The organism is Accumulibacter sp. (assembly GCF_023806635.1).
Lineage (GTDB): Bacteria > Pseudomonadota > Gammaproteobacteria > Burkholderiales > Rhodocyclaceae > Accumulibacter.
The window spans coordinates 56,062-113,585 of record NZ_JAMTDQ010000041.1; the positions used below are offsets into that span (position 1 = coordinate 56,062).

At 66.6% G+C, this 57,524-nt stretch carries 49 protein-coding genes (2 of these 49 only partly in view); 19 read left to right on the plus strand and 30 right to left on the minus strand.

Annotated features, from left to right (window positions below; genetic code table 11):
• Positions 1-634 carry the 3' portion of a Mut7-C RNAse domain-containing protein gene (locus tag NFW30_RS07100; RefSeq protein ID WP_295353759.1) on the plus strand. It extends 245 nt beyond the left edge of the window, so the window shows 634 of its 879 coding nt (coding positions 246-879); the start codon falls outside the window, past its left edge; it ends in the stop codon at positions 632-634.
• On the opposite strand, the gene epmB is transcribed toward NFW30_RS07100, so the two are convergent.
• On the minus strand, positions 550-1,584 hold the full coding sequence (epmB, locus tag NFW30_RS07105; protein WP_295353624.1) for an EF-P beta-lysylation protein EpmB: 1,035 nt from the start codon (positions 1,582-1,584) through the stop codon (positions 550-552). The two genes, NFW30_RS07100 and epmB, sit on opposite strands and share 85 nt — an antisense overlap.
• Before the next feature lie 41 nt (positions 1,585-1,625).
• On the opposite strand from epmB, the gene efp reads away from it, so the two are divergent.
• Both efp and epmA read left to right on the plus strand, forming a co-directional pair.
• On the plus strand, positions 1,626-2,195 hold the full coding sequence (gene efp / locus NFW30_RS07110; RefSeq protein WP_295353622.1) for an elongation factor P: 570 nt from the start codon (positions 1,626-1,628) through the stop codon (positions 2,193-2,195).
• 106 nt (positions 2,196-2,301) lie between these two features.
• Positions 2,302-3,252: an EF-P lysine aminoacylase EpmA gene (gene epmA, locus NFW30_RS07115; RefSeq protein WP_295353619.1), complete on the plus strand. Its 951-nt coding sequence runs from the start codon at positions 2,302-2,304 to the stop codon at positions 3,250-3,252.
• Positions 3,253-3,291: 39 nt separating this feature from the next.
• On the opposite strand, the gene NFW30_RS07120 is transcribed toward epmA, so the two are convergent.
• The 6 genes from NFW30_RS07120 to NFW30_RS07145 form a co-directional block, all read right to left on the minus strand.
• Positions 3,292-4,143, minus strand: a complete 852-nt coding sequence (locus NFW30_RS07120; RefSeq protein ID WP_295353616.1) for a DUF4239 domain-containing protein — start codon at positions 4,141-4,143, stop codon at positions 3,292-3,294.
• Positions 4,144-4,234: 91 nt separating this feature from the next.
• Complete coding sequence (locus tag NFW30_RS07125; RefSeq protein ID WP_295353613.1) at positions 4,235-5,755, minus strand: metallophosphoesterase; 1,521 nt, start codon at positions 5,753-5,755, stop codon at positions 4,235-4,237.
• A complete protein-coding gene (locus tag NFW30_RS07130) occupies positions 5,752-6,363 on the minus strand; it encodes a serine/threonine protein phosphatase (protein WP_295353610.1) in 612 nt (203 codons plus the stop codon). Before NFW30_RS07130 ends, NFW30_RS07125 begins: the two co-directional genes overlap by 4 nt.
• A 70-nt stretch (positions 6,364-6,433) precedes the next feature.
• The gene (locus NFW30_RS07135; RefSeq protein ID WP_295353607.1) at positions 6,434-7,696 is read right to left on the minus strand and encodes an inorganic phosphate transporter; all 1,263 of its coding nucleotides are present in this window, start codon (positions 7,694-7,696) and stop codon (positions 6,434-6,436) included.
• 114 nt (positions 7,697-7,810) lie between these two features.
• Positions 7,811-8,491 carry a TIGR00153 family protein gene (locus tag NFW30_RS07140; protein WP_295353605.1) on the minus strand — a complete coding sequence of 227 codons (681 nt, stop codon included), beginning with the start codon at positions 8,489-8,491 and terminating at the stop codon, positions 7,811-7,813.
• Between the two features lie 431 nt (positions 8,492-8,922).
• Positions 8,923-10,275: a citrate transporter gene (locus tag NFW30_RS07145; RefSeq protein WP_295353602.1), complete on the minus strand. Its 1,353-nt coding sequence runs from the start codon at positions 10,273-10,275 to the stop codon at positions 8,923-8,925.
• Between the two features lie 105 nt (positions 10,276-10,380).
• Here NFW30_RS07145 and NFW30_RS07150 point away from each other — a divergent pair, with 105 nt between their 5' ends.
• Positions 10,381-10,806 (plus strand): universal stress protein, encoded by a 426-nt coding sequence (locus tag NFW30_RS07150; protein WP_295353599.1) that lies wholly within the window; start codon positions 10,381-10,383, stop codon positions 10,804-10,806.
• 172 nt (positions 10,807-10,978) lie between these two features.
• Here NFW30_RS07150 and NFW30_RS07155 read toward each other — a convergent pair whose 3' ends face one another.
• The 8 genes from NFW30_RS07155 to ylqF all read right to left on the minus strand — a co-directional run bounded on the left by NFW30_RS07155 (position 10,979) and on the right by ylqF (position 20,040).
• Positions 10,979-11,614: a DUF47 family protein gene (locus tag NFW30_RS07155; protein WP_295353597.1), complete on the minus strand. Its 636-nt coding sequence runs from the start codon at positions 11,612-11,614 to the stop codon at positions 10,979-10,981.
• Positions 11,615-11,725: 111 nt separating this feature from the next.
• The gene (locus tag NFW30_RS07160; protein ID WP_295353594.1) at positions 11,726-12,739 is read right to left on the minus strand and encodes an inorganic phosphate transporter; all 1,014 of its coding nucleotides are present in this window, start codon (positions 12,737-12,739) and stop codon (positions 11,726-11,728) included.
• Between the two features lie 13 nt (positions 12,740-12,752).
• A complete protein-coding gene (locus tag NFW30_RS07165) occupies positions 12,753-13,391 on the minus strand; it encodes a DUF47 family protein (protein ID WP_295353591.1) in 639 nt (212 codons plus the stop codon).
• A gap of 133 nt (positions 13,392-13,524) precedes the next feature.
• Complete coding sequence (locus tag NFW30_RS07170; RefSeq protein ID WP_295353588.1) at positions 13,525-14,496, minus strand: hypothetical protein; 972 nt, start codon at positions 14,494-14,496, stop codon at positions 13,525-13,527.
• Positions 14,496-15,161: an AAA family ATPase gene (locus tag NFW30_RS07175; protein WP_295353585.1), complete on the minus strand. Its 666-nt coding sequence runs from the start codon at positions 15,159-15,161 to the stop codon at positions 14,496-14,498. The genes NFW30_RS07170 and NFW30_RS07175 overlap by 1 nt, the downstream gene beginning before the upstream one ends.
• Positions 15,162-15,427: 266 nt before the next feature.
• Positions 15,428-18,112, minus strand: coding sequence for a LuxR C-terminal-related transcriptional regulator (locus NFW30_RS07180; protein ID WP_295353583.1), 2,685 nt, complete (start codon positions 18,110-18,112; stop codon positions 15,428-15,430).
• Between the two features lie 129 nt (positions 18,113-18,241).
• The gene (locus NFW30_RS07185; protein WP_295353580.1) at positions 18,242-19,135 is read right to left on the minus strand and encodes an acyltransferase; all 894 of its coding nucleotides are present in this window, start codon (positions 19,133-19,135) and stop codon (positions 18,242-18,244) included.
• A 14-nt stretch (positions 19,136-19,149) separates the two neighbouring features.
• Complete coding sequence (gene ylqF / locus NFW30_RS07190) at positions 19,150-20,040, minus strand: ribosome biogenesis GTPase YlqF (protein ID WP_295353756.1); 891 nt, start codon at positions 20,038-20,040, stop codon at positions 19,150-19,152.
• A gap of 138 nt (positions 20,041-20,178) precedes the next feature.
• Between ylqF and NFW30_RS07195 the strand changes: the two genes are divergently transcribed.
• The 4 genes from NFW30_RS07195 (at position 20,179) to nadB (ending at position 24,257) form a co-directional block, all read left to right on the plus strand.
• Complete coding sequence (locus NFW30_RS07195; RefSeq protein WP_295353577.1) at positions 20,179-21,069, plus strand: SAM-dependent methyltransferase; 891 nt, start codon at positions 20,179-20,181, stop codon at positions 21,067-21,069.
• Positions 21,070-21,387, plus strand: coding sequence for a hypothetical protein (locus NFW30_RS07200; protein WP_295353576.1), 318 nt, complete (start codon positions 21,070-21,072; stop codon positions 21,385-21,387).
• 188 nt (positions 21,388-21,575) lie between these two features.
• Positions 21,576-22,475 carry a UTP--glucose-1-phosphate uridylyltransferase GalU gene (galU, locus tag NFW30_RS07205; protein ID WP_295353573.1) on the plus strand — a complete coding sequence of 300 codons (900 nt, stop codon included), beginning with the start codon at positions 21,576-21,578 and terminating at the stop codon, positions 22,473-22,475.
• A 192-nt stretch (positions 22,476-22,667) separates the two neighbouring features.
• On the plus strand, positions 22,668-24,257 hold the full coding sequence (nadB, locus tag NFW30_RS07210) for an L-aspartate oxidase (RefSeq protein WP_295353571.1): 1,590 nt from the start codon (positions 22,668-22,670) through the stop codon (positions 24,255-24,257).
• A 9-nt stretch (positions 24,258-24,266) separates the two neighbouring features.
• Here nadB and NFW30_RS07215 read toward each other — a convergent pair whose 3' ends face one another.
• From NFW30_RS07215 to NFW30_RS07255, 9 genes are all read right to left on the minus strand, one after another.
• Positions 24,267-24,836: a protein YgfX gene (locus tag NFW30_RS07215; protein WP_295371941.1), complete on the minus strand. Its 570-nt coding sequence runs from the start codon at positions 24,834-24,836 to the stop codon at positions 24,267-24,269.
• Positions 24,769-26,007, minus strand: a complete 1,239-nt coding sequence (fabF, locus tag NFW30_RS07220; protein ID WP_295353565.1) for a beta-ketoacyl-ACP synthase II — start codon at positions 26,005-26,007, stop codon at positions 24,769-24,771. Before fabF ends, NFW30_RS07215 begins: the two co-directional genes overlap by 68 nt.
• Before the next feature lie 111 nt (positions 26,008-26,118).
• On the minus strand, positions 26,119-26,355 hold the full coding sequence (gene acpP / locus NFW30_RS07225) for an acyl carrier protein (protein ID WP_034899680.1): 237 nt from the start codon (positions 26,353-26,355) through the stop codon (positions 26,119-26,121).
• A gap of 113 nt (positions 26,356-26,468) precedes the next feature.
• Positions 26,469-27,209, minus strand: a complete 741-nt coding sequence (gene fabG / locus NFW30_RS07230; protein WP_295353562.1) for a 3-oxoacyl-ACP reductase FabG — start codon at positions 27,207-27,209, stop codon at positions 26,469-26,471.
• 5 nt (positions 27,210-27,214) lie between these two features.
• Entirely contained in the window at positions 27,215-28,156 is a 942-nt protein-coding gene (fabD, locus tag NFW30_RS07235; protein WP_295353559.1) for an ACP S-malonyltransferase, read from the minus strand.
• A gap of 22 nt (positions 28,157-28,178) precedes the next feature.
• The gene (locus tag NFW30_RS07240) at positions 28,179-29,138 is read right to left on the minus strand and encodes a beta-ketoacyl-ACP synthase III (protein WP_295353556.1); all 960 of its coding nucleotides are present in this window, start codon (positions 29,136-29,138) and stop codon (positions 28,179-28,181) included.
• A 1-nt stretch (position 29,139) separates the two neighbouring features.
• Positions 29,140-30,153, minus strand: coding sequence for a phosphate acyltransferase PlsX (gene plsX / locus NFW30_RS07245; protein ID WP_295353554.1), 1,014 nt, complete (start codon positions 30,151-30,153; stop codon positions 29,140-29,142).
• Between the two features lie 63 nt (positions 30,154-30,216).
• Complete coding sequence (gene rpmF / locus NFW30_RS07250) at positions 30,217-30,396, minus strand: 50S ribosomal protein L32 (protein WP_034934403.1); 180 nt, start codon at positions 30,394-30,396, stop codon at positions 30,217-30,219.
• 21 nt (positions 30,397-30,417) lie between these two features.
• The gene (locus NFW30_RS07255) at positions 30,418-30,912 is read right to left on the minus strand and encodes a YceD family protein (protein ID WP_295371929.1); all 495 of its coding nucleotides are present in this window, start codon (positions 30,910-30,912) and stop codon (positions 30,418-30,420) included.
• A 117-nt stretch (positions 30,913-31,029) separates the two neighbouring features.
• On the opposite strand from NFW30_RS07255, the gene NFW30_RS07260 reads away from it, so the two are divergent.
• Both NFW30_RS07260 and NFW30_RS07265 read left to right on the plus strand, forming a co-directional pair.
• Positions 31,030-31,620, plus strand: a complete 591-nt coding sequence (locus NFW30_RS07260) for a Maf family nucleotide pyrophosphatase (RefSeq protein WP_295353546.1) — start codon at positions 31,030-31,032, stop codon at positions 31,618-31,620.
• Positions 31,621-31,642: 22 nt separating this feature from the next.
• A complete protein-coding gene (locus NFW30_RS07265; RefSeq protein WP_295353543.1) occupies positions 31,643-32,353 on the plus strand; it encodes an SAM-dependent methyltransferase in 711 nt (236 codons plus the stop codon).
• Between the two features lie 95 nt (positions 32,354-32,448).
• Here NFW30_RS07265 and NFW30_RS07270 read toward each other — a convergent pair whose 3' ends face one another.
• Genes NFW30_RS07270 through NFW30_RS07285 form a run of 4 tightly spaced genes read right to left on the minus strand, consistent with a single transcriptional unit; the run spans position 32,449 to position 35,363 of the window.
• Positions 32,449-33,399, minus strand: a complete 951-nt coding sequence (locus tag NFW30_RS07270; protein WP_295353541.1) for a S49 family peptidase — start codon at positions 33,397-33,399, stop codon at positions 32,449-32,451.
• Positions 33,396-33,755, minus strand: coding sequence for a Rieske 2Fe-2S domain-containing protein (locus tag NFW30_RS07275; RefSeq protein ID WP_295353539.1), 360 nt, complete (start codon positions 33,753-33,755; stop codon positions 33,396-33,398). The genes NFW30_RS07270 and NFW30_RS07275 overlap by 4 nt, the downstream gene beginning before the upstream one ends.
• A complete protein-coding gene (locus tag NFW30_RS07280) occupies positions 33,734-34,390 on the minus strand; it encodes an HAD-IA family hydrolase (protein WP_295353536.1) in 657 nt (218 codons plus the stop codon). The genes NFW30_RS07275 and NFW30_RS07280 overlap by 22 nt, the downstream gene beginning before the upstream one ends.
• Positions 34,374-35,363 carry an RluA family pseudouridine synthase gene (locus NFW30_RS07285; RefSeq protein ID WP_295353533.1) on the minus strand — a complete coding sequence of 330 codons (990 nt, stop codon included), beginning with the start codon at positions 35,361-35,363 and terminating at the stop codon, positions 34,374-34,376. Before NFW30_RS07285 ends, NFW30_RS07280 begins: the two co-directional genes overlap by 17 nt.
• Positions 35,364-35,769: 406 nt before the next feature.
• On the opposite strand from NFW30_RS07285, the gene NFW30_RS07290 reads away from it, so the two are divergent.
• The 4 genes from NFW30_RS07290 to NFW30_RS07305 all read left to right on the plus strand — a co-directional run bounded on the left by NFW30_RS07290 (position 35,770) and on the right by NFW30_RS07305 (position 48,398).
• Positions 35,770-38,586 (plus strand): Rne/Rng family ribonuclease, encoded by a 2,817-nt coding sequence (locus tag NFW30_RS07290; RefSeq protein WP_295353530.1) that lies wholly within the window; start codon positions 35,770-35,772, stop codon positions 38,584-38,586.
• 110 nt (positions 38,587-38,696) lie between these two features.
• Positions 38,697-39,299, plus strand: coding sequence for a DUF3299 domain-containing protein (locus NFW30_RS07295; RefSeq protein WP_295353527.1), 603 nt, complete (start codon positions 38,697-38,699; stop codon positions 39,297-39,299).
• Positions 39,300-39,385: 86 nt separating this feature from the next.
• Positions 39,386-47,059: a type I polyketide synthase gene (locus NFW30_RS07300; protein ID WP_295353524.1), complete on the plus strand. Its 7,674-nt coding sequence runs from the start codon at positions 39,386-39,388 to the stop codon at positions 47,057-47,059.
• Positions 47,049-48,398: an aminotransferase class I/II-fold pyridoxal phosphate-dependent enzyme gene (locus NFW30_RS07305; RefSeq protein WP_295353521.1), complete on the plus strand. Its 1,350-nt coding sequence runs from the start codon at positions 47,049-47,051 to the stop codon at positions 48,396-48,398. Before NFW30_RS07300 ends, NFW30_RS07305 begins: the two co-directional genes overlap by 11 nt.
• Positions 48,399-48,434: 36 nt before the next feature.
• On the opposite strand, the gene NFW30_RS07310 is transcribed toward NFW30_RS07305, so the two are convergent.
• Both NFW30_RS07310 and NFW30_RS07315 read right to left on the minus strand, forming a co-directional pair.
• The gene (locus NFW30_RS07310; protein WP_295371932.1) at positions 48,435-49,970 is read right to left on the minus strand and encodes an LTA synthase family protein; all 1,536 of its coding nucleotides are present in this window, start codon (positions 49,968-49,970) and stop codon (positions 48,435-48,437) included.
• A complete protein-coding gene (locus NFW30_RS07315; protein WP_295353516.1) occupies positions 49,963-50,745 on the minus strand; it encodes an SDR family NAD(P)-dependent oxidoreductase in 783 nt (260 codons plus the stop codon). Before NFW30_RS07315 ends, NFW30_RS07310 begins: the two co-directional genes overlap by 8 nt.
• A 136-nt stretch (positions 50,746-50,881) precedes the next feature.
• Here NFW30_RS07315 and NFW30_RS07320 point away from each other — a divergent pair, with 136 nt between their 5' ends.
• From NFW30_RS07320 to NFW30_RS07340, 5 genes are all read left to right on the plus strand, one after another.
• A complete protein-coding gene (locus NFW30_RS07320) occupies positions 50,882-52,120 on the plus strand; it encodes a capsular biosynthesis protein (RefSeq protein WP_295353514.1) in 1,239 nt (412 codons plus the stop codon).
• 936 nt (positions 52,121-53,056) lie between these two features.
• On the plus strand, positions 53,057-53,854 hold the full coding sequence (locus NFW30_RS07325; protein ID WP_295353511.1) for an ABC transporter permease: 798 nt from the start codon (positions 53,057-53,059) through the stop codon (positions 53,852-53,854).
• Positions 53,851-54,531, plus strand: coding sequence for an ABC transporter ATP-binding protein (locus NFW30_RS07330; protein ID WP_295353508.1), 681 nt, complete (start codon positions 53,851-53,853; stop codon positions 54,529-54,531). Before NFW30_RS07325 ends, NFW30_RS07330 begins: the two co-directional genes overlap by 4 nt.
• A complete protein-coding gene (locus NFW30_RS07335) occupies positions 54,528-55,685 on the plus strand; it encodes a chain-length determining protein (RefSeq protein ID WP_295353506.1) in 1,158 nt (385 codons plus the stop codon). Before NFW30_RS07330 ends, NFW30_RS07335 begins: the two co-directional genes overlap by 4 nt.
• A gap of 5 nt (positions 55,686-55,690) precedes the next feature.
• A protein-coding gene (locus NFW30_RS07340) for a polysaccharide biosynthesis/export family protein (protein WP_295353503.1) crosses the window boundary here: on the plus strand, positions 55,691-57,524 show its 5' portion. The gene runs 5 nt beyond the window's last position; the window shows 1,834 of its 1,839 coding nt (coding positions 1-1,834); its start codon is at positions 55,691-55,693; its stop codon lies off the right edge, out of view.

The following is a 57,524-nucleotide window of genomic DNA, read 5'->3' on the forward strand; positions in this document are numbered from 1 at the left end:
CCGGGTCGCCGTGTATCCGGCCTTCCTTGCTCTCGGTCTGCGCCCGCCGCTGCCCGCCGCCCGTTTCGTTGCCGACGCGCATCTCGGCGCACTCGCGCGGCTGATGCGCCTGGCGGGCTTCGACACGGTCTACGGCAACCGGCTGGCCGACGCCGAGATCGAGCGCCTCGCCGAGGCCGAGGGCCGGGTGGTGCTGACGCGCGACCGCGACCTGCTGAAGCGGCGCGCGATCGCCCATGGCTGCCATGTCCATGCGCAGCAGCCCGACCTGCAGTTGCGCGAGACCGTCGCCCGTCTCGACCTTGCCCGCAGCGCGCAGCCCTTTTCCCGTTGCCTGGTCTGCAATGCTGGGCTGCTGCCGGTCGCCAGCGAACTGGTTCGTCACACGCTGCCCGAGCGCGTCCGTGACCGAATGGATGTCTTTCACCGCTGCCCCGGCTGCCAGCGAGTCTACTGGCAGGGCAGCCACTGGCGCCGCATGCGCGAGCGGCTGCAGCGCGCACTGGCTGGAGTTGGCGCGGCTACCGCGGCGGCGGCGCCGGCAGCGGCTCAGCCGGCGACTGCGAGTGCGAGCTGCAGCGGCACCTTCGACGACGCCTGTGGCACTTCGCGAACGACTCGCGGCACGAGGTAGCCGGGCAGGCGCGCGAGCAGGCCGGCGTACAGCTCGTGGCAACGTTCAGCGGGCACGGCAAAATGCCCGGCGCCGGCCACACGGTCGAGCAGGTGCAGGTAATAGGGCAGCACGCCGATGGCGAACAGGCGCTCGGAGAGCGCGCACAGCGCGTCGAGCCGGTCATTGACCCCGGCCAGCAGCACCGACTGGTTGAGCAGCGTTACGCCTGCGCGGCGCAGCGGCGCGAGCGCGGCGGCGACCTGTTCGTCGAGTTCCTGCGCGTGGTTGGCATGGATGACAAGGCTCGCCGGCAGTGGGCAGTCGCCGAGCAGCCGCACCAGTCGCGACGTCACGCGCGCCGGGATCAGCACCGGCAGCCGGCTGTGCAGGCGCAGCCGGCGAAGCTGCGGGATGGCGGCGAGGCGCCCGATCAGCCACTGCAGTTGCCGGTCGGGTAGCGACAGCGGATCGCCGCCGGAGAGGATCACCTCGCTGATCGAGTGATCGCCGGCGATGCACGCGAAGACCTGCTCCCACTCGGCGCGCGCCGGCCGCACCGCGGCGTAGGGAAAGTGGCGGCGAAAGCAGTAGCGACAGTGGATCGGGCAATGGCCGCTGACGATCAGCAGCACGCGCCCGTGGAACTTGTGCAGCAGCGCCGGTTGGCGAACCGCCTGCGCCTCGGCCAGTGGATCGCAGGAGAAACCCGGCAGCGGCAGGCGCTCGGCGCGCAATGGCAGCACCTGGCGCAGCAGCGGATCGTCGGCGCGGCCCGGCTGCATGCGGGCGACGAAGGCGCGCGGGACGCGCAGGGCGAAAGCCTGCGCGTCGTCGATGTCGACATCGCGCCGCGCCAGGCCGAGAACGGCGAGCAGTTCGTCGACATCACCGATGACGGTCCGCATCGCCCGTTGCCAGGGTTCTCCGACGTCCGTCCCCTGCCCATCGGCCGGGCTTCGCGCTATCATGGCGCCCTTCATCGATGTTGACCGTCTCATCAGGAAATCCAATGGCGACCTATTCTACCAACGAATTCAAATCCGGCCTGAAGGTGATGCTCGAGGGCGATCCCTGCACCATCCTCGAAAACGAGTTCGTCAAGCCGGGCAAGGGGCAGGCCTTCAACCGCGTCAAGCTGCGCAACCTGAAGACCAACCGCGTCTGGGAAAAGACCTTCAAGTCCGGCGACTCGATCGAGGGTGCCGACGTCATCGACCGCGACATGCAGTACCTCTACAACGACGGCGAGTTCTTCCATTTCATGGAACCGGAGAACTTCGAACAGCACCAGGCGAGCAGCGCCACCGTCGGCGATGCGGCGCTCTGGCTGAGGGAGCAGGACACCTGCACGGTGACCCTGTACAACGGCGCGCCGCTCGCCGTCAGCCCGCCGAACTTCGTCGAGCTCGAGATCGTCCAGACCGAACCCGGAATCCGCGGCGACACCGCCACCGGCGGCACCAAGCCGGCCCGCCTGTCGACCGGCGCCACGGTCAAGGTACCGCTGTTCGTCAACGAGGGCGAGATCATCCGGTGCGACACGCGCTCGGGCGAGTACGTCTCGCGCGTCAAGTCCTGATCGCCGCCGGCCGCAAGGCGACTGCGGGCGGCCGCGCGCAGCGGCAACGGCGCCGCGGCCGCCGGCTCGCCGCCGCTGCCTGCGGGCAGCCCGCGGCGGCCGCCTGATGCCAGCCCGGACCGCCTGGCAGGCGAGCGCGCCGCTCGCCAACCTGCGGCGGCGGGGGGAGATTGTCGCCCGCATCCGTGCGTACTTCGCGGCGCAGGGGCTGCTCGAGGTCGACACGCCGCAGCTCTGCCCGGCGACGGTCACCGATCCGCATCTCGAAAGCATCGAGGTCGCCGGCTACGGGTATCTGCAGACCTCGCCCGAATACGCGATGAAGCGCCTGCTGGCCAGTGGCAGCGGCTCGATCTGGCAGATCGCGCACGTCTTTCGCGGCAACGAGATCGGCCGCCGGCACAACCCCGAGTTCAGCATGCTCGAATGGTATCGCGTCGGCTTCACGCCGGAGCAGTTGATGGCCGAGGTCGCCAGCGTCGCCCGCCTGGCGCTCGGCGAGGTGCGCTGCGCCAGCCACCGCTACCGCGACCTCTTCCACCGCCACCTCGGTCTCGACCCGCTCCGCTGCAGCACCGCGGCGCTGCGCCAGGCGGCCCGCGAGCACGGCGAGCTTGCCTTCGACGATGCCGACCGCGACACCTGGCTCGAGCTGTTGATGAGCCAGGCGATCGAACCGCATCTCGGGCGCGACGAACTCTGCTTCGTCATCGATTATCCGCCGTCGCAGGCGGCGCTCGCCCGCCTGCGCAACGATATCGACGGCCAGCCGGTGGCATCGCGTTTCGAGCTGTATTTTCGCGGCATCGAACTCGCCAACGGCTACCACGAGCTGCTCGACGCCGGCGAACAGCGCGCCCGCTTCGCCGCCGACCTGCAGCGGCGCAGCGAACTGGGGCTGCCGGCGGTGCCGATCGACGAGGACTTCCTCGCCGCCATCGGCAGTGGCCTGCCCGAGTGCAGCGGCGTCGCCCTTGGCCTCGACCGCCTGCTCATGCTCGCGCTCGGCGCCGACTCGCTGCAGGAAGTGATGGCTTTCCCTTTCGGCCGCAACTGAACATCGTCGGACGCCGCCAGCCGCCGCCGCCAGCGATGCTCACTTCGCCGGCTCCGCAGCCCCCGCAGCAGCGGCTTCGGCGCTCTCCTCGGCCTCGATCTCGGCGACCAGCAGCATCTTCTCCAGCACCTGGCGATAGGGCGCCGGCGAAACGTTGATCCCGCCCTGGAACGGGTGGTCGCTGACGGCGATGAAGTAGAGCACGAGGGCGATCGGCGCCGCCACCAGCAGGGTCACCGTCGCATGCATGACGAAGCTGTCGACGCGCAGCAGGAAACACGACGAGATGGCGATCGCCCCGAGCAGGATGACGACGATCCACAGTTCCGCCGGCAGCGCCGTGTCGCGCACCGCCTGCAGTCGCTGCCAGTGCGCCTGCAGGAGCTGATTGTACGAGCGCAGCACCTGTACCTGGACGATCTTCTGCCCCTCCGTCTCCGGCTCGAAGGAGACGATCGCCTGCTGCGCCTTCTCGATGATGCGCAAGGTATCGCGCGGCAGCTCGCCTTTCTGGTGCATCGGCCACTCGACGTTGATGACGTAGCGGGTATAGGCGATCAGCGCCCGCCGCCCCTGTTGCCGGACCGCCGGCGGATGACCGCCGAGATCGTGGTAGAGGACGGCGATCGCTGCCGCCTCGCGGCTGACGTCGCTGCCGGCATCGACCAGGTTGCCCCAGACCGCCACGGCCGTCAGGCCGGCCGCCACCGCGTAGACGCCGATCAGCGCCGACAGCAGGCCGGCGATGGTGCCGTTGTCGAAGTGCTCGTGCAGCCGCGAGGAGCGCACGCGCGGCGCCACCAGCGCGACGCCGGTGATCGACAGCAGCGTGACGACGCCGACGACGAAGGCGGCCAGCTCGAGCGATCCGAGTTCATGAAACCAGTTCATCGGCGCAATACCTCAAGAAACGTATCCTGTGCTGCTTTCCGGTGGCTGTGGCAGCCACCACGGGCACGCAGGCAGGCGGGACCGAGGCGCGTCACTCGCTCACTCGCACCCTGGCATCGCGGCCTGCTCGCGACGATCTGCGCACGACCTGGCTGGCATCTTCGTCTTCCAGCCCGTTGATGATCGAACTCACCGCGTCGACCGGGTAGACCAGCGGCAAGAGCACGCCCTCCACCCGGGTGAACACCGCGACATGCTCGGGATGGGCGCTGAACAGAACGTGATGGTTGGTGATGCCGTCGACGTTGAGCCAGAGGGTGCCCTCGCGATCCATTGGCGTGTGGCCGACGATGAACGGCGTGTGCTTGTCGAGCTGCAGCGAGCGACGCAGGCGCTTGACGTCGCTGCGGCCATAGCCCTGCGGCCGGTTCGGACGCCGCAGGCGGTTGTTGATCAACTCGAGAATCAGCGCCGGGTGACGGTGCACGTTGACCAGCATCGGCAGGCTGACCGCAGCCTTGGGCGCTGCCGCGTGACAGGCGACGAAGTCGTCGGAAGAAACGACGTAGGGCAGCTGGCGATAGAACTCCTCCATGGCGCGCAGGTAGACGGTCCCGCGCTGGTCACCGAGTTCCTTGGCCCACAGCAGCCCCTGCGGGATGCCGTCCTTGGCGATGTCCTCGGAGAACGAGTCGTGGTTGCCGCGCAGGTAGAAGACCTGTCGCGGAAAGTGCAGCTTGAGGCGGAAGATCAGGTCCATCAGCAGCATCGAGCTCTGCATCTCGCGCAACTGTCCGTCCACTTCGCTATGCACCGCGTCGCCCAGGATGATCAGCGCGGCACTGCCTTCCTCGATCGCGTCGAGGAAGGCATTCTGGCTCAGCACGGTGAGGAGGTTGTCGACCTGCCCGTGCATGTCGGCGACGAGGATCGGCGTCACCGATCGGGGCAGCAGCACGAGGCCGCCTGGCGTTCCGAGATCGTTCCTCGGACGGTAGGGGTCCTGCCGCATCAGCCCGTTCACCTCCTGGATCAGCGCCAGGGCATCGGCCGCCGGCATCAGGCCGATCGGCCCGCCAAGGATCTGGCGCAGGCGCCGGAAACGGCTGCCGCGCGCGGCGGTCACATCGGCCACCGCCGGACCGATCGCTGTGCCGGCGTCGCTCAGGTTGCGGAAGACGAGGGCATCGCGGCTGTGGATGACGACCAGATGCTCGTCGTCGACAGCCTCCGGATAGTCGAAGACGGCGTGTTGCAGCGCATCGGCCGAGCCCAGCGATACCCAGGACTTGGGTGTCAGCCGGAGAAAGCCGCCGATCCTGCCGGGATGCGCGCTCGGATCGACGATGACGAAGTTGCCGTTTCGCACCGCCCTGCCGCGCTCGTCGAGGCGGACCTCCGGGTAGAGATGCAGGCGCTTGTCGTTCATTCCGAGGTTGATCTCGATCGGCCCACTGTCGAGCGGCAGGCGTACCTTGCTGCTGCCAAGCCGATAGGTATCGCCGATCCTGAGATTATGACCCCAGCCGAAACCCAGCCAGGCAGCGATCGCCTTCAAGCGCAGCCAGAGACCGTGCAGCGTCAGCGGTCGACGTGTGGCAATCGTGTTCACGGCGCAGTCGCCGGATCGACCAGGCGCAGGGGCGGGTTCTCGATCCCCTCGCGGATGTAGACCTGGAACCCCTGGGCATGCATGAACGCCGCGAGCCGCCAGAATATCTCGCGTTGCGCCTCACAGATGGCGAGACTGAGCTGCGCGTCCACCGGATGCGTGCTGTGCCGCGCGCGGATCTGGCGCCTCTCGAAGACCAGACCGGCGGGCGGCAGGAGGAACTCGAAGACGTAACGCCGATACCAGTCGACCGTGAAGAGGAAACGCTTGCGCGGCGGCAGCATGATGCGGCCGGAGTCCACCACCGGCAAGGGGTCACGATCGAGCAATTGCGGGTCGAAAACCGAAACCGCCTCGCCGATGCCGACGAATGGCAGGCCGATGTGGATCTCGCGCGGGCGCACCGCCAGGATGTCCGAACGCCACCAGTGTTTCCGACCGAGGTCAACATAGCCCTCCTCGGACCAGCCGCCAAGGCGCGTGATCAGCGTGCTCTTGCCGGCTCCCGGCGGTCCGGTGACGAGGATCTGACTAAAGCGGATCGCCGCGGGAAAACTGATCCCCTTGAAGATCTGCAGCGACTCGATCGGCTCGGTACGCCCGGGCACGATCGCCGGGCCCCGATCACTGGCCGGCCCGGCGTCCGCCGCAGACTCTTTCGCGTGCCGTTCGCCGACCTCAGCCAAAGATGGTCCTCAGGATGTGAAAGGCGATCGCAGCCAGGATGGCAGCTACGGGAACGGTGATGAACCAGGACAGGACGATGCCGCCGATCACCCGCAGGTCGATTGCGCCAATGCCACGGGCGATGCCGACGCCCATCACGGCGCCCACCGCGATGTGTGTCGTCGATACAGGCAGCCCCATTCCGGACGCCGCGACCGTCACGAACGAAGCGGCAATCGTCGCCGAGTAACCGCGCGTCGGCGTCAGCTCGGTGATCCCGCGACCGATCGTCGCCATGATCTTGTAGCCATGGGTCGCCAGGCCGAAGACGATGCCGACCCCGCCGATGAAGAGCATGAACGGCGTCACCGCCGACTTCGACGATACTGCCTGGGTTTCGATGATCTGCACGACCGCTGCCAGGGGACCGATGCCGTTGGCGACATCGTTCGAGCCGTGGGCGAAGGCCATCGCCGCGCCGGTGAACACCATCAGCGGGACGAACAGTCTCTCGACGCTGGCGAAGTGGAACTCGCGATCCTCCCTCTCTTCCAGCCTGATCCGGTTCATCATCAGCCGCGCCACGATCGCCAGAACGATGCCGATCAGGGCCGAAAGAAGCTGGCCTTCGAAGTCGCTCAAAAAGATGTTCACATGCTTGAGTCCCGTGCTGATCGTCACCAGTGACACGATCCAGCCGACGAGGAAAGCATACATCGGCGCCCACCTGCGCGCCTGCGCGATGGGATTCTCGTTGTTGAAGATCAGTTTGCGAATGCTCAAGGTCAAGGACCAGGCAACGACCGCGCCCAGCAGCGGTGAAATGAACCAGCTGGCGACGATCTCGGTCATCTTGTCCCACTTGACGGCACCGAAGCCCAGTGCGGCCACGCCGACGCCGCACACCGCGCCGATGATCGAGTGCGTCGCCGACACCGGCCAGCCCAGCATCGTCGCGATCATCAGCCAGATTCCGGCGGCGAGCAGCGCGCCGATCATCCCGAATACCAAGAGCTGCGGTGCCGGTTCGAAGAGAGTGTCAGCGAGGATTCCCTTGGCGATCGTCGCCGTCACCGCGCCACCGGCGAGGTAGGCACCGGCCAGCTCCATGACCGCGGCCAGGATCAGCGCCTGCCTGACGCTGATTGCTCCCGAACCGACCGCAGTTCCCATGGTGTTGGCGACATCGTTGGCGCCAATGCTCCAACACAGGAACAGGCCAAAGGAAAATGCCAGGACATAGAAGATCGTTGAATGCTGCCCGATGATGTCCATCGTATGAGACCTTTACCGATAGATCCGCAGGACGGCAACACGCGGCAATGCCTGCGGCCGGACGACGGGACCCGACCCTCTCTGCATCGTCGTATCGGCGAACGGCTGCACCGGTCAGCGGGCAATCAGCAGCCGCAGGCGGTCGCCGACCTTCTCCGCGCCGTCGGCCAGGTTCCCCAGCCACTGGATCAATTGATACCAGAACATCACCGAAACCGGCTTGATGTCGTCCTCCCGAGCGAACAGAGCCTGCGACAGCGAGATCGCCATCAAGTCGGTGTCGGTTTCCATGTGGCCGAGTTCGACGATCATCGCCTCGACCTTTTCGACCTCACGGCCTCGGAAACCCGTCTCGAGCAACTCGTCAAGCTGCTCGACGATGCTGTGCGCCTGCTCACAGGTGGCGACGCAGCGCGCGACGAAGCGCGTCAGGGGTTCGGCCATTCCCTCTGGCACCTCCATCCGCCGCTCGACGAGCAGGCCGGCGATGTCCTGCGCGACATCGGCGATCGAGTCCTGTATCGCCAGCAGTTCGAGCAGGTCGCGCCGGTCCACCGCCAGCAGCAGGCTCCTGGGCAGATGCACGCGCAGCTCGTTCTTGATCGCATCCGCCTCGTTCTCCTTGGTGAAGATCCGCACCTTCTGTGCATTGACCTCCCTCTGGTCGTGTCCGATCAGCGCTTCGAAAAGCGGCGGCACTTCGCGCACACAGCCGATGACACAGCGCATGTGCTGTTGCAGCGGCTTGAACGGCGACTTGCCGAACAGTGCGGCCATTGGGTTGGTGGACAACATGTGCTTTCCTCTCTCCTCGGCAAGGAGCCGAACAACGGACCACCGGGCGCGCGGCGAGAGCGCCTTCCGCGGGCCCTCGGCGGCGTGCAGCCCGTGGCGATCCGACTGCCGACGCCAAGCGACGACTGGCAATTGTAATCCGACTGCGCAGCAAATGGTGCCGGCAGCGGCTGCCATGACCCGTCGCCCCGCTCGGGAATGGCTTTCCGCTCAAAGACTTGGTCTGCTGGGACCGGGAGTTCCTGGCAAGCATGCGGGAGACGCGCTTGACGGCCTGCCGCGCGCCACTCCGGCTGCGCGTCGCACGCGGGTTGAACAGCGACGGCATCGATCGCGGCAGCGAACGGCCCGGGCAAAGCGAGTCCAGCGTCAGCTCTGTTCCTCCGGACCGATGCCGAGGGTCTCGCCAACGACTTCGACAGGCGCGACCCTCATCGTGCAGGCTCACCGGCAGCGGCTGGCTCGCCCCCGGGCGACGCCGCGGGCCCCGACTCCGGCGCCCATCCGGTGAGCCAGAGCATGGCGCAGAAGCCACCGACATAGCCCAGCGGGACGTGCCAGCCATGCAGCAGCCAACGGCCGGCAGACCTGGCTTCGGGAAAGAGGTTGGCAAGCGCGACGCCGGCTGACGAGCCGAACCAGAGCATCGAGCCGCCAAAGCCGACCGCGAAGGCGAGAAAGGCCCAGTCGTAGCCACCCTGCTTCAGCGCCAGCGCGGTCAATGGAATGTTGTCGAAGACCGACGAGACGAAACCGAGGCCGAGGGTGGTCTGCCAGGACGCAGGCGGCAACTTCTCGACCGGCATCATCGACGCGCAGACGACCAGCGCCAGCAGGAACAGCGATCCCCTGAGCGCTTCCGGCACCAGGCTCCACTCCGGTCGCCGCAGCGGCACCGCCAGCAGCAGCGCCACCCAGACCGCAACGCCGAGAAAGGGGAAATGGGCTGCCGCGTCGGGGAAGAAGACGTTGACGGTGACGTTGGTCGCGATGGCCGCCAGCAACATGAAAGCGATGATCGCCACACGAACCCAGTCGATGTGCCGCGCCGCGTGCAGGTCCGCGACGACCGACTGGTACCGATGCTGCTGCAGCGAGGCCGGGACGCCAAAAACGAGCAGCGCGCACGCCGCCGCGAGATAGGCCGGCGCGATATCGAGCGGGCTGATCCCGGCGATCCACATCATCGTCGTCGTGGTGTCGCCGATGACGCTGCCGGCACCGCCCGCATTCGATGCCGCGACGATCGCCGCCAGATAGCCGACGTGAATCCGTCGCTTGAAGACGCTCGCGGCAACCGTTCCGCCGATCAGCGCCGCCGCGATGTTGTCGAGAAAGCCCGACAGCAGCCAGATGATCAGCAGCAGGACGAAAGGGCCCAACCAGTTCGCCGGCAGCAAGCGCGGCAACACCTCGGGCACGCCGCTGTCCTCGAAGTGCCGCGCCAGGAGCGCGAAACCGACCAGCAGGCACAGGAGATTGGCCAGCAGCACCCATTCGTGCGCCATGTGCTCAGCCAGCCCCGGCAGCCCGTCGCCGGTCCTGAAACCGGTGACCAACAGCTTGTAACCAGTGATCACGGCGAGTCCGCCCAGCGCCACCTTGAGCACGTGATGATGAAAGACCGCCACGCCGAGGAGCGTCGCGCCGAAGAGAAGGAAATCGAGCGGAACTCCGAGGATCAAGGGTCCGTCGCCGGCGCGCGCCGCGGGTGCGAGCGCCGCCAGGAGGACGAATCCGGACCACCGGCGGCGATCGAACAAACGGCCCGTCGCTCTCACCATCGGGAAACTCCTTCTCACGCGGGAAGACCTCGTGCTAAAGTTGCCCGTTTATGTCCGATTAGTCAACGCGACTCTTCGCAGCCGCGCCCGCAGGAGGAACTCGCCATGCGCAAGGCCCTTGTCCCCGTGGACGGCTCCGCCGCCGCTCACCGCGCCGTACGGCACGTCGTCTCTCTGGCCAGTGTTCACCCAGCGCTCGAAGCCGTCCTGCTCAACGTCCAGCCGGAGGTCGACACCTGGAGCGTGCGCCGCGTTCTGAAGAAGGAAGAAGTCGAGGCGATCGAGGAAAGTCACGGCGGCGACATCCTGCAAGCGGACCGCCAAATCCTCAGGGCTGCCGGCATTGCCTGCACGCCGATCGTCGAGATCGGCCCGCCGGCGGAAACGATCGCCCGCGTCGCCCGCGAAACCGGCTGCGACGCCATCATCATGGGAACCCGTGGTCTCGGCGCGGTGTCGAGCATCGTGCTCGGATCGGTGAGCAGCCGCGTCCTCCATCTGAGTGACCTGCCGGTGACGCTGATCAAGTGATCGCGGGCCGCGCGGCCAGAGGCAGTTCGGCGAGCCGGCGACAGGGAACCGCGGCAATCGCCATGCAGCAGCCAAAAGCAAAACGCCCCGCTGCCGGGGCGTTTTGCTTGCCGAGATGGAAAGCCGACGCCGCTTTGCGTGGCGCCCTGCGCGGCCGCCTGCCGCCGCCGCGTCAGGCGGTCTGGAGAAGAATTCCCTCGAGTCCCTGCGCCGCCTTCTTGCTCGCGCGCAGAACCTTCTCCTGCCGCGCGTACAGCTCCTGCATGCGCAGCGCGCGCATGGCGGCAACCTCGTCGCCCTCGGCGTCGAACAACGCCTTGATCGCCTGATACATCACGGCGACCGATTTCTCCTCGATGCGCTCGATCTCCTCACACAGCTTCATCGTTTCCTGGCTGCGCGAACTTTCGTTCAGGGAGGCCAGCGCGCGCGTCAGGCGCGAACACGCATCGACAGTCATCGCCGCCAGTTCGTGCGACGCCCTGCTGGCTTCGGCGATGCCATAGTCGCTGACCACCATCGCGACATCCTGAACGGTGTTCATGATGCCGTCGATATCGAGCGTCAACTGGTAGACCTGGTCACGATTGAGCGGCGTGACGAAGGCCTTGTGCAGCAGGTTGATCATGTCGGCCTTGATCTTGTCCGAACTCGACTCGTTCATGTTGATTTCTTCGACCAGCGCGGCAACGTCCTGCCTGCTGACCCCGAGACTGCTGACCAGGCGCTGCAGCGCGCTGGCTCCGGCGTGAACCCGTTCGCTGTGCGCCGCGAGCAGGTCGAAAAACTCTTTCCGCTTGGGTAACATCGATGACTCCCTTGAATGACAGTGCTGACGATCTTCGCTTGTGATCCGTGCGCCCGGCCGGCGAGGCGCGCCGTTGCCGACACGCCTCGCCCCGGACGATCCGCTGCGCGCCTACAGGAACTTGGTCCCGATCCACCAGGCGATCGCGGCGATCAGCCCCGAGGCGGGAATCGTCAGCACCCAGGCGACGAGCAGGTTGGCGGTGATCGCCCAGCGGACGGCCTTGACGTCGTTGGCGGCACCGACGCCAATGATCGAGCCGGTGATCGTGTGCGTCGTCGACACCGGGATCCCGGCCCCCGTCGCCAGACCAAGTGCGATCGCGCCGCCCATCGAGGCGCATGAACCGCTGATCGAGTTGAGCTTGGTGATCTTGGTGCCCATCGTCTTGACGATCCGCCACCCACCGAGATAGGTTCCCCAGGCAATCGCGAAGTAGCACGAATAGACGACCCACATCGGCAGCGTCGCCACGTCCTTGGTCGCGATGCCGGCGGTGATCATCAGCAGCCAGATGATGCCGATCGTCTTCTGCGCGTCGTTGCCACCGTGACCCAGGCTGTACGCGCCGGCGGCAAAAAGCTGCGCGTACTTGAAGAAGCCTGCCGCCTGGTACGGGGACCTGTTCTTGAATATCCACGCCACGAGCACCATCAGGAATCCTCCAATCAGGAATCCCACCAGCGGCGAGATGATGATGAAAGCGAGTATCTTGCCGAAACCCTCCCAGATGATCGGTGCGCCGGACTGCGCCTTGGCCACTGTCGCACCGACGAGGCCGCCGACGAGCGCGTGCGACGACGACGACGGGATGCCGTAGTACCAGGTGATGATGTTCCACGCCAAGGCGCCCATCAGGGCACCGAAGATGACGTAGTAATCGACGAACTGCGGATCGATGGTTCCCTTGCCGATCGTTGCCGCGACCTTGAGCTGGAAGATCCAGAGGGCGGCGAAGTTGAAGAAGGCGGCAAACAGAACCGCCTGCTTCGGGGTCAGCGCGCCGGTGGCGACGATCGTCGAGATCGAGTTCGCTCCGTCGTGAAACCCGTTCATGAAGTCGAACGCGAGGGCGACGAAAATCAGTACGCCCAGCGTCCAGATGCTCATATTCAGGCCTTCCATTGTCGGCGCCCTCTCACGAATTCTCGATCAGGATTTCTTCGATCATCTTCGCCGCTTCTTGGCAGCAGTCAAGGACCGATTCCTGCAGCGAGTAGAATTCGCGCATCTTCATCGTCTGCCAGACGTTGGCGTTTTCCTGGAACAGCGCCGCGATCGCCCGGTGCTGCACCTTGTCGGCCTTCGACTCGATCTCCTCGACTTCCTTGCACAGATTGAGCGTTTCGGCACCGCGCGACTTGTCGGCCAGTGCGGCGACCGCCCGGTTGAGGCGCATGCAGGCATCGGCGCTGAGCGAAGCCAGCTCGCGCGCCTCGACCGTCGACTGCTTGATGTTGTACATGCCGATGGCGTTGGCAACGCTCTGCAGGACATTCAGCGTCATATCCAGATCGTCGATCAGCGAGTGGATCTGATCGCGGTTGATCGGTGTCGTGAACGACTGGTGGAGACGCTCGATGACCTTGGCCTTGATCTGGTCACCGGTCTCCTCGTGGTCGTTGACCTCCTTGACGAGGGCCGCAAGGTCCGTCTTGCCGTCGCCGAGGTTGTTGATCAGGCGCAAGGTGGCGTTGGCTCCGGCGACGACCTGCTCGGAGTGGGCAGCGAGCATTTCGAAGAATTCCTTGCGTTGCGGCATCAGACTGCTAAACATACGACCTCCCTTGATTGACAGCTCTCACGAGCCCCTCTTGACAGAAAAAACGACGCCGGCCCGATGCCGGCCCTTCCATGTAATCATCAAGCCGTCGGCAACCCGCCGCCGACGATCCCGTCGCCGCCCGGCATCAGCCTTTCTTCTTGCTCTTCGGCGCCTCCGCCAGGGCAGCCAGCAACTCCTTCATCTGTTCGACCTTCTGCTCGGCGAAGAGGCGCACCCCGGCACGCAGGATCTCCGACTTGCTCGCCGCCCAGCCGGCGGCCTGTGCCAGCTCGGCACGCAGGGCTTCGATCGCGTTCTCCTCGCTCTTCAGCAGTTCGACCGAGTAGCGCACCAGCCTGTCGCGCTTGTCCCTGGCGACCTTCTCGACCTCCTGCACCACCGCCTCGACCTGTGCCGCCTTCTGCGCCAGTTGCTCGCGCGCAGCCTTGTCGACCTCTGCGACCGCTGCCGCAACCTGGGCTGCCTTGCCGGCGACCTGCGCCCCAACTGCACCGACCACGGCCTCGACGCCGCTCTTCGCCTTGCCTGGGCGGGCAGCGGCGGCATCCTGCTTCGCCTCCTTCGCCTTCGACCCCGCGACGGCGGAAGTCAGCGGTGGCGGAGCGACCGGCGCTACGGCGGGCGCCGCCGGCTCCGGTACGACCGCGCCCTTCGCCGCGAGCGTGCGCTTCTCGGGCTTGGCGGACTTCGCCGCCGCAACGGGCTTCGCCGCCGGCGCCTTCCGTGCCCTGGCGGGCTTCGCATCTGCCGGCTTGCCGGCGGCGGACCCGGCCATTTCCTTCGCCGCAGCCTTGCCTGTCTTCGCCGCAGCGGCCGCCGCCCTGGCCGTCTTCTCCTTGGCCGTCTTCTCCTTGGCCGTCTTCTCCTTGGCCGTTTTCACCGTCGCTCGCGCAGCGGCCTTGCCCACCGGCTGCGCCTGGGGCGGCGTCGCGCCGGGCGCGGCTGAAGCAGCCACCGGTTTCGGCAGCGGTGCCGGATCGGGGAGCAACGGTACCTCAGTCGCCACCAGACGCTCGGCGAGCGACGCGTCCTCCTTCTTCAGGCTGGCGCGCAAGGCCGTCTTGTTGTCAGTGTCGCCACTCGAGGATGTCGTCATCAATGCTCTCCCAATTGTTGAACAACTGCGTTGACCAGCTTGCGTACTTCCTTCTGCGCTGCGTCGGCGCCGGAACCGAGCTGGAACACCGACGCGCCGATGACCGCGCTCTGCGCGTAGGCGTTGCGCTGACAGAGCATTGCATCGAGGATCGGCAGGGTGAACTCGTGCAGCAGTTCGAGCACATCACTCGCCAGCGCCGTGTTCTGGACGCGATTCGGCAGGATGCAGCCGTGCAGACGATGGCTCTGCTCCATGCGATTCAGGATCAGACGCTCGACTGCCAGCGTGGACCAGAGATCCGTCGGGCTCGGCACCGCCGGCACGATCGCCAGGTGGGCAACGGCGAGCGCCGCCAGGGTCGACGGGTGGTAGATCGACGGCGGCGTGTCGAGGACGACGTAGTCGGCTTCCTGCTGCAACTCGCCGACGTGCTTGATCAGTTCCAGGCCGGACATCTTGCGCACGTCGAGTTGCAGGTCCGCATCGAGAAGCGACACCGACTCGGCCCAGCGGAACGCGCTTTCCTGCGGATCGAGGTCTGCCACCAGCACCGATGCGCCAATGGCGTGGAAGCCGCCGGCGAGCTGCATGGCGACGGTCGTCTTGCCCGCCCCGCCCTTCTGCGAGACGACGGCAATCACCCGCGCCGCTGTCGATGGCATGCCGCCGCCCTTCCTGTGAACGTGTCGATGAACCTGTGCATAACCAGCGATTATGCCATTTCGCCGAAAAGCGGCAAGGCGCAGAGGGCTCGGGAAGGGCCATGAAATGGGCCATTTTTCGCTGATCGGGCCATTTTCTGACGAAGGTCAACGAAACCCGCGTTCACATGCCGCTTGGGCAAGCTCTGCGGAGCCTCGCGGCGCATCGCGGCGAACGCCGGCGTGTCGCGCGCCAGCCGCCCGGGACGGTGTTGGTGGCGACCGCCTCAGGCGTCGAGAAGAATGTTCAGCGTCCTTGCCCGGACGACCGCCTCGCGCCGGCTCGACGCGCGCAGCTTGCGGTAAATGTTCTGCGTATGGCGCTTGACCGTCGCCCGCGAGATGCACAGCTCTTCGGAAATCTCGACGTTGCTCAGGCGGACGGCAAGCAGCTTCAGGATCTTCAGCTCGCGGCGCGTCAGGTCGGCCCGCGGCTCCTGGCGACCGCTGCAGGCCAGCCAGTCGTCGTTGAACGCCACCAGAATCTGCTGCAGATAGCGTGAGTCGCTGCGGTCGAGCTTCAGTCGCCTGAGGGGCGGCAGGAGATCCTGTCCAAGATCGACGAAGAGGCGGACGAAACCGCCCGGCTGCGCCAGGGCGACCGCACGGCCGAGCAGGTCGGCAGCCGCAGCGTCGTCGCCCGCGCCGTGCTGCAACAGCGACTGCAGCGCCAGCACCTCGACGAGAAAACGGATGTTGTGCCGCGCCGCCAGTTCGCGCTCGAGCAACTGCAACAGCCGCGCTGCCTGCTCACGGCTCTCGTTGCTGCCCTCGGCAATCCACACCTTGGCGAGGGTCAGATGCGACACGTTCGCAAGATGATAGGCAAAATGCAGCGGTCCCGGGTCGAAGCCGTTTGCCCAGTCGCTCGCGATCGCCAGTTGTCCCTGGCGCAGGGCGAGTTCGGCGCGAAAGGCGTAGGCCCGGTACAGGGCATGCAGATCGTCCTGCTGCTGCAGGTGTTGGCAAACCGCATCGATGATCGCGTTCGCCCGGTCTGCCTGACCAAGCGCCTGACAGACGGCAGCGAGCAGCAGCGAGAGCTCGGCGCGATAACCCACCACCGCCGTCGTCGACGCCGAAAGCAGCGTTTGTTCAGCCAGAGCAAGCTCGTTGCGCTGATACTGCACGAGACCGAGGAAGTAGGCCCGCAGACCGCCGTCGTCGCTGCCCCACGGCGCCCCACCGACACGCCGATCCGTTTTCACCACCAGATGAAGTGCCGACAGATCGGCTGCCATCCAGTCGATGCAACAACGCGCCGCCAGCAGGGGCACCTGGCAGCGTGCGATCGGCCCCGGCGCCTGCGCCAGCGCTTCGTCGATACCCTGTCGCGCGCCGCTGAGGTCACCGGCCAGCTGGCGCGCACCGGCGATGACCGTCTGCGCGAGTACCCGTTCGTCGATGCGTTCGGCGGGAAGGCAGGCGAGCGCATCGCCGGCACAACTGGCAGCCTCGTCGCCATTGCCTTCGAGGTACTCCTGCATGCTGCGCAACGCCAGCAGGCTGCCGTGCACCGGCGCCGCAACCTGCGACGGGACCGCGGAGGGTTCGAGCAGCGCCTGCATGCGATCGAGTACCGCTGCCGTCTCCACGAGACGACCCTGGCGATACAGCAGCCACGCCTTCAGCGACAGCAGTTCCGCATCGGTCTCGACGGCATCCGCCGGCAACAGCTGCAGGCAGCTGGCCAGGCGGGACTGCTGTCCGTGCTGCAGCAGCGTGTCACGATGGTGGACCAGCAACTGCCCGGCAGCCGCCGCACCGGCTCCGGCGAGTTGATGGCGGATCGCGTCTTCCAGCCGGTCATGCGCGGCAAACCAGGCTGCCGCCCGCCGGTGCAGTTGCTGCATCTCTGCCGCGCCGACCTGTGTCAGCAGCCGTGCCTGCAGGAATTCGCGCAGGAGCGGGTGATAGCGATACCACTCGCCAGCCGCATCGACCGGCGAGGCAAGGACGCTGCCACTGCGCACGTGGTCGAGGAAGGCCGTTCCCGATGGCGGATCCCCACCCGCATCCTCGCCGGCGAGAGCATCGCAAAGCGCGGCACAGAAGCAGTCGAGGAGCGCTGTCCGCAGCAGCGCGGTACGCACCGCTTCCGGCTGAGGCGAGAGGATCTGGTCGACGAAGTACTGCCCGACCATCGGCGTACCGCCGGCGAGGCTTGCCGCTGGATCGGCGCCGGAGCACCGATGACGCTGCAGCAGCGCAGCCAGTCGCACACCGGCCGGCCAGCCGCCGCTGCGCTCGTACAGCCGCGTCACGGCGGCGTTGCCGAGCTCGCCGGCCGCCGCGTGCTCGATGATCTGTGCTGCCTGTTGGCGGTTGAACTGCAGATCACGCACGCCGATCTCGTGCAGCGCCCCGCGCACCCGCAACGCACCGAGGGACAATGGTGGATCGCTGCGACCGATGAGCACCAGATGCAGATGGGGCGGGGGCCGCAGCAGCAGGCGGTCGAGCAGGCCGTAGGTGGCGCGGTCGTGGACGCAATGAAGATCATCGAGGACCAATACCAGAGGCTCGGCGAGATCGCCGAGTTCGTTCCCCAGCTGGGCGACGAGAATGGCCAGCGGCGGCAGGCACTGGGCAGCGAAACAGGCAAGAGTCCCGCTGCAGGCATCCGGCAACACGCTGCGCACGGCAGCGACGAGAGCATGGATGAAGGCGTACGGCTCGCCATCGGCCGCGTCGAGAGACAACCAGGCCGCGAGGCCGACGCGGTCTGCCAGCCAGTGCGCCACCAGCGAGGTCTTGCCGTAGCCCAGCGGTGCCGCCACCACCGTCAGGGGCAGCCTGGTGGCGTCTTCCAGCTGGCGCTGCAAATCCTCCCGCACGACGAAGTCGGCGACCACGCGGGGGCACTGCAGCTTGCTGCGAGGAAACGGCGAAAATACCATATCGACCTGCATTGACGCGCTCAACCAGCGCCCTCATGGCGACGCAAATGCGCGATGATACTGTACTGGCAGCCTTCTGCGCAGACGCCGTGACAGCGCCTGGCGGCAGCGACGAGCACCCGCAGAACGCGGCGCAGCGGCTCAACCAGCGAGCAGGCGCGCGATCTGCGCATCCTTCTCGCGCCAGACGTGCTGCAGCCATTGCTGAAAGGCGTCGCGCACGGCCGCGTCAGCGGCGTAATCTCCCGCTGCCAGATCGCGTGGCACCGGCAGCGTCTGCACGCGCACGCGCACGCGCCGCATGCGTCCGCAGAGGAACTGCCAGAAGTCCGGCGCGCCATCGGGATAGACGATGGTGACGTCGAGAATGGCATGGAACCGGTCACCCATCACGTTCAGGGCGAGCGCAATCCCGCCCGCCTTCGGTTTCAGCAGGTGGCGATACGGAGAACCCTGCTGCCGGTGCTTGGCGGCAGTGAAACGGGTGCCCTCGCAGAAGTTCATTACGCTCGTCGGTATCAGCGCGAACTTCTCACAGGCGATGCGCGTCACTTCCTGATCGCGCGCGCGCAATTCCGGGTGCGCCCTGAGAACCTCCTCGCTGTGCCGGCGCATGAAGGGAAAATCGAGTGCCCACCAGGCCAGCCCCATGACCGGCACCCAGACCAGTTGCTGCTTGAGAAAGAACTTCAGCAAGGGGATGCGGCCGGTCAGCAGGTGTTGCAGGACGAGGATGTCGGCCCAGGTCTGGTGGTTGCAGTTGACCAGGTACCAGCCGCGCCGCTGCAGTCCTTCGATACCCTCCACGTCCCAGTCGGTCTTCTGCGTCAGCGCCATCCAGCCGCTGTTGCACGCGATCCATGCTTCGGCGACGCGGACGAGCAGCGGATCGAGGCGCAGGCGGACCGCCCGCTGCGGCAGCAGCAGCTTGAGCACCGCCAGCAGGAGCAGGAGCGGCACCCAGAACAGGCAGTTGAGGCCGAGCAGCAGACTGGCCATGATGCCGACCAGCGGTGGCGGGAGACGCTCGAGCATGCCGCGGCGACCGCTCAGTCCGCCACCACCGCGGACTCTTCGTCCAGCAGCATGGCGCCGCGGGTTGCCGGAGTCTCCAGGCTGATGCGCCCGAGCAGACCGTCGCGATAGTCCTGCAGCAGGACGCGCGACGCCTTCTCGCGATCGCCCAGGCCACCGCGCAGGAGCAGACCACGCCTGCGCGCGATCGCCTCGATGACGGCGACGCCGTCGAGAGACGGCAGCGACCCGGCAGCTAGCGCGTAGCGTCTGGCGAGGGTCAGCGGGTAGTGGGCGAGCAGCAACCCGGCGAGGAACTGCGCCACCTCCTCATCGATCATCGCGTTGCGACCGACCGCGTTGCTCGCAGCGAGCATCAACCCGTCACTCGGGTGCTCGATCTTCGGCCAGAGCAGCCCGGGCGTGTCGGTCAGCCAGTTCGCGATGTCGATCGACGCGGTCTGCTGCGCGCGCGTCACCGCCGGCTCGTCACCGACCTTCGCCAGCTTGCGGCGCAGCAGGACGTTCATCAGCGTCGACTTGCCGACATTCGGAATGCCCATGATCATCATCCGCAGCGGCTTGGTGTTGTCGCTGCGGTGTGGCGCCAACGCCCGACAGAGTCCCGGCAGCCGCGCCACCTCGGCGGGCTTGCGGCATGACAGCGCCACGGCGCGCATGCCATCCTGCCGCCGGTACCAGGCAAGCCACGACTGGGTCACGTCGGGATCGGCGAGGTCGGCCTTGTTGAGCACCTTGAGGCAGGGCCGCTGCCGCTGCAGGCGCAGTTCGCGAACCATCGGGTTGCTGCTCGCTTCGGGCAGGCGGGCGTCGACGACCTCGATGACCACGTCGGTGGACGCCATCGCCTCGGCCGCCTTCTTGCGCGCGGCAGTCATGTGCCCCGGGTACCACTGGATGGCCATCATCGATCCGAAACTGGCGGAGAACGTCGCCATTATCCCACCGCTTGGCGCTCCGAGTATCCCGATGATCGCTGCTCGGCGCCGTTCGGCCGACCGAAATCGCCTAGAATGCGAGTCTCGTCAACATCTGCCGCAGGAATGAGCTTGTCGCGGATCCCGGAAATCAGAGAGGGGCAGTCGATCGAACTGCTCAAGGAACTGCACATCCTCACCCGCGACGGCAAGCTCAACCAGGACAGCCGGCGCAAGCTCAAGCAGGTCTACCACCTCCATCAATTCATCGAGCCGCTGCTCGCCGAGATCACCAGCCGCGGCGGCGGGCCGAGCGTGGTCGATCACGGCGCCGGCAAGTCGTACCTCGGCTTCATCCTCTACGACCTCTTCTTCAGGCAGCGCGACCACGGCCACATCTACGGCATCGAACTGCGCCAGGAGCTCGCAGCGCGGGCGCGCAGCCTGGCCGGCCGGCTCGGCTTCACGCGCATGTCCTTCCTCGGGATGAGCGTCGAAGAAGCGATCGAATCGCCGCTGCTGCCCGCGCGCATCGACCTCGTCACCGCCCTGCACGCCTGCGACACCGCGACCGACGACGCCATCCGCTTCGCGCTGCGCAAGCAGGCCGCCGGCATCGTTCTCGTCCCCTGCTGCCAGGCCGAAGTGGCAGCGGTTCTGCGCCGCGGCAAGAGCGAGGCGCTGGCGGCGACGCCGCTGGCGGAAATCTGGCGGCACCCGCTGCACAGCCGCGAGTTTGGCAGCCTGCTGACCAACGCCCTGCGCTGCCTGCAACTGGAGGCGCATGGTTACCAGACGACGGTGACCGAGCTGGTCGGCTGGGAACATTCACTGAAGAACGAACTGATCATCGCCCGGCATACCGGTGCCGCGCGCGGCAACGCCGCCGCGCGCCTCGAAGCGATCCTGCAGGAACTGCGGCTGGAGACATTGCGCAGCCGCTTCGCTCTGCCACCACATGGTCAGCCGCCGCTGCCCGCTGGCGACGAACCCGACCACCAACCGCCAGGAACCTGAATGGAAAGATGGATCACCCGCGGCGCCGCCGCACTCTGCGCCGCCGGCAGCATCGCCCTGCTGTGGACCTTCGGCATGTTCGTCGCCGTGCCATGGCGAGAGGGACGCATGCTGGCACTCAACGGCATCGAGTTGCAGGTTCTCGGCGTACCGCTGTTCGGCGGCATCGCCGTCGCCTGGGGCGCCCTGCACATCCTCGCCATCGCCGACCGTGCGAGCAGCCCGCGGCTCTACTTGACGCTCGCGCTGGCGCTGCTCGCCGCCCTGCTGCTGGCGGTGTCGGCTGGCGCCTCCTGGACCACCGCGCGCATCGCCTGAGACGGGCAGCCCCGACAGGGCACGGCGACGCGAGGTACGCTGGAAACCGGCTCGACCCGGCCAACACGGTCACTCGGCAAGGGCCAGGGACAACGCCGGACACTCGGTCGCATCGGCGGAGAAAAGTCACATCGGCGCTCGCGGCATATGGCTAGAATCATGGCTGTCGAACAGCGAGGGTGAAGCGAATGAAGGTCCAGACGAAGGTGCAGAAGGCAGTCTTCCCGGTAGCCGGTCTCGGCACGCGTTTCCTGCCGGCGACCAAGGCCAGTCCGAAGGAGATGCTGGCGGTGGTGGATAAGCCGTTGATCCAGTATGCGGTCGAGGAGGCCTACGCGGCGGGGATTCGCGAGATGATCTTCGTCACCGGCCGCAACAAACGGGCGATCGAGGACCATTTCGATACCGCCTACGAACTCGAGGCGGAACTCGCCAGTTCGGGCAAGGACGATCTGATGGCGCTGGTCCATTCGATCAAGCCCGACGACATGGATTGCGTCTATGTCCGCCAGCCACGCGCTCTCGGGCTCGGACACGCCGTGCTGTGCGCCGAGCGGCTGGTCCGTGGCGAGCCCTTTGCCGTCCTCCTGGCCGACGACCTGATGATTGGCGAGCCGCCGATCATGCAGCAGATGACCGAACTGTTCGCCCGCCGCCAGTGCAGCATCCTCGCCGCCCAAGAGGTGCCAAGGAACCAGACCAACCGCTACGGGATCGTCAAGGGACAGCCTCTGGCATCCGACCTGGTCAAGGTCGATGGTCTGATCGAGAAGCCGCACCCGAGCGTCGCGCCGTCGAACCTCGCGGTCGCCGGCCGCTATGTGCTGACGCCGGCCGTTTTCGACCGTATCCGCGAACAGCCACGGGGAACCGGCGGCGAGATCCAGCTGACCGACGGCATCGCCGCGCTGCTCGCCAGCGAACAGGTCCTCGCCTACCGTTATCACGGCCGGCGTTACGACTGTGGCAGCAAGCTCGGGCTGATGCAGGCCAGCGTCGTCCTCGGCGAGACGCACGCCGAACTCGGTCGCGAGTTCTCGGCCTGGCTGAAGGACCGCCAGAAGCTGGCGCAGACGCTGGCCGGTTAGGGCCTGCCGCCACCCTCCCCCGCCCGGTGGCGCGGCCTTCGCCGCCACCCGTGCCGGCCGCAGACCCTGCCGGGGGGCAGACGCTGCCGGCAAGCGGGCGCATCCGGGCCGCCGGCCACCGCCGTGCCCCGGAACTCGCGCAGCGGCGCCCCATGCTATAGTTGCAGCCCATTTGGCAGGAGAAGACCCCTATTGGTGCTGCATTTCGATGTTCTGATAATCGGCAGTGGACTCGCCGGCCAGGCTGCGGCGCTGCGGCTGGCGGCAACACGACGGGTCGCCCTGATCAGCAAGCGCGCCCTCGAGGACAGCGCCTCGAGCTGGGCACAGGGCGGAATCGCCGCCGTCCTAGACAACCGCGACTCGCTCGAAGCACACATACGCGATACGATCACCGCCGGCGCCGGACTGAATGACCGTCGCGCCACACGCTTCGTGATCGAGAACGGGCGCCGCGCGGTTGACTGGCTGATCGACCAAGGCGTTCCCTTCACCCGCGACGAGGGAGGTTACCACCTCGCGCGCGAGGGCGGACACAGCGCTCGCCGCGTCATCCACGTCGCCGACGCGACGGGTCTGGCGGTGCAGACGACCCTCACCGGCAAGGTTCGCCAGCAGCCGAACATCAGCATCTTCGAGAACCACATCGCCATCGACCTGATCACCGGCGCCAAGCTCGGACTCGCCGATCAGCGCTGTCACGGCGCCTACGTCCTGGACAGCGGCAGCGGCGAGGTGCTGACCATAGGCGCCAGCAACACGCTGATCGCTGCCGGCGGCGCCGGCAAGGTCTACCTGTACACGACCAACCCCGACACTTCGACCGGTGACGGCATCGCGATGGCCTGGCGCGCCGGCTGCCGGGTCGCCAACATGGAGTTCATCCAGTTCCACCCGACCTGCCTCTACCACCCGCAGGCCAAGTCCTTCCTGATATCGGAAGCGGTACGCGGTGAAGGAGGCAGACTGCTGCTGCCCGACGGCAGCCGTTTCATGCCGCGGCACGATGCGCGCGGCGAACTGGCACCGCGCGACGTGGTGGCACGGGCGATCGACTTCGAGATGAAGAAGCGCGGACTCGACTGCGTCTATCTCGACATCTCGCACAAACCGGCGGCGTTCCTCGCCGAACACTTCCCGAACATCCTCGCGCGCTGCCTCGACCTCGGCATCGACATCACCCGTGCGCCGATACCGGTCGTTCCGGCGGCACACTATACCTGCGGCGGAGTCGTCAGCGACCTGCGCGCCCGGACCAACATCGCTGGCCTCTACGTCGCCGGCGAGGCCTCCTGCACTGGCCTGCACGGGGCCAACAGGCTGGCCAGCAACTCGCTCCTCGAGTGCCTCGTCTTTGCCGAAGCGGCGGCCGACGACATTCTCCGCCAACCCGCCGGCGAGCTGCCGGCACTGCCGGAATGGGATGCCAGCCGCGTCAGCGACCCAGACGAGGAAATCGTCATTGCGCACAACTGGGAGGAACTACGCCGTTTCATGTGGGACTACGTCGGCATCGTCCGCACGACCAAGCGACTGCAGCGTGCGCAGAACCGCATCCGCCTGCTGCGCCGCGAGATCGACGACTTCTACTCGCATTTCCGGGTCAGCCACGACCTCATCGAACTGCGCAACCTGGTCGTCACCGCCGAACTCATCGTCCGCTGCGCCCTGCGCCGGCACGAGAGCCGTGGCCTTCATTTCAGCCGAAACTACCCGGAAACGCTGCCGCGGGCAGTGAATACCGTCATCAAGCGCCACGCTGCAGGCGATCGCGCGCCTTGACCCGCGCGCTCACCGCCGAGTCACTGCGCCTTCACGGCTCCTTCCTCGCAGGTCGGTTGCCGGCAAGGCAGCAGGATCGGTCCGCCAGCGCAGCCACAACCGCAGGAGGCGGAACTGCTCGGTTGGCAGACTGTCGGGCAACAGCGTGAGGCTGCGTCGTCGCGCCTGATCGTCGCGCACGCGCAGGACGACGAGGCGTCCGAAGACGGTCGTTTCCGGCTGCACTTGGCAGGCGACGATGGAACCGGACGCGTGGCGCAGCGCGAGGTCGCCGTGAGCGCCGAGACGAACTCCGTTGAAGGGGCCAGGCCGCAGGCAGGTATAAGCCGAGATTGCTATTGGCAAGAGCAGGAGGCTGCGTGCGACCGAAGACCAGGGCAGCAGCCAGATGCTGCCCGCCGCCAGCAGATGCAGCACAGTCGTCGTCCCGGCCAGCAGCCGCGAACGGCGCAGTTCCAGAGCGAGCGGCCACTGCCGCGCCTCGCCGGGCAGCTGCGGCTCGGCGAGCGCGCTAGACGCGCCGGAAGACGACAGTGGCGTTGGTCCCGCCGAAACCAAAGGAATTGGAAATGCCGACATCGATGGCCAGTTGCCGTGCTTCGTTGGCACAGTAGTCGAGGTCGCAGGACTCATCCTGGCTGAAGATGTTGATCGTCGGCGGCGAGATCTGGTGATGGATCGCCAGCACGGTGAACAACGCCTCGATGCCACCGGCCGCGCCAAGGAGATGACCGGTCATCGATTTCGTCGAATTGACCACCAGCCGGTGCGCGTGCTCGCCGAAGGCGCGCTTGACCGCCGTCGTCTCGGCCTTGTCGCCGAGCGGTGTCGACGTGCCGTGGGCATTGATGTATTGCACCTGGTCGACGTTGAGGCCAGCGCTGCGCAGCGCGTTGAGCATGCAGCGCGCCGCTCCTTCGCCGTCCTCGCAGGGTGCGGTCATGTGGAACGCGTCAGCGCTCATGCCGAAGCCGACGAGTTCGCAGTAGATGCGCGCACCGCGCGCCCGGGCGTGCTCGTACTCCTCGAGGACGACGACGCCGGCGCCCTCGGCAAGGACGAAACCATCGCGATCGCGATCCCACGGACGGCTGGCGGTCTGCGGATCATCGTTGCGCGTCGACAAAGCCCGCGGCGCGCAGAAGCCGCCGAGGCCGATGTGCGACACGCAGCCCTCGGCACCCCCGGCGATCATGATGTCTGCATCACCATGCTCGATCAGGCGGCCGGCGTCACCGATGCTGTGCGTGCCGGTGGCACAGGCACTCACCAGCGACAGGTTCGGCCCCTTGTAGCCGTAGAGGATCGACAGGTTGCCGGAAATCATGTTGATGATCGAACCGGGAACGAAGAACGGCGATATCTTGCGCACGCCGCCGGCGACGAAATCCTCGCAGGTCCTTTCGATGACCGGCAGCCCGCCGATTCCCGATCCGATCGACACCCCCACCCGTTCGGGCACCACCTCGGCGCCCTCGAGTCCGGCATCGCGAACGGCCTGGATGCCGGCCGCCATGCCGTAATGGATGAAGACATCCATCCGCCGCGCGTCCTTCACCGGCAGGTACTGGCCGATGTCGAAGCCACGGACCTCGCCGGCGATCTGAACCGGGAAGGCTGAGGCATCGAAACGGGCAATGCGGTCTATTCCCGAACGACCAGCAACCACATTCTGCCAGGCTTCGGCAACGGTATTTCCGACTGGCGAGACGATTCCGAGGCCAGTAACGACGACTCTGCGACGTGCCACCTTGAACTCCGACGATCAGAACGTGCGGCGACGGGATGACCCCGGCTGCCGCTCACTCCCCGCCAGCCAGGGCCGTACCATCGGCCGACCGCACGGGGGCTGGGCGGGTGCTTACTTCTTGTGGGCAGTCACGTAGTCGATGGCCTGCTGCACCGTCGTGATCTTCTCGGCCTCGTCATCCGGGATCTCGCACTCGAACTCTTCCTCCAGCGCCATCACCAGTTCCACCGTGTCAAGCGAATCGGCACCCAGATCGTCAACGAACGAGGATTCGTTCTTGATGTCCGCTTCGTTGACCCCGAGTTGCTCGGCGACGATTTTCTTGACACGCTGCTCGATATTTTCCATCTAGAGGATTCCTTCACAAGGTTCAAACAGGAAAAAGCGCGACATTCTAACAAACTGACCGAAACTTACCAACGATTGCAGGCGACGGGCGGCGGCGCCGGCAACGCCGGTGATCAGTCCATGAACATGCCGCCATTGACGTGGATCGTCGTGCCGGTGACGTAGGCCGCACCTGCCGAAGCCAGAAAGGCGACCGCCGCCGCCACGTCCTCCGGCGCTCCCAGGCGCCCGAGTGGAATCCCGGCAAGCAGGGCCTCCTTCTGCTTCCCGTCGAGCGCCCGCGTCATGTCGGTATCGATGAAGCCCGGTGCCACGCAGTTGACCGTGATGTTGCGGCTGCCGAGTTCCCGCGCCAGTGCCCGGCTCATGCCGCCCACCCCGGCCTTGGCGGCACAGTAGTTGGCCTGCCCCGGATTGCCGGCGTGGCCGACCACCGAAGTGACGTTGATGATGCGCCCGTAGCGGGCTTTCATCATGCCGCGGATGACCGCCCGTGACAGGCGGAACACCGCCTTGAGATCGGTATCGACGACACAATCCCAGTCGTCGTCCTTCAGCCGCATCGCCAGATTGTCGCGCGTGATGCCGGCGTTGTTCACCAGCACCGATGGCGCGCCATGGTTCTTCTCGAGGTAGCTGATCAAGGCATCGATCTGCGCCGCATCGCGCACCTCGAGAACCCTGCCCTCCCCCTTGCCACCCGCGTCGGCGAGAAAGGCGGAGATCGCCGCCGCGCCCTCGGCGCTGGTGGCGGTACCGACGACCGTCGCGCCGAGCCGCGCGAGGTGCCAGGCGATGGCGCGGCCGATGCCACGCGAGGCGCCAGTGACGAGCGCAATCTGTCCGTCGAGCATGCTGTCTACTCCAGACTGCCGAGAGCGCCTTCCAGCGACGCCAGATCGGCCAGTGCGACACTCGCCACGCCGTCCGCGCAGCGCTTGGTCAGGCCGGCAAGCACCTTGCCCGGACCGCATTCGGCGACGATCGTGATCCCCATCGCCGCCATCCGGCGAATCGTCTCGACCCAGCGCACCGGCGAATGCGCCTGGCGCACCAGAGCCTCCCTGATCCGCTGCGGATCGTCTTCGATGGCGACGTCGACGTTGTTGATCACCGGCAGCCGCGGCGGCTGCAGGCTGATCTCGGCGAGGCGGGTCGCCAGCCGGTCAGCCGCCGGCCGCATCAGCGAGGAATGGAACGGCGCCGAAACCGGCAGCAGGACGGCGCGCTTCGCGCCCATGGTCTTGACCACCTCGCAGGCGCGTTCGACGGCCGCCTTGCTGCCGGCAACGACCGTCTGCCCGGGCCCGTTGAAATTCACCGGCTCGACCACCTCACCGGCACCAGCCGCGGCCGCCGCCTGTCGGCAGGCTTCGACGATCTTCCCGTCGTCGAGCCCGAGGACCGCCGCCATCGCCCCGGCTCCCGGCGGGACGGCCTCCTGCATCGCCGCCGCGCGCAGCCGGACCAGCGGCACGGCATCGGCAAAGGCGATCACGCCGGCGGCAACGAGAGCCGAATACTCGCCAAGGCTGTGCCCTGCCACCGCCGCCGGCAGCCGCCCTCCCCGGTCAAGCCAGAGGCGATAGACGGCTACACCGGCGGTCAGCATCAGCGGCTGCGTGTTGACCGTCTGCGCCAGAAGCTCGGCGGGCCCGGCAGCCAGCAGGCTCCAGAGATCCTCGCCGAGGGCGTTCGATGCCTCGTCAAACGTTTCACGGACGACCGCCGAGTCGCCATAGGCGGCCATCATGCCGACCGACTGCGATCCCTGCCCCGGAAATACCAATGCGAACGCCATGCCGAATCCCCCTATCCCCGGTTCATAGCTGCAACAACACCGCGCCCCAGGTGAAACCGCCGCCGACGCCCTCGAGCATCAGCCGCTGGCCACTGCGGATGCGCCCGTCGCGCAGGCCCTCATCGAGAGCCAACGGCACCGACGCGGCCGATGTGTTGCCATGCCGGTCGACGGTGACGATCACCTTGTCCATCGACATCTTCATCCTTCTCGCCGTCGCCTCGAGGATGCGCACGTTGGCCTGGTGCGGGATCAGCCAGTCGACGTCGGTAACCGGCAGCCCGGCTGCCGCACAGCACTCCTCGGCGACTTCGGCAAGGACGCGGACGGCGAACTTGAACACCGCCTGCCCGTCCATGCGCAGGAAGGGATCACCGACGACCTGTCCGCGGCAGATGCTGCCGGGGACCGACAGGATGTCGTGATGGGCCCCGTCGGCGTGCAGCGCGGTGGCCAGGATCCCCGGCTGCTCGGCGGCCTCGAGGACGACGGCACCGGCGCCATCGCCAAACAGCACGCAGGTGCCCCGGTCGGACCAGTCGAGGATGCGCGAAAAGACCTCGGCACCGACGACCAGCGCCCGCCGGTGGCTGCCGGAGCGGATGAACTTCTCGGCAATGGTCAGCGCATAGACGAAACCGCTGCACACGGCCTGGACGTCGAAGGCCGTCGCCGTCCGGTTGCCGAGCTTGCACTGCAACAGGCAGGCGGTGCTCGGAAAGATGAAATCCGGGGTCGATGTGGCGACGATGATCAGGTCGATGTCGGCCGCCGTCACCCCGGCTGCCTGCAGCGCCCGCTGGCTCGCCGCGCAGCCCAGGTCGCTGGCGGTCTGGCCCTCTTCCGCCAGGTGGCGGAAGCGAATCCCGGTGCGGCTGGCGATCCAGTCATCGTTGGTTTCGATTCCGCGGCGCGCGAGATCGTCGTTGCTGACGGGCGGCCCCGGCAGGAAGCTGCCAACCCCTGTGATGCGGGAGAACATGCTATGCGGTCTCCTGGAGTGGTTGTTGTTGCGCCATCCGCTCGCTGATGCGGGCAAGGACGCCATTCCTGGCCTCGTCCGCCGCCCGCCTCAGCGCACAACCGAAGGCCAGCGCATCGGCCGAACCGTGGCTCTTGACGACGATGCCGCGCAGACCGAGCAGCGTGGCGCCATTGTATTGTCGGTGGTCCACCCGCTTCTTGAAACGCTGCAGCACCGGCAGGGCGAGCAGGGCCAGCAGGCGGGTCAGCAGGCTGCGGCGAAACTCCTGCCGAAGGAAGGTCGCCAGCAGCTGCGCCAGCCCCTCCGACGCCTTCAGCGCCACGTTGCCAACGAAACCGTCACAGACGACGACGTCGGCAGCACCCTTGTAAACGCCGTCGCCCTCGACGTTGCCGATGAAGTTGAGCCCCGAATCGGCGAGCAGGTCGGCCGCGCGCTTGACGGCATCGTTGCCCTTGATCTCCTCCTGACCGATGTTCAGGATACCGACGGTCGGTCGCTCCCGATGCTCGACCGCGGCAACCAGCGAGGCGCCCATGATGCCGAACTGCAGCAGGTGCTCGGGGCTGCAATCGACGTTGGCGCCGAGGTCCAGCACATGCGTGTGGCCGCTCAGCGTCGGCAACACGGCGCAGATCGCCGGCCGCTCGATCCCCGGCAGCATCTTCAGGACGAAGCGCGACATCGCCATCAGCGCACCGGTGTTGCCCGCGGAGACGCAGGCATCGGCTTCCCCCTGTTTGACCAGGTTGATCGCCACGCGCATCGACGAGTCCTTCTTGCTGCGCAGCGCCAGCGACGGCGACTCGTTCATGCTGACGACCTCGGTGGCATGCCGCACGGCAATCCGCCCGACCGCGGCATCGCCGAGAAAGGGCTTGATGCCTTCCGCCAGGCCGACCAGGATCACGCGCACGTCGGCGTGCTCGCGGACGAAATCGAGCGCTGCAGGCACAGTCACCTGCGGACCGTGGTCGCCACCCATGCAGTCGACGGCGACGGTTATCGTCATTCGCCTGCGGACCGCTGCGAGTCAGTCAAGGCAACGCCCCACTGCCGAAGCGATGCGGCTGGATCACTCGGCCGAGCCTTTGGTCACCTTGCGGCCGCGATAGAAACCACTCGGGCTGATGTGATGCCGCAGGTGCACCTCGCCGGTCGTCGGCTCGGTCGCCAACGGCAGGCCGGGCAGTGAATCGTGCGCACGATGCATGCCGCGCTTCGACGGGGACTTCTTGTTCTGTTGAACAGCCATGACAAACTCCCAAATTGAGACTCAATCGACCTTGCCTCGCAGCCCGGCCAATACCGAAAACGGCGACACCCTTGCCGGCGCCGCCCCGCTGCCCGGCAGCGCGGATTCCTCGTGCCGCGGCGCAGTCGGCAACGCCAGGAGGACCTCGTCCTCGATCAGGACGCTGACGTCAAGGGCCTCCTGATGCGGCAGGAAATCCCTCGCATCGTCCTCCAGTTCCTCCTGCGTCAAATCCTCGTCACTGCCGATGAACTCCAGCAGACTGCGCAGATGCAGCGGGTACTCGTAGGCATCGAGACAGCGCTGGCAGAGCAGCGAGAGCACGCCATCGACCACCAACAGCAACTGCGAACGCCCACCCGCTGCACGCCTGCCGTCGATGCGAAAGCGCAGGCTGCCAGCGGTATCGGTCAGCAGATCGTGCAGGCGGGCCAGCGTCGCAACGGGCACTTCGCCCTGCAGCGAGCCCTCTTCACGGCCAAACTCCTGACTGTCGATGACAACGGGTCGCGACATAAGGCGCGCATGATATTATCTTCGGCTTTTGAAGTCAAAGCGGCGCACCGGCCGAACAGCCAGTCGATGCCATCTCCTGGTCCGATGCGGTGCCGGCGCGCAGTGACAGGCCGCCCGATGAATCCACCACCGCTGATCCTTGCCTCGACCTCGCCCTACCGTCGTCAGCTGCTGGCGCGCCTGGGGCTGCCCTTCGCCACGGCGAACCCGGCGGTCGATGAAACGATGCTGCCCGACGAATCACCCGAGGATGCCGCGCTGCGCCTTTCGCAGGCCAAGGCGCGTGCGGTCGCGGCCACACACCCAGACGCGTTGATCATCGGCAGCGATCAGGTCGCCTGCCTCGACGGACTGGTTTTCGGCAAACCGCTGACGCACCCGAATGCCGTTCGCCAGTTGCAGGCGATGCGTGGCCGACAGGTCAACTTCTTCACCGGCATCTGCCTGCTGCACGCGCCGAGCGGGCGGGCGCATTGCCGCGGCGTACCGACTCTGGTCACCTTCCGCGACCTGAGCGATGCCGAGATCGAGCGGTACCTGCAGCTCGAGCAACCCTACAACTGTGCCGGCAGCGCCCGCTCGGAGGGCCTCGGCATTGCCCTGATCGCGCGCATCGACGGCCCCGACCCGAACGCGCTCATCGGCCTGCCGCTGATCGCCCTCTGCGACCTGCTGCGCCGCGAAAACGTTTCGCCGCTGCAACCATGACCGCAGCCGTGCCGGCGGCCGGATGAAGGCGGGCCGGCTCTACCTGATCCCGGTGCCCCTTGGGCAGACCGCCCACGGCTCGGTCCTGCCGCTGGCGGTGCTCGAGCATGCCCGCCGGCTGAGCTGCTTCGTCGCCGAGAACGCCAGGACGGCCCGGATCTTCCTCAAGGCACTGCCGACCGCCGCGCCGCTGCAGCAACTCCGGATCGCCGAACTCAACCAGCACACGCCGCCGGCAGCGCTGGCGGAACTGCTCGCACCGGCACTGGCCGGGAACGACCTTGGCCTGATCTCCGAAGCCGGTTGCCCGGCGATCGCCGACCCGGGCGCCGACCTGGTTGCCCTGGCTCATGACCTGGGTATCGAGGTGGTGCCACTGGTCGGCCCATCGTCGATCCTCCTCGCCCTGATGGCGTCCGGACTGAGTGGCCAGAGTTTCGCCTTCCACGGCTATCTGCCCAGCGAAGCGGCTGCTCGCGAGCGGCGCCTGCGCGAACTGGAGAAGGAATCGCGGCAGCAACGGCGCACGCAGATTTTCATCGAAACGCCGTACCGCAACCGCCAGTTTCTGGCGTCGCTGATCGGCGTCTGCGCGCCGGCGACACGCGTTTGCATCGCCAGAGACCTGACGACGGCAGGCGAACTGATCTGCACCCGCACCGTCGCCGAGTGGCGGCAACGATCGCTACCCGATCTCGATCGTCGGCCAACGGTCTTCCTCCTGCACGCCTGAGCGGGCGCCGCCACCCCCGGCTACCCTGCGTTGCCGCGGCATCACTCGCCCGGTCCGGCAGTCCGGCCCGCCGCTGACGCCTGCGGTACAGCCTCTCAGCGCAGCAGCGGACGGGCGAAGTCGAACATCGAACCGAGCGCCGCATCGCTCGTGCCCGCCCGCAGCCGGCGGGCGAGGCGCTCGGCAAGATTGTCCCTGACCGTGTATTCGACCAGCCGGTCTGCCTTGATGACATCGCGCGCCACCGAGCCGACAGTGCCGAGACCGTCTGCCAGGCCGAGGCTGACGCTCTGGCTGCCGGTCCACATCAGGCCGGAGAAGAGTTCCGGCGTCTCCTTCAGGCGATCGCCACGCCCGCGCCGGACGACCTCGATGAACTGCTGGTGAATCTCGCGCAGCAGCACCTGTGCATGCTCCTTCTGTTTCAGGTCCTGCGGCGAGAACGGATCGAGGAAGCCCTTGTTCTCGCCGGCAGTCAGCAGACGCCGTTCGATGCCGAGCTTTTCCATCGTGCCGGTGAAACCGAAGGCGTCCATCAGGACGCCGATCGAACCGACGATGCTCGCCTTGTCCACGAAGATCTTGTCAGCGGCGACGGCAACGTAGTAGCCGCCCGAGGCGCAGACGTCCTCGACCACCGCGTACAGCGGGATCTGCGGATGCGCCGTGCGCAGGCGCAGGATCTCGTCGTGCACGATGCCCGCCTGCACCGGGCTGCCACCGGGACTGTTCACGCGCAGGATGACGCCAGCGGTGCGCTTGTCGGCGAAGGCTGCTTCCAGCGCATCGTTGAGGTTCTGCGCGCTGGCCTCACCCTGCGCCTCGATGGTGCCCCGCAGGTGGATGACCGCCGTGTGCCGGCGGTCGGCAAGCTGCTCGGAATCGCCCCAGTCCATCAGCAGCGCGGGCAGTGCGATCAGGTAGGCCAGTCCGGCGAGCTTGAAGAAGATGCCCCAGCGACGCCTGGCGCGCTGCTCGCGCAGCGTCGCAAAGGCAACCTTCTCCAGCAACTGCCGTTCCCAGGGTGGTTCTTCAGGCGTAGTCAAGGCTCGTTCTCGCTTGCGGTCAGATAGACGGCGTCATCACGTTCTTCGACGTCCACCGGCGTCAGCCCGCGTCCATTGCAGCGACCACCGAGACAGCGGCCATCCGCCGGCGAGTAGAGCGCGCCGTGTGTCGCGCAGATCAAGTATAGCTTGGAATCGTCGAAGAACTCGTTGTGCTGCCAGTCGAGTTCGACCGGCACATGCCCGCAGCGATTGACATAGGCACGCACACGGCCGCCGAAACGAATGGCGAAAGCCGGTTCCACCACCCCCTGCCGCTCGATGGTGAAGCGGACGCCGCGACCACCATCGAGCAGTTCGGCGGCGGGGCAGATCAGGCGTGGGTCCGCAGCCATGCCGTCAGTTCCGCGAGTTCCTGCACGCACGCCAGCGGCTGCATGGCGTCGAGTGCCGCCACCGGGTGCGCGCCGTAGGCAACAGCCAGAGCCGCCACACCGGCGTTGCGTGCCATCTGCAGGTCGTGTGTCGTATCGCCGATCATCAGTGCCCGCTCGCCAGCGACGGCCAGTTCGTCGAGCAGTTCCTCGAGCATCTGCGGATGCGGCTTGGAAAAGCACTCATCGGCACATCGCGAAGCATGGAAAAAGGGACCGAGGCCGCTGTGCCGCAGGGCGCGGTCTAGACCCAGGCGGCTCTTGCCCGTGGCGACGGCGAGCAGGAAGCCCCCCGCCGACAGCTCGGCGATCAGCTCGGCGACGCCGGCGAACAACTGCAGTTCGTGATCGCGCGCCAGATAGTGATGTCGGTAGCGCTCAACGAGTTGCGGGTAGCGGCTCTCCGGCAGTTCCGGCAGGGCATGTCGCAGCGCTTCGTGCAAGCCCATCCCGATGACGTGCCGCGCGCGTTCCGCCGGTGGTGGCGGCAACCCGAGATCGCCACAGGCAGCCGTGATGGCCTCGACGATGGCCGCCGCCGAGTCGAGCAGCGTGCCATCCCAATCGAAGACCAGCAGCTCAAATCTTTTCGCCATGCTCCTGCCTCTCGCGCGCCGCGACGGCCTGCAGAAACCCCGCCAGAGCCGGCGGTAGCGCCGCCTCGAGCCGCAGTTCACCGCCGGCCAGCGGGTGCGGCAGGCGCATCTGCGAGGCGTGCAGGAACATCCGCTTCAATCCTTCCCTCGCCAACACCCGATTCAGCGCAAAGTCCCCATACTTCTCGTCACCCGCCACCGGGTGGCCGAGATGAGCGAGATGGACGCGGATCTGGTGCGTGCGCCCGGTCCGCAGTTCCGCTTCGAGCAGGCTGAAGCGCTGCCAGCGGGCCAGCAGGCGGAAGATCGTGTGCGCTGCCTTGCCCTGCTCGGCCACCCGCACGCGCCGTTCCCCCGAATCCAGCAGGTACTTCAACAACGGCAGCCGGACATGGCGCAGCGGCTCCATCCAGCGGCCGGCGACCAGCACCAGGTAGCGCTTGTCCGCACCCCGCCCGGTACTGCCAGCGGCACCAGCACGGAACATCTCGTGCAGGGCGAGCAAGGTCGAACGCTTCTTGCCGACGAGGAGGATCCCCGAGGTTTCGCGATCGAGCCGGTGCGCCAGTTCGAGGAACCTCGCCTGCGGCCGCTGCTGCCGCAGCGCCTCGATCACCCCGAAGCTCTCGCCGCTGCCGCCATGCACCGCGACACCCGCCGGCTTGTCGACCACCAGCAGTGCCTCGTCCTCATAGACGACGGGCAAGTGCAGCCGGCGTTCAGCGTCCACCACTACCGCGTCGCCGCCGCCGATGCGCAGTGGCGGAATGCGCAGCAGGTCGCCATTCTGCAGGCGATGCGAGACGTCCACCCGGCGGCCGTTGACCCGCACCTGGCCACTGCGGACGATCCGGTAGACGTGGCTCTTCGGCACCCCCTTGCACAGCTTCAGCAGCAGGTTGTCGACCCGCTGCCCGTGCTCGTTCTCGCCGATAAGCTGCTGGCTGACGCAGTTTTTGCCAACTTGGGCCATTTTGAATATACTTCAGTTGATTCGCGTCGTCGGTTGCAGGAGGAATCGAGCCGTGCGGCCGTTGGGCAATGCCGACTTCGAGGCCCCTGCGAAACGCTTCCCGGCATGCAACACCTGACCCCTCGGCGCCCTGCTGCGCAACTCTCGCTGGACGCCGATCATCTGGTTAAGTTCGCTCACCACAAAGTAGCGATACTACTTGAACTGCGCGCGCCTGGCATCTGCGGAATCGCCCTGGCAACATCCCGAAACCCTCCAGGTCATCAACGCCCGAACAGTATGCGGGTGCGAAGGATGGTATCGCTGCTTCCATTGCCGACGAGCCCCACGAGTGTCCCGGAGACACCGGTTCCGTCGCTGCCCACACGAGGCGCAGCCCATACAACAGCGCGCGGGAGCCCCACGAATGAAACGAATGCTGTTCAACGCGACGCAGGCCGAAGAGCTGCGCGTCGCCATCGTCGACGGTCAGAAACTCATTGACCTGGACATCGAATCGGCCAACAAGGAGCAGAAAAAGAGCAACATTTATAAAGCGGTCATCACCCGCATCGAGCCCAGCCTGGAAGCGGCCTTTGTCGACTATGGAGCGGAGCGGCACGGTTTCCTGCCGTTCAAGGAGATCTCGCGCGCCTACTTCCAGCCCGGCGCGGACGCCGGTCGGGCGACGATCAAGGAAGCGCTGCGTGAAGGCCAGGAGCTGATCGTCCAGGTGGACAAGGACGAGCGCGGCAACAAGGGCGCGGCCCTGACCACCTTCGTCAGCCTCGCCGGCCGCTACCTCGTGCTGATGCCCAACAACCCGCGCGGCGGCGGCGTCTCGCGCCGCGTCGAGGGTAACGAGCGGACCGAATTGCGCGAGGTGATGGACCAGTTGCCGGTGCCGCCGGGGATGAGCCTGATCGCCCGCACGGCAGCCATCGGCCGCGGCAGCGAAGAGCTGCAGTGGGACCTCAACTACCTGTTGCAACTGTGGAAGGCGATCGAAGACGCAGCCCAGATGCAACAGGGAGCCTTCCTGATCTACCAGGAGGGCAGCCTGGTCATCCGTGCCATCCGCGACTATTTCCAGCCCGACATCGGCGAGATCCTGATCGACACCGACGATGTGTTCGATCAGGCGCAGCAGTTCATGGCGCACGTCATGCCGGGCACGGTCAACCGCATCAAGCGTTATCGCGATGACGTGCCGCTCTTCTCGCGTTTCCAGATCGAGCACCAGATCGAGTCCGCCTATTCGCGCCAGGTCGGCCTGCCGTCGGGCGGCGCCATCGTCATCGACCACACCGAGGCGCTGGTATCGGTCGACGTGAACTCGGGCCGGGCAACACGCGGCGCCGACATCGAGGAAACGGCGCTGAAGACCAACCTCGAAGCGGCCGAGGAAGTGGCGCGCCAGTTGCGCCTGCGCGACCTCGGCGGCCTGATCATCATCGATTTCATCGACATGGAGAACCAGCGCAATCAGCGCGAGGTCGAGAACCGTGTCCGCGAGGCACTGCGCTTCGATCGCGCGCGCGTGCAGACCGGCAAGATCAGCCGCTTCGGACTGCTCGAACTGTCACGCCAGCGCCTGCGGCCGGCGCTCGCCGAAACCAGCTACATTCCGTGCCCACGCTGTTCGGGAACCGGCCATATCCGCAGCACCGAGTCCGCCGCGCTGCACATCCTGCGCATCCTCGAAGAGGAAGCGATGAAGGACAATACCGCCGCCGTGCATGCGCAGGTACCGGTCGATGTCGCCACCTTCCTCTTGAACGAGAAGCGGACAGAGGTGCAGGCGGTCGAATTGCGGCACAAGGTGACCGTCCTGCTGATTCCGAACATCCATCTCGAAACACCGCAGCACACGGTGCTGCGGGTTCGCCACGATGCGGCGGGGCAGGAGGAACTGCAGCAGGCATCGTACCGTATGGTCGCCCTGCCGGCCGAGGACGGCAGCGGCGACACGGCGGGCACGGCAGACTCCCGGGCACCCCGAGCCGAAGCGGCGATCAGGGGCGTCACGCCGGCGCAACCAGCCCCCCTGGTCATCGAGCCGGCGGCAGCGACCGTCGACGGCACCAAGGCCGATACGGCCGCCGGCCGCTTCCTGAAGCGGATCGTGTCCTGGTTCCGGCACAAGGAAGTACCCGCCGGGACGAGCGAAGCCGTGTCACCACGCGCAGCCACCGCGGCTCCGGAAGTCGCCGGCAGCGTGCGCGAGGCACGCCGGAGCGTTGGCACCACCGCGCGCGGCACGCGCCGCGACGACCGTCGCGAGCCTGCCGACACCCGGGTCGGCCGCGAGCAGAAGGAAGCCTCGCCGGCCAGTCGGGGCGAGAACCAGCAACCGCGCGAGCCGCGTCAGCCACGTGAGGCGCGCGAGGGCACCGCCGGCCGCGAACCGACCACCGCCCGTGAGCCACGCCGGCAGCGCAACGAACGCAGGCCGCAGCCCACGGAGCAGATCAACGACGGCAACCCGGCACCACTCGCTCCCGCCGTGGCGATGCCGGCAGCGTCTCCGGCACCGGAGCAGAACGGCGACGAGTCCGCCAGCCCCTCCCGCCGGCGCGGCCGCCGCGGTGGCCGCCGCGAACGCGGTGAAAGGACCGAGGGCCAGCCGACCGAAACCGTTGAGATGAACGCTGCGGGCGCGAGCATCGCGGCAGTTGCCGGCGCCGACAGCGCCGCGCCGCCCGCAGCGCAAGCGCCCACCGGCGACGTCACGATGACGGCCGCAACGCCGGCGGTGACCGTCGGCGACCAGAGCGGAGCAGTGGCTGCCGCCGACCATGGATCTGAGCCTCCGGTTGCCTCGGCAGCCGCGGTCGAGTTCGCCCCACCGGCCAGCAGCCAGGAAACCCAGGCGGCGGGAGCCGTCGCCGAGCCGCTGCCGATCACGGTCGCAGCCGCCGTCGCCGAGCCACTGCCTGACTCCCCGCTGCAGCCGGTTTCCGCGTTCGACCCCGAGTCGCCAACCGCCGCACCACGAGAAGAGCCTGCTGCGGCGGCCGTCGCGCCCGACGTGGCAGCCACCGGCAGCGCTGCGCCAGTCGACATCCAGCAAGCACTCGAGAACAGCGGCCTGATCATGGTGGAAACCAGACACCCCGCTGCGCTGGAAACGACGCCGACGGCACCGGCAGAGGACAGTGCGCCACCGCGCCCGATACGGCGGCGCCGGCCCACGGTCGTCATCGCGGACGAGCCGATCGTGATGGTCGAAACGGTCAGGTAGACGCATACTCGGCGCCCCGCTGCCGTCATCGCTGCGCCCAGGCGTCCGTGTCGCCGGCGCAGCCACCACTGCAGCCGGGGCGTCCGGGCGCGAAACGGAAAGAACCACGAATGCCACTGCCCATTGCCATCTGTCTCGTCCTGGCTGCACTGCTGTCGCCGCCACCACTCGCCGAGGCGCAAGGCAGGGAAGGAAACCGGGCAGATTACCGCGTTGGCGAGCGCCTGCCGGAAGACAGGAAGGCTTCGCAGGGCTACCGCCTGATCGGCTGGGACGATCTGGTGCCCAAGGGCTGGGAGCCCATGGCCGCCTTCAAGGGTCTCGACCTCGCCCGACTGCAGGACAGCGACCCGAAAGCCCAGGAGGCACTGGAGAACGCACGACGGCTGTGGGACCAGGCGCCGGCGGAGAAGGCGATGAACGGGCAGAAGGTACGCATCGCCGGCTTCGTCGTGCCGCTCGAGCGTCGCGGCGAGCAGGTCACCGAGTTCCTGCTGGTGCCCTACTTCGGTGCCTGCATCCACGTGCCACCGCCACCGGCCAACCAGATCATTCATGTCGTCGCCGAGAAGCCGGTCGGCAACATGCGCACCATGGATGCGATGTGGGTCAGCGGCACGCTCGGGCTCGACCGCACCGATACGGGAATGGGCGTCGCCGGCTACCGGATGCGCGGCGAAGCCTTCGAGCCTTACACCAGGCCACGCTCCTGATCCTTCTGCCAGCAACGCCCGTTGCCCGTGGCAGGCGGTCGTACAATGGTGCACCCAATCCAATCCAGAGTGGAGATCACAGTCAGATGAGAGGGCGAATCGCCATCACCGGCTATTCCTTCCGCATGCCGGGGACGAGTCCCGAGACCTATTGGCAGGACCTGCTGGACGGCCGCGACCTGGTGGGCACGGTCGATCCGCAGCGCTGGGCATTGGCGGCCTTCCTGCACCCGCGCAAGGACCATCCGGGAACGAGCTACACCTTCGCCGCCGGATCGATAGGTGACGTGACCTCCTTCGACGCCGCCTTCTTCGGCATCTCGCCACGCGAAGCGGCGCTGATGGATCCGCAGCAGCGGCTGCTGCTCGAGATGAGCTGGGAAGCGCTGGAGAACTCCGGCACCCGGCCGTCGCGGCTGCGCGGCAGTCGCTGCGGCGTCTTCATCGGCATCGCCAGCGCCGATTACTCTTTCCGCATGGCCGATGACCTGGCAGTCGCCGATTCGACGATGGCGACAGGCAACACCGCCAGCATCGCCGCCAACCGGATCTCCTACGTCTTCGACCTGCGCGGACCGAGCATGGCGATCGACACCGCCTGCTCGTCGTCACTCGTTGCCCTGCACCAGGCGTGCCGTGCGATCACCAGCGGGGAAGTCTCGCAGGCGCTGGCAGGCGGCATCAGCCTGCACCTGCATCCTTACCCCTTCATCGGCTTCGCCAAGGCATCGATGCTGTCGCCACGCGGGCGCTGCCAGGTCTTCGACGCCGCGGCCGACGGTTACGTCCGCTCGGAAGGTGGCGGCGTCTTCCTTCTCAAGGAGTATGACCAAGCGCTCGCCGACGGCGACCCGATCCTGGCGGTCATCGCCGGTTCAGCGGTCAACACCGATGGCCGCAAGTCCGGACTGACCGTCCCCAGCGCCGAAGTGCAGGCGGCCTTGCTCGAGGAAGTCTACGCGGAAGCCGGCATCGATCCGGCGACGATCGACTACCTCGAGGCGCATGGCACCGGCACCGCCGTCGGCGACCCGATCGAAACGCTGGCCATCGGCAACGCCCTCGGCAAGCGTCGGCCGGCCAGCCGGCCGTTGCCGATCGGCTCGGTCAAGAGCAACCTCGGGCATCTCGAAACGGCCTCCGGCGTCGCTGGCCTTCTCAAGGCCCTGCACTGCCTCGAACACCGCGTGATACCGGCGACGATCGGCGTCAGCCGGGTCAATCCGCACATCCTTGCCAGCGACTGGAACATCGATCTGGTCACCAGCAAGCGCTCCCTGCCAAAGACGGGCAAGCTGACGATCGGCGTCAACTCTTTCGGCTTCGGTGGCTCGAACGCCCACCTCATCATCGAGAGCCCGCCGCGGCGGCGCCCCCGTCCGCAGCCAGCGGCGGTTGCCGCCACTCTGCCGCCGCTGCTGCTCTCCGCGCGCAGCGCAGAGGCACTGAAGGCAGCCGCCGCCAGCCTCGCTGCCTTTCTCGGCGAGCAACCGCCGGCGGCCTACTACGACGTCGCACACAGCGCCGCTTTTCGCCGCGACTGGCTCGAGCAGCGGCTGATCGTCGAAGCGCCGACGCTGCCGGAAATCAGGCATGCCCTGCTCGACTTCGCCGCCGACCGCGGCGGGAATGCGGCGCTGACCAGCGGCCGGATGGTGGTCGCTGCCCGCGGGCCGGCGTTCATCTACTCGGGCAACGGCTGCCAGTGGTCCGCGATGGGCCGGCGATTGCTGGCGGAGGAGCCGTTGTTCCGTGCAGCGGTGCATGAGGTCGACGCCCTGTTCCGGCAGCGCGCCGACTTTTCGCTGCTCGCCGAACTGGCCGGCGAGAACGGTGATGAGCGCTACGAGCGAACCGAGATTGCGCAGCCGGCCCTTTTTGCACTGCAGGTCGGCATCACCCGCCTCCTGCAACGGCAGGGGGTCACGCCGATGGTCGTCGCCGGGCACAGTGTCGGCGAGATCGCGGCGGCCTGGGCAGCGGGCGCCTTGAGCCTCGCCGATGCCGTCACGGTGATCCACCAGCGCAGCCTGCTGCAGGGGACGACCCGCGGCGACGGGCAGATGACCGCGGTCGCGCTGGACGAGGCAGCCGCTGCAAGCCTGCTCGGCGAACTCGGACTTGCCGGTCAGCTGACGATCGCCGGCGTCAACAGCGTGCGTGGCCTGACGATCGCCGGCGCGCAGTCAGCGCTGACGCTACTGGAGGAGGCGCTGTCGCTCAGGCACGTCGGCTGGAAGCGGCTCGACCTGGACTACGCCTTCCACAACCCGGCGATGGACCGCCTCGAAACCGGGATCAGGCAGGCGCTGTCCGGAATCGCGCCGCGCGCGGGTGTGCTGCCTTTCTGCTCGACGGTGAGCGGCTCGCAACTGCCGGGTGAGGAGCTCGGCGCCGAATACTGGTGGCGCAACATTCGCCAACCGGTCCTCTTCGCCAAAGCCATCGACTCGCTGCTCGACCAGGGGATCACCGTCTTCGTCGAGATCGGCGCGCACCCGATCCTGCGTACCTATCTGCACGACTGCCTGAAGACGCGCTCAGTCGACGGCCAGGTGATCGCCACCGGCACGCGCGACGACGACGGCGCACAGCGGATCCGGTCGGCGGCACACGCGGTCGCGATTGCCGGCGCAGCGGTCGATTGGCAGGCACATTTTCCCCGGCCGGGGTGCTTCGTCCGCCTGCCGGGTTACCCGTGGCAACGCGAACGGCACTGGCACCCGGTCACCAGCGAATCGCTCGGCCTGATCCACCGCCAGAAGATCCATCCGCTGCTCGGCTATCGACTTGCCCAGCATGAACTGACCTGGGAGAACCAGCTCGACACGCAGCTGAACCCGGTCCTCGCGGATCATGTCGTCGGTGAGGCAACCGTTCTCCCGGGCGCCGCCTATGTCGAAATGGCGCTGACGGCCAGCCTCGCCTGGCAACCGTCAGCGATCGTCGAAATCGAGGATCTGGAGATCCGCTCGCCGCTCCTGCTTGCCGATGATCGTTCGGCGGTCGTTCGGCTGTCCATCGACCCGCGCGACGGCAGCCTGACCGTCCGTAGCCGCGAGCAGATGAGCACTGCGGACTGGGTCGTCAACGCGTCGGCGCGCGTCGTTCGTGAGGCGCAGGAGAGTCTGCTGCGCGAAGTGCTGCCGGATCTGCCGCAACGGCCGCCCGACTTCGACGCCGACAGCCACGCGCGGCTGACGCGAGCGGTCGGCATCGCCTACGGCCCGGCCTTCCAGTGCGTCGAACATGGCTGGATCGAAGGCAACTCGGCGTTCGCCGCCTTCCGCATTCCGCCACAGGTCGAGAGCGAAGTCGCCCACAACCACCTCCATCCGGTGCTGCTCGACGGCACCTTCCAGCTGATGTTCCAGCTTCTCCGCCAGGCCATCGACGGACACGAAGCAATTGCCTTCATCCCGACGAGGTTCGGTCGTGTCATCTTTCGCTCGGGAACGGACACGCCTTGTTTCGCCCGCGCGACGCTGCTGCGGCACAGCGCACGTTCCCTGCAGGCCGAGTTCGCGCTTTTCTGTGCGGCCGGGCGCCTCATCGCGATCGTCAAGGACGCACGTTTTCGCGGCGTTCGCTTGAGCAGGGGTGGCCGCGACCGGCTGCGCTTTCTCGCCTTGCGGGCGATCCCGAAGCCGCACGCCGGACAGACTGCCGGGCCGCTGGCGCTGCGCTTCGACCGCGTCCACTCGACGCTCGCCAACGTCACGCAGCGGGCGGCCCTCAAGGGAACGCACCGCCGCTACACGGAAGAGATCGATCCGCTCCTCGACAGCCTGTGCAGCCGATTCACGCGCCGTGCCCTGCTGCCGATGGCCGGCGAAGACGGCACGCTGTCGGCGGCGGCCATCCTGTCCTGCCAGTCCGCGAATCCCGACGGTGCGCCTTTCCTCACGGATCTCATCCGCCTCGCCGACGACGACGGATCTCTGACGGCGACGGGCGATGGTTGGACGCTGATGCCTGATCAGCAGCAGGAGTCGACCGCCGAGGATATCTGGAACAGCCTCGTGGCCGACTATCCAGACTACTTCCAGATCATCCATTCGGTGGGACGGATCGGCCTGCACCTGCCGGCACTCGTCGCCGGCAGTTCCTCACTGTGCCAGATCTGCCCGCAGGAATCGTCGTTGGCGACCCTGCTGCAGCAGGTCGTCGGCGGCCGCGGGAGAATGAAGATCGGACAGGCGCTCGGCACCCTGGTCGCGGAGGCCCTTGTGGCGCTGCCGCCGGGGCAGCGACTCGGCGTCGTCGAGATCAGCGATGGCGCGCCGGCATTTGCCATGGACATCTGCTTCGCCCTCGACTTCACGCGCGCCGACTACTGCTTCGCCAGCACCTCGACGACCGCGCTGGAGGAGGCACGGGTCCGCCTTGGCGAGTTCTTCCCGACGATCCGGACGAGCCTGATCGATGACGCCGCCGGCAACGAAGCGGACCGGGAGCCGCCGGCGGGGTCATGCATGATGGCGATCGTCATGCTCGATTTCGCGACCACCGAGCAGGCGTTGCGGGCCCTCCGCCATGCACGCCGCTGCCTCGCGACCGGCGCCTCGTTGCTCGTCCTCGGCCAGCATCCGTCGCGCTGGATCGATTTCGTCTTTGGTGCCCGACGCGAGGGCTGGTCGCAGAGCGCCAGCGGCCGTTGGCTATCGAGCCAGCGACCGAGATCGTTCTGGCAGCAGCAACTCGCCGATCTGGGCTGCCGCTGCGCGGACCCCTGCGAGTTTTCGCCCGACACGCTCTCGGGTCCCTATCTGCTGCTGGCCGAGGTCGGCGAGTCCGGCCCGCGGCCCGAAGTGACAGTGCGGGGCAACGTGCGCAGCTGGATCCTGCTCGCTGACCCGGTGGGCTATTCCGCCCTTCTTGCCGACGAACTGGCGAAGAGGCTGCAGGAACGAAAGGATCTGGTGATTCAGGCCAGCGCGACCGACAAGGAGGAACTCGCCGGGCTGCTGCAAGCAACCACCACCAGCTATGGTGAGCTCGACGGCCTCGTCATGCTCACCGGGCTGGCACCGGCTTCGCCCGCCGTGTCGGCCGAAGAGGCACTCGACCGCCAGGTGGAGCGCTGCGCGCTGGCGGCACGCATCATGCAGGCGTGCGAAAGCTCGGCTACGCGAACGACCTGCTGGCTGGTCACTGGCAACGCCGCAGCGACCCTCCTGCCTGCAGCCGCTGCCAGCGCGAGCGACGCGCCCAGCCCCGGCCCCAGCGACGATGCCGCGTTGTGCGGCTTCGTACGCACGATGCTCAACGAGGCCGAGCCAGGCAGCGTCCGCCTGATCGACCTGGCATTGCCGATGCCCGCACAGACCGCTGCCGGCCTCCTCGACCGCGAATTCGAGCAGCCCGATGGCGAACTGGAGATCATCCTTGCGGCCGCTGGCCAGCGCTACGTCCCGCGCCTGCGCGACGAGCCACGCCCGGATGCCCGGACGCCACGACTTCTCGCTTCGCCGACCGTCTCTCTCGGTTTCCCTTTCGCTGGGCAACTGCGCAACCTGCGCTGGGAGACCCATCCGCGGGTAGCGCCGGCTGCGGATGAGGTCGAGGTCGAGGTTCTGGCAAGCGGGCTTAACTTCCGCGACGTCATGTATGCACTGGGTCTGCTTGCCGATGAGGCCATCGAGAACGGCTTTGCCGGCCCGACGCTCGGTTTCGAGTTCGCCGGCGTGATCGACCGTGTCGGCAGCAACTGCACTGGCTTCAGCCCAGGCGACGAGGTTGTCGGCTTCGCTCCGTCGAGCTTCGGCAACCGCGTCCTCACCCAGAGCAGCGCCGTCGCCCATATCCCGCCGGGGCTTTCCGCTGAAGCGGCGGCAACCATTCCGAGCACCTTCTTCACCGTCTACTACGCGCTCCACCACCTGGCCCGCCTGCAAGCCGGGGAACGGGTCCTGATCCACGGCGCCGCGGGTGGCGTCGGCATCGCAGCGATCCAGATCGCGCGCTGGCTGGGTGCCGAGATCTATGCCACGGCCGGATCTGACGAGAAGCGCGACTTCCTCCGCCTGCTGGGCGTCGTCCACATCTTCGACTCCCGTTCGCTGTCCTTTGCCGACCAGATCCTCGCGCAAAGCGGCGGCGAGGGCGTCGACGTCGTCCTCAATTCGCTCGCCGGCGAGGCGATCCATCGCAACTTCCGGGTGCTGCGTCCTTTCGGGCGCTTTCTCGAGCTCGGCAAGCGGGATTTCTACGAGAACAGTCGCATCGGCCTGCGTCCCTTCCGCAACAACGTCAGTTACTTCGGCATCGACGCCGACCAGTTGATGCTGCTTCATCCGGAGCTGACGCGCAGGCTTTTCGCTGAGTTGATGGAGCTGTTCAGCGCCGGCATCCTGCATCCCCTGCCCTACCGCAACTTCGAAGCCGAGGACGTCGTCGAAGCCTTCCGCTACATGCAGCAGGCACGCCAGATCGGCAAGATCGTCATCACCTATCACCACGGCATCAAACGCCTGCAGCCGCCACGACCCGGCCCGCGCAGACGGTTGCAGCTTGCCGCCGATGCCTCCTACCTGGTCACCGGCGGCCTCAGCGGCTTTGGCCTGCGCACTGCCGAATGGCTGGCGAGCAAGGGTGCCCGCCACCTGATACTGATCAGCCGTGGCGGTCCCGATTCAGCCACGGCCGGGGCGGCCATCCAGCGCCTCGAGGAGCAGGGGGTGCGGGTCTACGCGGCGGCCTGCGACGTCACCTGCCGCGACGCCCTGGCGGCACTGCTCGCCGCGACACGCGACGAGCTGCCGCCGCTCAAGGGAGTCCTGCATGCGGCAACGCTGATCGACGACGCCCTGGTGCGCAATCTCGACGAGACGCAGATTCGCCGGTCGCTGGCGGCGAAGGTGCTGGGCGCTCGCCACTTGCATGAACTGACGCGGGCCTGCGCGCTCGATCTGTTCGTGCTCTTTTCTTCGGCGACCGCAGCCTTCGGCAACCCTGGGCAAGCCGCTTACGTCGCCGCCAACACCTGGCTCGAGGCACTCGCGGCGCATCGTCGCGCCCAGGGATTGTGTGCGACCGCCGTCGGCTGGGGTCCGATTGCCGATTGCGGTTTCCTCGCCCGCAACGAGAAGATGCGCGACGCTCTCGAGAATCGCCTGGGGGGAGCGGCACTGACGTCCGAGCTGGCGCTCGACGTGCTCGAGGAGATGCTCCTCAGCGACCGCTCCGGTCTGGCGGCACTCGAGTTCGCGTGGCAGGCGCTGAGCCGCGTCCTGCCGTCCGCCGCCAGCCCGAAGTTCGGCGAACTGGCGAGCCCGTGCGGCGGCGGTGACGACGAGCAGTCGCAGGACATCAGGCGACTGCTCGCCGAACTCGGCGACGAGGAGTTGCTGGTCGTCATTGGCGACATGCTGCGCAGCGAGATTGGCGAGATTCTCCGCATCGCACCGGAGAAGATCGACCCCAGCCGCTCCCTCTTCGACATGGGTCTCGATTCGCTGATGGGCGTCGAACTGGCGGTCGCACTCGATGCACGCTTCGGCATCCGATTGCCGGTGCTGGCACTCAGCCAGAGTCCGACGATCAGCCGGCTCGCCGAGCGCCTGCTGCAGCAGTTGCGCGACACCGGGGAGGGTGCACGGGGCGCGGCGACCAAGGACGTGCTGCTGGCACAGACGGCACAGATCGCCCGGCAACAGGGCGTCGCGGTCTCGACCGACGAGATCGCCCGCTTCGCCGCCGACCTCGACGCCGCGCAACAGGACGACCGGAGTTCGAGGAGCGATCGCCATGGCACGTAAGGGGCTTCCCGGGCTCAGTGCCCAGATCAAGGATCGGCTGATCCAGCAGGCACTGGAACGTCGGCTGCGCCAGGCCACTCAGGACAGCGATCTGAAGCTGCCGACCGGTGCAACGAGGGAGGCGGACGGCACGCCCGAGCAGCACTGGCGTTTCGACCTCCACCCGGGTTACCAGCAGGTGCGGATCATCAGCGAGGGCGCCGCGCGGCTCGACATCGAAAGCCCGTTCTTCATGCTGCACGAAGGCATCGCCGGGGCACGGACGCGCATCGGCGGTCGCGAATTCATCAACTTCGCCAGCTACAACTATCTTGGACTAGCGGGCCATGACGAAGTCTGCCAGGCGGCGAAGCAGGCGATCGATCGCTTCGGCACTTCCGTTTCGGCAAGCAGGCTGGTCGCCGGCGAGCGCCCGATCCATCGCGAACTCGAGGAGGCGATCGCCACCGCCTATGGTAGCCAGGGCGCTCTCACCTTCGTCAGCGGCCACGCGACGAACGTGACGACGATCGGCTACCTGTTCGGGCCGCGTGACCTGATCGTCCACGACGAACTGGTGCACAACAGCATCCTGCAGGGAATCAGCCTCTCGGGTGCACGCCGCCTGCCCTTCCCGCACAATGACTGGGCAGCCCTGGACGCCCTGCTGGCCGAACAGCGAACACACTTCCAGCGCGTCCTGATCGTCCTCGAAGGCCTCTACAGCATGGACGGCGACTACCCCGAGCTGCCACGTTTCATCGACATCAAGCGCCGGTACCGCGCCTTCCTGATGGTCGACGAGGCGCACTCGTTCGGCGTCATGGGAAACAACGGACTTGGCATCAGGGAGCACTTCGGCGTCGACAGCAGCGACATCGACATCTGGATGGGCACACTGAGCAAGGCCCTCGCCGGCTGTGGCGGCTATGTTGCCGGTGAGAGCGCCCTCGTCGAACATCTCAGATACCTGGCACCTGGCTTTCTCTACAGCGTTGGCATGCCACCGCCGGTCGCCGCCGCTTCGCTGGCGGCGCTGCGCTGCCTGCGAAGCGAACCACAGCGCGTGCGAACCCTGCAGGCGCGAGGCCAGCTCTTCCTGCGACTCGCGCACGCGGCCGGCGTCGATACCGGCACCAGCGCCGGCCTGGCGGTGATCCCGGCGATCACTGGCGGGTCGGTCAGAGCCGCCCGTCTGGCCGCCGCGCTCTTCACCCGCGGCATCAACGTGCAGCCGATCGTGTACCCCGCCGTTCCTGAAAAGGCCGCCCGTCTGCGCTTCTTCGTCAGCTGCGAGCACACTGAGGACGACATCCGCGACGCCGTCAGCGCTCTCGGCGAAGAGTTGCAACGCGTGTAGCAGCCGCAGCCAGGCTGCCGCTGCCGGTGCAGAAGTTCAGCCGCGTGCCGGCAGCAGCCCGATCTGCTGCAGGACCTGGCTGCCCAGTTCGTCGATGCGCAACTCGCGCGGCACCGCCACGCGGGGCCGGTCGCCCTTGCGCCAGATGAGGTAGTCGGTGCGCCCATCCGGCACACCGAGGGCGCGGTAGGGCCCCGGCATGATCGGCACGTGGTCCCCGAACCAGCACAGGCAGGCGGGACCAGGCAGTCGATCGATCGCTGCACGCAGCCTGCCGGCCATCCGGTCGGCGTTGACCAGATGCCGCAGATAGATCGTCAAGTCTTCGCAGCCCGGCGGCGGCGACGCCGAATAGAGCCGCTCCCCGTCACCCGGAGCGACCTCCTCCAGATGCAGCGGGCCGTGGTTTTCCATCGTGATGACGAAAACGAACAGCGGCTCGCCAGCACTCCCCGCCAGCAGGTCGGCGACGTACTCGGCAACCGCGAGATCGCCGACGTAGGGACCGTCGCGCGCTGCGCCGGCGAAGGCAGCGATGTCGATGAACTCATCGAAGCCAAGTCGTGGGAAGACAACGTTTCGTGAATAGAAACTGGCTGCGTACGGGTGCACACAAATCGTCCGGTAACCAAGGCGCTTGAGGAAGGTGGCGATCGTCGCCACCCCCTGCCGCGCGACCCGGCGATACGGGTTGAAGCGGTGCACGCCGAGCGATTCGGCAGCCAGGCCCGAGAGAAAGGAGAACTCGGTACGCACGGTGTTGGCGCCCCATGCGGCGACCTGCAGCGGCCCGTGACAGGCGGCGCTGCTGCGCAACGAGTCGAACTCGCCGAGGAGGTCGCGGCGGATGCCCGAGAACAGGCGCCGCGCATCAAAGAAAGACTCGCTCTGCACGACCACCAGTGTCGTCAGCCCGGCGCCGGGCTCGGGCGAGGATGCAGGCTGTTCGTAGGGCGACCGCGCCGGGCAGCGAGCGTGCTCCTCCTCGCCATAACGCCAGAGGGCGGTCAGCAAACCGAGCTGCCGCAAGTCGGCGGTTGGGTCGAAGGCAACGGCAAGCCTGCGCCGTGCGCCGTACCAGAGCAGCAGCAACCCGCCCAGAGCCAGCGTTGCCGCGCCGGCGAGGAACTCACCGACCGACAGCCGGCCGAGCAGCGAATCCTCGATCGTCAAGCCGGCGGCAATCGCCAGGCCAAGCGCAAGCAGCGAGAGAAACGCCCGCACCGCGCCGAAAAAGGGCATGTAGAGGCGCGGATGGCGCAGGGCATCGCTGAAGTACTCGAAGTCCTGGAAGATGAACGGTTCGTGCAGCGAATGCACTTTCGCGTTGCTGACCAGGACGACGAACAGGAACCCTGCCAGCAGCGAGCTGGCGGCAAAGACCGGCCGCTGCAGGAGCAGCAACAGAACGCTCGACAACCAGAGCCAGAGGCCGAAATGGATCGCCAGCGCCGCTGCCGGCCGCCGCCAGCAGGCCAGCGGCGGCGGCTCGAGCAGGCGCTCGACGAGCAGCGCCAGGCAGCCACTGCCGGCCAGAGCCGGCAGCACGGCCGGCCAGAACGACTCACCCACGGTAACCGAGCAGAGCAAGAATCCGTTCGGACAAGGTCGGCGGCAGCACCGCCAGAAACCAGGTGCCGAGCGCGAGCGGCAAAGGGAAGCTGATTCGCGCCCGGTTGCGCAGCAGGCCGCGCCTGATCCGCTGCGCCGCGCGATCGGCTGACCACAGGAAGGGCTTTGGACCGGGCATCTGGCGACACATCTGCGACTCGACGTAGCCCGGCATGACGACGCTGACGCGGACGCCTGCGCCCGCCAGCCAACCGCGGATGGCCTCGCCATAGGCCTTGAGAGCCGCCTTGCTGGCGCAGTAGCTCGGTGTCACCGGCAGACCATAGTAGGCAGCGAGCGAGCTGATCAGCGCCAGCTGCCCCGACCGGCGAGCGCGCATCGCCGGCAACACCGCATCGACCGTTGCCATTGCCGCGAGCACGTTGACCGCGATCAGCTCTTCGACGGCAACCCAGCTCTCACCAGCCCCGTCGGCCCCGATGCTGGTGTTTACGCCGGCGTTGACGATCACGAGGTCGAGCGGCTCCGCGTGTGAGACCGACTGCAGCCAGGCCACCAGCGCCACGCGATCACGCAGGTCGAGCACCTTGGTCAGCACGCGCGCGCCGCGCGCCGCGCACCCCTCTGCCACCGCCGCGAGGCGCTGCGTGTCGCGCCCCTGCAGCACGAGCGTGCGCCCGGGCCCGGCATAGGCTCTCGCCAGGGCAGCACCGATACCGCCGCTGGCACCGGTGATCAGCACACTGCGTGGCGCCAGCGTCTCGCTCCGCGCCATCACGCGGCTACCACGAGGCAACCCGTTTGCCTTATCATCGCCAACCTGAACCAATGCCCGCGCTCCGGTCGCTGCCTGGCGACCCGCCAGCCGCGCCACCGGCCGCGACTTCAGCCGACATCAGCTCGACAGAACATTGCACGTTCTCTTTCTCCAAGGACCGTCGTCATTCTACATGCACGAGGTGGCACGCGAGCTGATCGCCCGCGGTCACCGCGTCTCGCGCATCAACCTGCATCTCGGCGACCGGCTGTTCTGGCGCCTGCCGGCACGCGACTACCGCGGCGGCATCGACGGCTGGCGGAACTACATCGCCCGCTTCCTGGATGAGCAACCGATCACGCACCTCTTCCTGCTCGGTGACCGGCGACCACATCACCGGATTGCCATCGCGGAGGCTCGCGCCCGCGGGGCCGAGATCATCTGCAGCGAACTCGGCTACCTGAGACCGGACTGGCTGGTTCTCGAACGTGACGGCATGGGCACCTGGTCGCGCATGCCGCGCAATCCCGCGCTCATCCGCTCGCTGGCGCAGCAGTACCCAGTGCCTGACCTCAGAGTGCGCTGTAGCATTCCTTTCTGGCGACTGGCGATGCTCGACGTCGCCTACAACGTGAGCGAAGTGCTGTCGCGGCCTCTCTACCCCGGCTACCGGCGGCACGCAATCCACCATCCGTTCGCTGAGTATGCCGGGTGGGTACTACGGTGGCTCCGCGGGCGCGCCGAGCGAAGACGATCCGCGCACGCCTTCGACACCCTCCGGCAGGGCAACGCGCCGACATTCGTCTTCCCGTTGCAGTTATCGACCGACTATCAGATCCGCGACCATTCGCCCTACCCCGACATGGTCGCTGCTGCGCGCGAGATCATCGGATCGTTCGCGGCGCATTCACCGCCACCATCACGCCTCACCGTCAAGGTGCACCCGCTCGACCCCGGCCTGACCCCGTGGCGGCGACGGATCCGGGAGATCGCTGCGCAGAACAATGCCGCCGACCGCGTCTTCTGCGTCACCGGAGGCAATCTCGTCAGCATGCTGGGCCATGCAGCCGGCTGCGTGCTGGTCAATAGCACGGTCGGTCTCACCGCCCTGCAGGTGGGCTGCCCTCTCAAGGTCATGGGCAGCGCCATCTTCGATGTCCCTGGAATGACGTTCGCGGGATCCATCGACGATTTCTGGCTGGCGCCACCGCGGCCTGACGCCGATCTGGTGCGCGACTTCATCCGTTTGCTCGCCGGCGCTCTGCACGTGCGCGGCGGATACTACACGCGACAGGCACTAGACATCGCCGTTCCGACGACGGTCCAGCGTCTCGAGGACGGTCTGCCGTGGTTGCCGCCCCGTGCTGCGGATGACACTGGAACGACGTGTTGAAGTCCTCGGGCGAGCCGGACTTGACGGTTCCCACCCGCCCCCATCCCGGAAGAACGCACGGCCTCTCGCGATCGTACGGAGTGAGCCCGCCGCCACAGTCGGCCGCCGCCCGTGACACCCGGCCGGTGCTCGTCGATGCGCCCTAAGCGGGTCAAACCGGCAGCGCCAGCAAATGCAGAGGCGTCCGCACCGGCAGGCATCAGTGCCGAGTCGCACCGCAGCCCTGACACACGACCCGCGAAGGCACGGCAATGGACCGGTCGAGCGGCCGTCGGTGCAGTATGCAGGGGACTGCCCACGTTTCCGCAACCGTGCCGTGGCTGCCCGGCCCGTTGCGCCTTCCTGCGAACATCCTGCGTCGCCTCCTGGCTCGATTCCACACGGGTGCACGCGCTGCTCGCGCAGCCCTTGCTGCTGCAACTCGAGGGACTTGCCCAGGGCAGAGCCATGGCGGAGCCAACGCAGCGTTCTCCCCGCCCGGAATGCCTCATCCAGCTGTCGGCTCCGGACTCCTGGCACCTGTCGACACCCTCTTCTCGCAACCCACACCAGTCGTACATCCGACGCTCACCTGCCGCCAGCCACCAGCGATCGGACTGTTGCCGCGGCCAAGACACGGCTTTCCGGCAAACCACCTCGAGTCGGCAGGGTCATGCGTCAGAACTGTCCGCGCCGCAGCGTGATTGACCGCCTAGCGGTCTGCTCGTAGAATCACCGCCTTCGCAATGTGTTGGCACACGACTTGCGTGGTGTCGTCACGATCGCTCCTGGAGCGGAGTTGCAGCAGCCCGCCGCCTGTCGGACGAACGGCGCAGTCCGGCGGCGATCGACTGCACCGGCAGTCCAGCGTCTCCTGGTGCATTACCCAAGACCAACGTCGATACCGCGAAAGCGGTTGCCGACAGCAAGCCCCAATACGGACGCAGAAGACCAGCCATGCCGGCTCCTGAGCATCACGCACGAAGTCACCTGACGATTGCCCTCGCGGTCTGGAAGGCGCTTTTTCTCCGCGAAGCAGTGACTCGTGTATCGGGGAGCCGGGCCGCCTGGCTGTGGCTGATTCTTGAACCGGTTGCACACCTGTCGATCGTCATGTTGATCTTTTCCGCGGTGCGACGCCGGCTTTTCGATGGGGTCAGCTTCGCCCTCTTTCTGGCAATCGGTATTCTCGCTTACAATCTCTTCCGCAACTGCGCAACCCGTTCGATGGCCGCGATTTCTGCCAACAGGGCACTGTTCGCCTATCGCCAGGTAAAAGCTGTCGATGTCGTGCTCGTCCGTGCGTTCCTGGAGGGTGTGATCCAGTTCTTTGTCGGCGGCGTGCTTCTGGCTGCAATGTCCGTTGTTGGTTTCCATACGTTGCCACATGATCCACTGGCCGTGTTCTTCCTGTTTGCCGTCTTCTGGGCCTTTGGCACCGGGGTCGGCCTGATTCTTTCTGCAGGCAGCACGCTGGTACCGGAGATCGGCAAACTGGCGACATTGTTTTTTGTGCCTTTGTACTTTCTTTCGGGAGTTCTCTATTCGCCCCGCATCCTTCCGCCGGAGATGCGCGAGTGGCTGCTGCTCAACCCGCTGATGCATGGCCTGGAACTCTTGCGAGCAGCCTTTTTTGCCAACTACACGGTGGTCAGCGGGGTGGAAGTCGGCTATCTGGTGACTTCCACCTGCGCCTCGATATTTCTCGGATTGGCACTTCACGTGCGGTTTTCTTCGCGACTGGTAATGGAATGATCGTCGTTGATGACGTTCACAAGCGCTATCGAACAGACCATGGTCCGGGAAAATGGGTCCTGCGCGGCGTGACACTGACCATTCCGAGCAAGACCAACGTCGGCCTGGTGGGTCGCAATGGGGCAGGCAAATCGACGCTCCTGCGGCTGATTGGAGGAGTGGACGTGGCGAATCGCGGCCGCATTGAACGGCTTTGCCGCGTGTCCTGGCCGATGGGGTTTGGCGGCGGGCTGCAGGGCTCGCTGAGCGGGCGGCAGAACGCGAAGTTCGTCTGTCGCATTCACGGCCACGAGGCCGACATGGCAGAGCGGATTGCCTTCATCCAGGATTTCGCCGAAATCGGCGAGGCGTTCGAGGAGCCGGTCAAGACCTACTCCTCCGGAATGAAGTCCCGCCTGCAATTCGCACTCTCGCTAGCCTTTGACTTCGACATCTATATTTCCGACGAGGTCACATCGGCAGGCGATGCGGCATTCCAGGAGAAGGCTTTGTCGGCTTTTCAGAGGCTTGCCGATCGAGCGGGCCTGATTATGGTTTCGCATAGCGACGGGCTTCTGACAGAGTTCTGCACGGCAGGGATTTGGCTGAATAGAGGCGAGGCGGTCTGGTTTGATGACATCAATGATGCTCTGCAGGCCTATAATCAAAGCATCGCCATGGAAGGCGCGAGCTTATGACCGAAGAGACAGGCGACCCGGAAGCCGGGAGACCCTCCTCCCTGCAGCGGTGGAAGAACTTCGCGCTGGCGGGTATACGTCGGCCGTTCCCAGTGGCGGGGATCGCCATTTTCCTCGCGGTGATCTACTGGGGACTGGTCGCTTCCGACCGTTATGTTTCCGAGGCGGACGTGGTCGTCGATCGCACGGACCTGTCCGGCGGCTATCAGGTCGATCTCACCGCGTTTCTTGCCGGCGGGGCGGGCAGCAGGAGCAACCAGGATCTGTTGCTGTTGCGGGATCACTTGCGCTCGATTGACATGTTGCTCAAGCTGGACGAGAAGCTGAACCTGCGAGCCCACCATAGCGACGGACAGCGCGATCCGATCTCTCGCCTGTGGTTCGAAAACGCACCCATCGAGATCTTTCACCGGCATTACCTCAGTCGCGTCAGCATCGAGCTCGATGACGCTTTCGGCATCCTGCGAATCAAGACGCAGGCTTACACACCGGAAATGGCGCTGGCCATCACGCAGGGTCTGGTCGAAGAGGGCGAGCGCTTCATGAACGACATGGCACACCGCTTGGCGAGCGATCAGGTGACTTTTCTCGAGGCGCAGGTGGAGAAGCTGGGCGAGCGAGTGCTGCTGGCCCGCAACCAGGTCGTGGACTTTCAGAATGCCAAGGGCCTGTTGTCGCCGAAGGCAACGGCAGAAGGTCTCGGCAGCATCGTCGCGCGCCTGGAGGGACAACTTGCCGAGTTGAAGGCGAAACGCGAAGCGATGGCCGGATATCTGAGTCCCGGCGCTCCCGACCTTGCGCAAGTCGGCTTGGAGATCGGCGCAGTGGAGAACCAGTTACGGATCGAAAAGGCACGTCTCGCGTCACCCAAGGGCGGCACACTCAACCGAACCCTCGAGGAGTTCCAGCGCCTCGAGACCGAGGCGCAGTTCGCTCAGGATATCTATCGTAGCGCACTGGTATCGCTGGAGAAGGGCCGCGTGGAAGCAACGCGCAACCTGAAGAAGGTGTCGATCGTACAAAGTCCGACGCACCCGCAATATCCCATCGAGCCGCGCCGCATGTACAACATTACCGTCTTCGCGTTATCCGCGTTGATGTTGGCGGGTATAGCGCAGTTACTCGCGGCAATCATACGTGACCATCAGGATTGACAGCTATGAACGGCCTGCGTTTCTTCTTCACAGTTGAGAGCGGATTGCGACTGGCGCATGGCATGACCAAGCGGGCAGCTGCTACGTGCCGCCATGTCCAGGTTCTTCTAGCTTCCGTTGGCCTGTCGATCGCGCTGACGATCTGCGGCATGCTCGGATGTGGGTTCGCCTCGGCGGCAAGTGTCGACCCTCTGGGCATCACGTCGCCTGGGACCCCGCCGGTCGGCGTTACCGCCCGCCAGCTACCGGCCGGCCGCCCGGCTGCTGCACCGGCAGCGGCGAGCCCGGAGATCAAGCCGCTGGCGCCACAGCAATTCGACTATTCGGCAAACCTGAACAGCGACGTGTTCGGAGCGAATCTTTTCTCCGGTACGTTTGCTCGAGAGGGCGCGGCGCAGTTCCACCCCGATTACCTGGTCGCCGCCGGCGACCGCATACAGGTTCGCTTGTGGGGGGCTTTCGAATTCGACGCGCCGCTGATCGTTGACCCCAAGGGCAACATCTTCATTCCGCACGTGGGACCCGTTCCCGTTCTGGGTGTGCGCAACCAGGACCTCCAGCGCGTCGTCGAACTGGGCGCCAGCCGGGTCTTCCGGGCCAATGTCTACAGTTACGCCAGTCTCGCAGCTGCACAGCCCGTCCGGGTTTTCGTCAGTGGTTTTGTCAATCGTCCCGGTCTCTACGCGGGTACGAGCATGGACAGCCTTCTGCACTACCTCGACCAAGCTGGCGGCATCGATACCGAGCGTGGTTCCTTTCTCGACATTCAAGTCAAGCGGGGGGAACGCACGCGCGCCACGGTGAGCCTCTACGACTTCCTGCTCGCCGGGAAGATTCCGCTGATACAGCTTTCCGACGGGGATGTCGTGTTCGTCGGTACGCGACAGAGAACGGTGAAGGTCTCTGGCCTGGCCGAGAACGCGAAGCGCTTCGAGTTTGGCGGCGGTGGGTCGATCACCGTTGCCGACCTGGCCCGCCTGGCCAAGCCGCGGCCACAAGCGACGCACGCGCGCGTGGTGCGCAACACCGGTACGCTGAAGAGCATCGAGTACTTTTCCCTGGCAGAAGCCACCGAAGTGAGGGTAGCCGATGGCGACGAGGTCGAGTTTACGGCCGACAAGAAACCGGGCACGATTTCCGTCCGTGTCGAAGGCGAGCACAGAAGTCCACAGGAATATGTCCTGCCGTACGGCGCGAAGCTCGGGGACCTGATCGTGCAGATCGAGTTGTCCGAACGGTCGGAAGCAGAAAGCATTCAGTTGTTTCGCGTCAGTGTCAGGGAGAGGCAGCGACAGGCGCTGCAGACAACGCTCAAGTTCCTTGAGAACGCCGCTCTGACAGCACGTTCGGCAACCACCGAGGAGGCGCTGTTGCGCAAGGAGGAAGCGGAATTGCTGCTGAAATGGGTGGAACGAGGAAAGAGCATCGAGCCATCCGGCCAAGTGTATATCGCTCAGTCGGCAACGCGCAACGATCTGTCACTGGAAAATGGGGACATACTGCGGATTCCAGCCCGGGATGGACTGGTCCTGGTCAGTGGTGAGGTCGTCTTCCCCAACGCGATCGCCTACGAAGAATCCCTGGGTGTGCGCGAGTACATCGAGAATTCCGGAGGGTATACGCAGAACGCGGACGCTTCCCGAGTTGTCGTGGCGCATCGTGACGGAAGCTTCGAGAGTTCCGATACCGGCGGATGGTGGTCTGTCAATTATGCGAAGGTGCGTCCGGGTGACCACATTCTCGTCCTGCCGAAGATCGATGTGAAGTCGCGGCAGATCTATCGCGATGTTGTAGACGCGTTGTTCAAGATTGCGGTGATCGCGGGAATTGCGGCTGGCA

What these genes read in the sequence shown, in the direction of transcription:
- epmB (WP_295353624.1), bottom strand. Translation starts at nt 1,584, where the DNA reads ATGATAGCGCGAAGCCCGGCCGATGGGCAGGGGACGGACGTCGGAGAA.
- efp (WP_295353622.1), top strand. Translation starts at nt 1,626, where the DNA reads ATGGCGACCTATTCTACCAACGAATTCAAATCCGGCCTGAAGGTGATG.
- epmA (WP_295353619.1), top strand. Translation starts at nt 2,302, where the DNA reads ATGCCAGCCCGGACCGCCTGGCAGGCGAGCGCGCCGCTCGCCAACCTG.
- NFW30_RS07120 (WP_295353616.1), bottom strand. Translation starts at nt 4,143, where the DNA reads ATGAACTGGTTTCATGAACTCGGATCGCTCGAGCTGGCCGCCTTCGTC.
- NFW30_RS07135 (WP_295353607.1), bottom strand. Translation starts at nt 7,696, where the DNA reads ATGGACATCATCGGGCAGCATTCAACGATCTTCTATGTCCTGGCATTT.
- NFW30_RS07140 (WP_295353605.1), bottom strand. Translation starts at nt 8,491, where the DNA reads ATGTTGTCCACCAACCCAATGGCCGCACTGTTCGGCAAGTCGCCGTTC.
- NFW30_RS07145 (WP_295353602.1), bottom strand. Translation starts at nt 10,275, where the DNA reads ATGGTGAGAGCGACGGGCCGTTTGTTCGATCGCCGCCGGTGGTCCGGA.
- NFW30_RS07150 (WP_295353599.1), top strand. Translation starts at nt 10,381, where the DNA reads ATGCGCAAGGCCCTTGTCCCCGTGGACGGCTCCGCCGCCGCTCACCGC.
- NFW30_RS07155 (WP_295353597.1), bottom strand. Translation starts at nt 11,614, where the DNA reads ATGTTACCCAAGCGGAAAGAGTTTTTCGACCTGCTCGCGGCGCACAGC.
- NFW30_RS07160 (WP_295353594.1), bottom strand. Translation starts at nt 12,739, where the DNA reads ATGGAAGGCCTGAATATGAGCATCTGGACGCTGGGCGTACTGATTTTC.
- NFW30_RS07165 (WP_295353591.1), bottom strand. Translation starts at nt 13,391, where the DNA reads ATGTTTAGCAGTCTGATGCCGCAACGCAAGGAATTCTTCGAAATGCTC.
- NFW30_RS07170 (WP_295353588.1), bottom strand. Translation starts at nt 14,496, where the DNA reads ATGACGACATCCTCGAGTGGCGACACTGACAACAAGACGGCCTTGCGC.
- NFW30_RS07175 (WP_295353585.1), bottom strand. Translation starts at nt 15,161, where the DNA reads ATGCCATCGACAGCGGCGCGGGTGATTGCCGTCGTCTCGCAGAAGGGC.
- NFW30_RS07180 (WP_295353583.1), bottom strand. Translation starts at nt 18,112, where the DNA reads ATGCAGGTCGATATGGTATTTTCGCCGTTTCCTCGCAGCAAGCTGCAG.
- NFW30_RS07185 (WP_295353580.1), bottom strand. Translation starts at nt 19,135, where the DNA reads ATGCTCGAGCGTCTCCCGCCACCGCTGGTCGGCATCATGGCCAGTCTG.
- ylqF (WP_295353756.1), bottom strand. Translation starts at nt 20,040, where the DNA reads ATGGCCATCCAGTGGTACCCGGGGCACATGACTGCCGCGCGCAAGAAG.
- NFW30_RS07195 (WP_295353577.1), top strand. Translation starts at nt 20,179, where the DNA reads ATGAGCTTGTCGCGGATCCCGGAAATCAGAGAGGGGCAGTCGATCGAA.
- NFW30_RS07200 (WP_295353576.1), top strand. Translation starts at nt 21,070, where the DNA reads ATGGAAAGATGGATCACCCGCGGCGCCGCCGCACTCTGCGCCGCCGGC.
- galU (WP_295353573.1), top strand. Translation starts at nt 21,576, where the DNA reads ATGAAGGTCCAGACGAAGGTGCAGAAGGCAGTCTTCCCGGTAGCCGGT.
- NFW30_RS07215 (WP_295371941.1), bottom strand. Translation starts at nt 24,836, where the DNA reads ATGTCGGCATTTCCAATTCCTTTGGTTTCGGCGGGACCAACGCCACTG.
- acpP (WP_034899680.1), bottom strand. Translation starts at nt 26,355, where the DNA reads ATGGAAAATATCGAGCAGCGTGTCAAGAAAATCGTCGCCGAGCAACTC.
- fabG (WP_295353562.1), bottom strand. Translation starts at nt 27,209, where the DNA reads ATGCTCGACGGACAGATTGCGCTCGTCACTGGCGCCTCGCGTGGCATC.
- fabD (WP_295353559.1), bottom strand. Translation starts at nt 28,156, where the DNA reads ATGGCGTTCGCATTGGTATTTCCGGGGCAGGGATCGCAGTCGGTCGGC.
- NFW30_RS07240 (WP_295353556.1), bottom strand. Translation starts at nt 29,138, where the DNA reads ATGTTCTCCCGCATCACAGGGGTTGGCAGCTTCCTGCCGGGGCCGCCC.
- plsX (WP_295353554.1), bottom strand. Translation starts at nt 30,153, where the DNA reads ATGACGATAACCGTCGCCGTCGACTGCATGGGTGGCGACCACGGTCCG.
- rpmF (WP_034934403.1), bottom strand. Translation starts at nt 30,396, where the DNA reads ATGGCTGTTCAACAGAACAAGAAGTCCCCGTCGAAGCGCGGCATGCAT.
- NFW30_RS07255 (WP_295371929.1), bottom strand. Translation starts at nt 30,912, where the DNA reads ATGTCGCGACCCGTTGTCATCGACAGTCAGGAGTTTGGCCGTGAAGAG.
- NFW30_RS07260 (WP_295353546.1), top strand. Translation starts at nt 31,030, where the DNA reads ATGAATCCACCACCGCTGATCCTTGCCTCGACCTCGCCCTACCGTCGT.
- NFW30_RS07265 (WP_295353543.1), top strand. Translation starts at nt 31,643, where the DNA reads ATGAAGGCGGGCCGGCTCTACCTGATCCCGGTGCCCCTTGGGCAGACC.
- NFW30_RS07275 (WP_295353539.1), bottom strand. Translation starts at nt 33,755, where the DNA reads ATGGCTGCGGACCCACGCCTGATCTGCCCCGCCGCCGAACTGCTCGAT.
- NFW30_RS07280 (WP_295353536.1), bottom strand. Translation starts at nt 34,390, where the DNA reads ATGGCGAAAAGATTTGAGCTGCTGGTCTTCGATTGGGATGGCACGCTG.
- NFW30_RS07285 (WP_295353533.1), bottom strand. Translation starts at nt 35,363, where the DNA reads ATGGCCCAAGTTGGCAAAAACTGCGTCAGCCAGCAGCTTATCGGCGAG.
- NFW30_RS07290 (WP_295353530.1), top strand. Translation starts at nt 35,770, where the DNA reads ATGAAACGAATGCTGTTCAACGCGACGCAGGCCGAAGAGCTGCGCGTC.
- NFW30_RS07295 (WP_295353527.1), top strand. Translation starts at nt 38,697, where the DNA reads ATGCCACTGCCCATTGCCATCTGTCTCGTCCTGGCTGCACTGCTGTCG.
- NFW30_RS07300 (WP_295353524.1), top strand. Translation starts at nt 39,386, where the DNA reads ATGAGAGGGCGAATCGCCATCACCGGCTATTCCTTCCGCATGCCGGGG.
- NFW30_RS07305 (WP_295353521.1), top strand. Translation starts at nt 47,049, where the DNA reads ATGGCACGTAAGGGGCTTCCCGGGCTCAGTGCCCAGATCAAGGATCGG.
- NFW30_RS07315 (WP_295353516.1), bottom strand. Translation starts at nt 50,745, where the DNA reads ATGGCGCGGAGCGAGACGCTGGCGCCACGCAGTGTGCTGATCACCGGT.
- NFW30_RS07325 (WP_295353511.1), top strand. Translation starts at nt 53,057, where the DNA reads ATGCCGGCTCCTGAGCATCACGCACGAAGTCACCTGACGATTGCCCTC.
- NFW30_RS07330 (WP_295353508.1), top strand. Translation starts at nt 53,851, where the DNA reads ATGATCGTCGTTGATGACGTTCACAAGCGCTATCGAACAGACCATGGT.
- NFW30_RS07335 (WP_295353506.1), top strand. Translation starts at nt 54,528, where the DNA reads ATGACCGAAGAGACAGGCGACCCGGAAGCCGGGAGACCCTCCTCCCTG.